Source organism: Pseudomonas sp. B3(2017) (assembly GCF_002113595.1).
In the GTDB taxonomy this organism is placed as follows: domain Bacteria; phylum Pseudomonadota; class Gammaproteobacteria; order Pseudomonadales; family Pseudomonadaceae; genus Aquipseudomonas; species Aquipseudomonas ekonensis.
This window is the reverse complement of the sequence record NZ_NEIU01000003.1, coordinates 330,749-386,692: the sequence shown is the minus strand read 5'-3', so window position 1 is coordinate 386,692 and position 55,944 is coordinate 330,749. Positions and strand designations below refer to the sequence as shown.

The 55,944-nt window shown below is 64.8% G+C and carries 52 protein-coding genes (2 of these 52 only partly in view); 31 read left to right on the top strand and 21 right to left on the bottom strand.

The features are described 5' to 3' along the window. The 4 genes from CAG33_RS06680 to CAG33_RS06665 all read left to right on the top strand — a co-directional run. On the top strand, positions 1 to 543 hold the 3' portion of the coding sequence (locus CAG33_RS06680) for a TetR/AcrR family transcriptional regulator (protein ID WP_085581304.1). It extends 162 nt beyond the left edge of the window; 543 of the gene's 705 nt are visible here — the last part of the coding sequence; its start codon lies off the left edge, out of view; its stop codon occupies positions 541 to 543. A gap of 124 nt (positions 544 to 667) precedes the next feature. Further along, the gene (locus tag CAG33_RS06675; protein WP_085581306.1) at positions 668 to 1,945 is read left to right on the top strand and encodes a flavohemoglobin expression-modulating QEGLA motif protein; all 1,278 of its coding nucleotides are present in this window, start codon (positions 668 to 670) and stop codon (positions 1,943 to 1,945) included. A 176-nt stretch (positions 1,946 to 2,121) separates the two neighbouring features. Next, a complete protein-coding gene (locus tag CAG33_RS06670; protein WP_085632035.1) occupies positions 2,122 to 3,036 on the top strand; it encodes an alpha/beta hydrolase in 915 nt (304 codons plus the stop codon). Further along, a complete protein-coding gene (locus CAG33_RS06665; RefSeq protein WP_085581310.1) occupies positions 3,033 to 3,362 on the top strand; it encodes a hypothetical protein in 330 nt (109 codons plus the stop codon). The genes CAG33_RS06670 and CAG33_RS06665 overlap by 4 nt, the downstream gene beginning before the upstream one ends. 143 nt (positions 3,363 to 3,505) lie before the next feature. Here CAG33_RS06665 and CAG33_RS06660 read toward each other — a convergent pair whose 3' ends face one another. From CAG33_RS06660 to CAG33_RS06650, 3 genes are all read right to left on the bottom strand, one after another. Then, positions 3,506 to 4,294 carry an OmpA family protein gene (locus tag CAG33_RS06660; protein ID WP_085581312.1) on the bottom strand — a complete coding sequence of 263 codons (789 nt, stop codon included), beginning with the start codon at positions 4,292 to 4,294 and terminating at the stop codon, positions 3,506 to 3,508. Between the two features lie 54 nt (positions 4,295 to 4,348). Beyond that, on the bottom strand, positions 4,349 to 4,753 hold the full coding sequence (locus tag CAG33_RS06655; protein WP_085581314.1) for a DUF4398 domain-containing protein: 405 nt from the start codon (positions 4,751 to 4,753) through the stop codon (positions 4,349 to 4,351). A 443-nt stretch (positions 4,754 to 5,196) separates the two neighbouring features. Further along, positions 5,197 to 5,538, bottom strand: a complete 342-nt coding sequence (locus tag CAG33_RS06650) for a pilin assembly protein (RefSeq protein ID WP_085581317.1) — start codon at positions 5,536 to 5,538, stop codon at positions 5,197 to 5,199. Between the two features lie 212 nt (positions 5,539 to 5,750). On the opposite strand from CAG33_RS06650, the gene ppc reads away from it, so the two are divergent. The 6 genes from ppc to CAG33_RS06620 all read left to right on the top strand — a co-directional run bounded on the left by ppc (position 5,751) and on the right by CAG33_RS06620 (position 12,343). Next, the gene (gene ppc / locus CAG33_RS06645; RefSeq protein WP_085581319.1) at positions 5,751 to 8,381 is read left to right on the top strand and encodes a phosphoenolpyruvate carboxylase; all 2,631 of its coding nucleotides are present in this window, start codon (positions 5,751 to 5,753) and stop codon (positions 8,379 to 8,381) included. A 289-nt stretch (positions 8,382 to 8,670) separates the two neighbouring features. Beyond that, positions 8,671 to 9,318, top strand: a complete 648-nt coding sequence (gene adk, locus CAG33_RS06640; RefSeq protein WP_085637419.1) for an adenylate kinase — start codon at positions 8,671 to 8,673, stop codon at positions 9,316 to 9,318. A gap of 94 nt (positions 9,319 to 9,412) precedes the next feature. Further along, positions 9,413 to 10,087, top strand: coding sequence for a tRNA (adenosine(37)-N6)-threonylcarbamoyltransferase complex dimerization subunit type 1 TsaB (tsaB, locus tag CAG33_RS06635; RefSeq protein ID WP_085637416.1), 675 nt, complete (start codon positions 9,413 to 9,415; stop codon positions 10,085 to 10,087). A gap of 232 nt (positions 10,088 to 10,319) precedes the next feature. Beyond that, positions 10,320 to 10,628, top strand: a complete 309-nt coding sequence (locus CAG33_RS06630) for a hypothetical protein (protein WP_085581326.1) — start codon at positions 10,320 to 10,322, stop codon at positions 10,626 to 10,628. Next, a complete protein-coding gene (locus CAG33_RS06625) occupies positions 10,628 to 11,488 on the top strand; it encodes a DUF72 domain-containing protein (RefSeq protein WP_085581328.1) in 861 nt (286 codons plus the stop codon). The genes CAG33_RS06630 and CAG33_RS06625 overlap by 1 nt, the downstream gene beginning before the upstream one ends. Before the next feature lie 33 nt (positions 11,489 to 11,521). Then, a complete protein-coding gene (locus tag CAG33_RS06620) occupies positions 11,522 to 12,343 on the top strand; it encodes an oxaloacetate decarboxylase (protein WP_085637414.1) in 822 nt (273 codons plus the stop codon). Positions 12,344 to 12,365: 22 nt separating this feature from the next. On the opposite strand, the gene CAG33_RS06615 is transcribed toward CAG33_RS06620, so the two are convergent. After that, positions 12,366 to 12,986 (bottom strand): energy transducer TonB, encoded by a 621-nt coding sequence (locus CAG33_RS06615; RefSeq protein ID WP_085637411.1) that lies wholly within the window; start codon positions 12,984 to 12,986, stop codon positions 12,366 to 12,368. 92 nt (positions 12,987 to 13,078) lie between these two features. Between CAG33_RS06615 and CAG33_RS06610 the strand changes: the two genes are divergently transcribed. Then, positions 13,079 to 13,861, top strand: a complete 783-nt coding sequence (locus tag CAG33_RS06610) for a class I SAM-dependent methyltransferase (RefSeq protein ID WP_085581755.1) — start codon at positions 13,079 to 13,081, stop codon at positions 13,859 to 13,861. Between the two features lie 91 nt (positions 13,862 to 13,952). On the opposite strand, the gene CAG33_RS06605 is transcribed toward CAG33_RS06610, so the two are convergent. Then, positions 13,953 to 14,588: a TetR/AcrR family transcriptional regulator gene (locus tag CAG33_RS06605; RefSeq protein ID WP_085581334.1), complete on the bottom strand. Its 636-nt coding sequence runs from the start codon at positions 14,586 to 14,588 to the stop codon at positions 13,953 to 13,955. Between the two features lie 94 nt (positions 14,589 to 14,682). On the opposite strand from CAG33_RS06605, the gene CAG33_RS06600 reads away from it, so the two are divergent. The 3 genes from CAG33_RS06600 to CAG33_RS06590 all read left to right on the top strand — a co-directional run bounded on the left by CAG33_RS06600 (position 14,683) and on the right by CAG33_RS06590 (position 20,329). Continuing rightward, positions 14,683 to 15,783: an efflux RND transporter periplasmic adaptor subunit gene (locus CAG33_RS06600; RefSeq protein WP_085632046.1), complete on the top strand. Its 1,101-nt coding sequence runs from the start codon at positions 14,683 to 14,685 to the stop codon at positions 15,781 to 15,783. Positions 15,784 to 15,789: 6 nt separating this feature from the next. Beyond that, positions 15,790 to 18,855, top strand: coding sequence for an efflux RND transporter permease subunit (locus CAG33_RS06595; protein WP_085581338.1), 3,066 nt, complete (start codon positions 15,790 to 15,792; stop codon positions 18,853 to 18,855). 97 nt (positions 18,856 to 18,952) lie between these two features. Continuing rightward, on the top strand, positions 18,953 to 20,329 hold the full coding sequence (locus CAG33_RS06590; protein ID WP_085637408.1) for a Fic family protein: 1,377 nt from the start codon (positions 18,953 to 18,955) through the stop codon (positions 20,327 to 20,329). Here the strand turns inward: CAG33_RS06590 and CAG33_RS06585 are convergent. The 4 genes from CAG33_RS06585 to plsB all read right to left on the bottom strand — a co-directional run bounded on the left by CAG33_RS06585 (position 20,326) and on the right by plsB (position 24,780). After that, complete coding sequence (locus CAG33_RS06585) at positions 20,326 to 21,015, bottom strand: DUF4197 domain-containing protein (RefSeq protein ID WP_085632050.1); 690 nt, start codon at positions 21,013 to 21,015, stop codon at positions 20,326 to 20,328. The genes CAG33_RS06590 and CAG33_RS06585 overlap by 4 nt on opposite strands. 27 nt (positions 21,016 to 21,042) lie before the next feature. After that, entirely contained in the window at positions 21,043 to 21,441 is a 399-nt protein-coding gene (locus tag CAG33_RS06580) for a YbaY family lipoprotein (RefSeq protein WP_085581342.1), read from the bottom strand. A 50-nt stretch (positions 21,442 to 21,491) separates the two neighbouring features. Continuing rightward, positions 21,492 to 22,178, bottom strand: a complete 687-nt coding sequence (locus tag CAG33_RS06575; protein ID WP_085637405.1) for a hypothetical protein — start codon at positions 22,176 to 22,178, stop codon at positions 21,492 to 21,494. A 91-nt stretch (positions 22,179 to 22,269) separates the two neighbouring features. Beyond that, on the bottom strand, positions 22,270 to 24,780 hold the full coding sequence (gene plsB, locus CAG33_RS06570) for a glycerol-3-phosphate 1-O-acyltransferase PlsB (protein WP_085581346.1): 2,511 nt from the start codon (positions 24,778 to 24,780) through the stop codon (positions 22,270 to 22,272). A gap of 239 nt (positions 24,781 to 25,019) precedes the next feature. Between plsB and CAG33_RS06565 the strand changes: the two genes are divergently transcribed. Beyond that, positions 25,020 to 25,229, top strand: a complete 210-nt coding sequence (locus CAG33_RS06565) for a cold shock domain-containing protein (protein WP_008019570.1) — start codon at positions 25,020 to 25,022, stop codon at positions 25,227 to 25,229. Positions 25,230 to 25,367: 138 nt separating this feature from the next. On the opposite strand, the gene CAG33_RS06560 is transcribed toward CAG33_RS06565, so the two are convergent. The 4 genes from CAG33_RS06560 to CAG33_RS06545 form a co-directional block, all read right to left on the bottom strand. Next, positions 25,368 to 25,745, bottom strand: a complete 378-nt coding sequence (locus CAG33_RS06560) for a hypothetical protein (RefSeq protein ID WP_085581348.1) — start codon at positions 25,743 to 25,745, stop codon at positions 25,368 to 25,370. Between the two features lie 75 nt (positions 25,746 to 25,820). Then, on the bottom strand, positions 25,821 to 26,630 hold the full coding sequence (locus tag CAG33_RS06555; RefSeq protein ID WP_085581350.1) for a putative RNA methyltransferase: 810 nt from the start codon (positions 26,628 to 26,630) through the stop codon (positions 25,821 to 25,823). Beyond that, positions 26,630 to 27,781, bottom strand: coding sequence for a succinyl-diaminopimelate desuccinylase (gene dapE, locus CAG33_RS06550; protein WP_085581352.1), 1,152 nt, complete (start codon positions 27,779 to 27,781; stop codon positions 26,630 to 26,632). The genes CAG33_RS06555 and dapE overlap by 1 nt, the downstream gene beginning before the upstream one ends. 242 nt (positions 27,782 to 28,023) lie before the next feature. Continuing rightward, the gene (locus CAG33_RS06545; protein ID WP_085581354.1) at positions 28,024 to 30,615 is read right to left on the bottom strand and encodes a glycosyltransferase; all 2,592 of its coding nucleotides are present in this window, start codon (positions 30,613 to 30,615) and stop codon (positions 28,024 to 28,026) included. 217 nt (positions 30,616 to 30,832) lie between these two features. Here CAG33_RS06545 and tcdA point away from each other — a divergent pair, with 217 nt between their 5' ends. After that, complete coding sequence (gene tcdA, locus CAG33_RS06540; protein ID WP_085581356.1) at positions 30,833 to 31,645, top strand: tRNA cyclic N6-threonylcarbamoyladenosine(37) synthase TcdA; 813 nt, start codon at positions 30,833 to 30,835, stop codon at positions 31,643 to 31,645. A 94-nt stretch (positions 31,646 to 31,739) separates the two neighbouring features. Here the strand turns inward: tcdA and CAG33_RS06535 are convergent, their stop codons facing one another. The 4 genes from CAG33_RS06535 to CAG33_RS06520 all read right to left on the bottom strand — a co-directional run bounded on the left by CAG33_RS06535 (position 31,740) and on the right by CAG33_RS06520 (position 34,846). Continuing rightward, positions 31,740 to 32,144 carry a SufE family protein gene (locus tag CAG33_RS06535; RefSeq protein WP_085581358.1) on the bottom strand — a complete coding sequence of 135 codons (405 nt, stop codon included), beginning with the start codon at positions 32,142 to 32,144 and terminating at the stop codon, positions 31,740 to 31,742. After that, positions 32,141 to 33,346: an aminotransferase class V-fold PLP-dependent enzyme gene (locus CAG33_RS06530; protein ID WP_085581360.1), complete on the bottom strand. Its 1,206-nt coding sequence runs from the start codon at positions 33,344 to 33,346 to the stop codon at positions 32,141 to 32,143. Before CAG33_RS06530 ends, CAG33_RS06535 begins: the two co-directional genes overlap by 4 nt. Positions 33,347 to 33,416: 70 nt before the next feature. Next, positions 33,417 to 34,451 carry a 2,3,4,5-tetrahydropyridine-2,6-dicarboxylate N-succinyltransferase gene (gene dapD / locus CAG33_RS06525; RefSeq protein WP_085581362.1) on the bottom strand — a complete coding sequence of 345 codons (1,035 nt, stop codon included), beginning with the start codon at positions 34,449 to 34,451 and terminating at the stop codon, positions 33,417 to 33,419. Between the two features lie 32 nt (positions 34,452 to 34,483). Beyond that, positions 34,484 to 34,846 carry an ArsC family reductase gene (locus CAG33_RS06520; protein WP_085581364.1) on the bottom strand — a complete coding sequence of 121 codons (363 nt, stop codon included), beginning with the start codon at positions 34,844 to 34,846 and terminating at the stop codon, positions 34,484 to 34,486. A gap of 272 nt (positions 34,847 to 35,118) precedes the next feature. Between CAG33_RS06520 and CAG33_RS06515 the strand changes: the two genes are divergently transcribed. Next, on the top strand, positions 35,119 to 36,750 hold the full coding sequence (locus CAG33_RS06515) for a Na+/H+ antiporter (protein ID WP_085632055.1): 1,632 nt from the start codon (positions 35,119 to 35,121) through the stop codon (positions 36,748 to 36,750). Positions 36,751 to 36,777: 27 nt separating this feature from the next. On the opposite strand, the gene CAG33_RS06510 is transcribed toward CAG33_RS06515, so the two are convergent. The 4 genes from CAG33_RS06510 to map all read right to left on the bottom strand — a co-directional run bounded on the left by CAG33_RS06510 (position 36,778) and on the right by map (position 42,466). Beyond that, positions 36,778 to 37,524 (bottom strand): peptidase M12, encoded by a 747-nt coding sequence (locus tag CAG33_RS06510; protein ID WP_085581368.1) that lies wholly within the window; start codon positions 37,522 to 37,524, stop codon positions 36,778 to 36,780. A gap of 155 nt (positions 37,525 to 37,679) precedes the next feature. Next, positions 37,680 to 38,879, bottom strand: a complete 1,200-nt coding sequence (gene dapC / locus CAG33_RS06505; protein WP_085581370.1) for a succinyldiaminopimelate transaminase — start codon at positions 38,877 to 38,879, stop codon at positions 37,680 to 37,682. A gap of 61 nt (positions 38,880 to 38,940) precedes the next feature. Further along, positions 38,941 to 41,643, bottom strand: a complete 2,703-nt coding sequence (locus CAG33_RS06500; protein ID WP_085581373.1) for a [protein-PII] uridylyltransferase — start codon at positions 41,641 to 41,643, stop codon at positions 38,941 to 38,943. Between the two features lie 40 nt (positions 41,644 to 41,683). Next, positions 41,684 to 42,466, bottom strand: coding sequence for a type I methionyl aminopeptidase (map, locus tag CAG33_RS06495; protein ID WP_085581375.1), 783 nt, complete (start codon positions 42,464 to 42,466; stop codon positions 41,684 to 41,686). 373 nt (positions 42,467 to 42,839) lie between these two features. On the opposite strand from map, the gene rpsB reads away from it, so the two are divergent. From rpsB to lpxB, 14 genes are all read left to right on the top strand, one after another. Next, entirely contained in the window at positions 42,840 to 43,577 is a 738-nt protein-coding gene (rpsB, locus tag CAG33_RS06490) for a 30S ribosomal protein S2 (RefSeq protein ID WP_085581377.1), read from the top strand. Between the two features lie 205 nt (positions 43,578 to 43,782). Next, a complete protein-coding gene (tsf, locus tag CAG33_RS06485) occupies positions 43,783 to 44,646 on the top strand; it encodes a translation elongation factor Ts (protein WP_085581379.1) in 864 nt (287 codons plus the stop codon). 212 nt (positions 44,647 to 44,858) lie between these two features. Beyond that, positions 44,859 to 45,602, top strand: coding sequence for a UMP kinase (pyrH, locus tag CAG33_RS06480; protein ID WP_011332683.1), 744 nt, complete (start codon positions 44,859 to 44,861; stop codon positions 45,600 to 45,602). Next, positions 45,599 to 46,156 (top strand): ribosome recycling factor, encoded by a 558-nt coding sequence (gene frr / locus CAG33_RS06475; RefSeq protein WP_085581381.1) that lies wholly within the window; start codon positions 45,599 to 45,601, stop codon positions 46,154 to 46,156. Before pyrH ends, frr begins: the two co-directional genes overlap by 4 nt. Before the next feature lie 17 nt (positions 46,157 to 46,173). Continuing rightward, entirely contained in the window at positions 46,174 to 46,929 is a 756-nt protein-coding gene (gene uppS, locus CAG33_RS06470) for a polyprenyl diphosphate synthase (protein WP_085581383.1), read from the top strand. Continuing rightward, the gene (locus tag CAG33_RS06465; RefSeq protein ID WP_085581385.1) at positions 46,929 to 47,735 is read left to right on the top strand and encodes a phosphatidate cytidylyltransferase; all 807 of its coding nucleotides are present in this window, start codon (positions 46,929 to 46,931) and stop codon (positions 47,733 to 47,735) included. The genes uppS and CAG33_RS06465 overlap by 1 nt, the downstream gene beginning before the upstream one ends. Next, positions 47,732 to 48,922, top strand: coding sequence for a 1-deoxy-D-xylulose-5-phosphate reductoisomerase (gene ispC, locus CAG33_RS06460; RefSeq protein ID WP_085581387.1), 1,191 nt, complete (start codon positions 47,732 to 47,734; stop codon positions 48,920 to 48,922). Before CAG33_RS06465 ends, ispC begins: the two co-directional genes overlap by 4 nt. A gap of 53 nt (positions 48,923 to 48,975) precedes the next feature. Continuing rightward, on the top strand, positions 48,976 to 50,328 hold the full coding sequence (rseP, locus tag CAG33_RS06455) for a sigma E protease regulator RseP (protein ID WP_085581389.1): 1,353 nt from the start codon (positions 48,976 to 48,978) through the stop codon (positions 50,326 to 50,328). A 74-nt stretch (positions 50,329 to 50,402) separates the two neighbouring features. Then, on the top strand, positions 50,403 to 52,793 hold the full coding sequence (gene bamA / locus CAG33_RS06450) for an outer membrane protein assembly factor BamA (RefSeq protein WP_085581391.1): 2,391 nt from the start codon (positions 50,403 to 50,405) through the stop codon (positions 52,791 to 52,793). 45 nt (positions 52,794 to 52,838) lie between these two features. After that, positions 52,839 to 53,342: an OmpH family outer membrane protein gene (locus CAG33_RS06445; protein WP_003222140.1), complete on the top strand. Its 504-nt coding sequence runs from the start codon at positions 52,839 to 52,841 to the stop codon at positions 53,340 to 53,342. 3 nt (positions 53,343 to 53,345) lie between these two features. Beyond that, entirely contained in the window at positions 53,346 to 54,401 is a 1,056-nt protein-coding gene (gene lpxD / locus CAG33_RS06440; RefSeq protein ID WP_085581393.1) for a UDP-3-O-(3-hydroxymyristoyl)glucosamine N-acyltransferase, read from the top strand. Positions 54,402 to 54,506: 105 nt separating this feature from the next. Then, complete coding sequence (gene fabZ / locus CAG33_RS06435; protein WP_085581395.1) at positions 54,507 to 54,947, top strand: 3-hydroxyacyl-ACP dehydratase FabZ; 441 nt, start codon at positions 54,507 to 54,509, stop codon at positions 54,945 to 54,947. After that, positions 54,944 to 55,720 (top strand): acyl-ACP--UDP-N-acetylglucosamine O-acyltransferase, encoded by a 777-nt coding sequence (gene lpxA / locus CAG33_RS06430; RefSeq protein WP_085581397.1) that lies wholly within the window; start codon positions 54,944 to 54,946, stop codon positions 55,718 to 55,720. Before fabZ ends, lpxA begins: the two co-directional genes overlap by 4 nt. A 2-nt stretch (positions 55,721 to 55,722) precedes the next feature. Continuing rightward, positions 55,723 to 55,944, top strand: partial view of a lipid-A-disaccharide synthase gene (gene lpxB, locus CAG33_RS06425; RefSeq protein ID WP_085581399.1) — the 5' end (the start) only. It continues 909 nt past the right edge of the window; only the first 222 of its 1,131 coding nucleotides appear in the window; its start codon is at positions 55,723 to 55,725; its stop codon lies beyond the right edge, outside the window.

The window sequence follows — 55,944 nt, the reverse complement described above, 5'->3', positions numbered from 1 at the left end:
CGTGCGGTGGCGGCCGAGGCCGGCGTGCCGCTGTCGGCCACCACCTATTACTTCAAGGACATCGATGACCTGCTCACCGATACCTTCGCCCAATACGTCGAGCGCAGCGCGGCCTACATGGCCAAGCTGTGGATCAACAACGAAGGCCTGCTGCGCGAGATGGTGGTCAGCGGCGACGGCAGCCCCGAGTCGCGCTCGCAACTGGCCGACGACATCGCCCGGCTGATGGCCGACTATGTGCACCGGCAACTGGTCAACCGCCGCGAACACCTGATGGCCGAGCAGGCGTTCCGCCAGGAGGCGCTGCTCAACCCGCGCCTGGCGGAACTGGTGCGTTCCCACCAGCAGATCCTGCTGCAGGGCACCTGCCAGCTGTTCCAGGTGCTGGGTTCCCGGGAACCGCAGCAGGATGCCAAAGTGTTGACGGCGATTATCGGACGGATGGAATATCAGGGCCTGCTCAACGGTGTCGAGCCATTGGCCGAAGAGGACATGCTCGGCATCCTGACGCGGTACATGCATCTGGTGCTGGCGTCGGTGTGACGCAATCCCCTTGTAGGAGCGATCCTGCCCGCGATGACGGTGCGACAGGCAGCAGCGATGTTGAATGCAGCGACGCGTTCGCGGGCAAGCCCGCTCCCACAGACGTTTTCTACAGGAGTTTCGGGTGGACGATTACCAGCAGACGATACGCACGCTGTCCGATCGCATTGTGCTGGCGCAGACACCGATCCGCGTCCTCGACGCGGTCAAGTGGGACGAGAACGTGCGCAAGGGTTTCCTCAAGGCCAAGGGCAAGGAACTGCCGGCAGTGGACCGGGACTACTACCTCAACCGGCCACTGACCTTCGATTCGAGCAAGGTCAAGCTCGAGTTCCAGAACATCGAGCGCGACATCACCCGCCAGCTCGGCCAATTCAGCCCGGTGGGGCAGATCATGCGCCGCATGTGCAAGGAGTACCGCATGGTGGTGCGCATGCTCGAAGCGCGCGGCACCGAGGACTTCGGCCTGATTTCCCAGGAACTGTACGGCGCCGCGTCCGATGCGTTCCATGCCGGCGATCCGACCCTGGCCGACCTCGGCCTGATGATGTCCGACTACCTGAACAACATCGACGGCCGCGGCGACCTGAAGGACGAGCCCAAGACCCTCACCGCCAAGGACGCCGTGCACCTGCTGCAGACGCGCCTGAACAAAGTGTTCGGCGAAGCCGAGGAAACCATCCGGGTGTTCGAGTCCGACGGCATTGTCGCCGACGCGGCGGCGGGGGCCGACTACATCAAGATCCGCACCGACGCGATGTTCAACGGCCGCGACGTCCGGGCCCTGGAAGTGCATGAAGGCCTGGTGCACGTCGGCACCACGCTCAACGGCCTGAACCAGCCGATCTGCACCTTCCTGGCCAAGGGCCCGCCTTCGTCGACGGTGACCCAGGAAGGCCTGGCGATCCTGATGGAAATCATCACCTTCGCCTCCTACCCCAGCCGCCTGCGCAAGCTCACCAACCGCACCCGCGCCATCCACATGGTGGAGGAGGGCGCGGACTTTCTTCAGGTCTTCGAGTTCTTCCGCGAGCAGGGCTTCGAGATGGCGGAAAGCTACGGCAACGCGAGCCGGGTCTTCCGGGGTTCGGTGCCGACCGGTCTGCCATTCACCAAAGACTTGTCCTACCTCAAGGGCTTCATCATGGTTTACAACTACATTCAGTTGGCCGTGCGCAAGGGTAAGCTCGAGCAGATCCCGCTGCTGTTCTGCGGCAAGACCACGCTGGAGGACATGCGCACCCTGCGCCAACTGGTGGACGAAGGCCTGGTGGTGCCGCCCAAGTACCTGCCGGAGCAGTTCCGTGACCTGAACGCGCTGTCGGCGTGGATGTGCTTCTCCAACTTCCTCAACCATTTGAGCCTGGACCGGATCGAGGCGGACTACTCCAACATCCTATAGGGCAAACACAATACCTGTGGGAGCTGGCTTGTCGGATCGCCGCACCGCAGCGATTGCATTCTGTCAGTCATTATTGATGTTGGCTGACCCACCGCCATCGCTGGCAAGCCAGCTCCCACAGGGTTATTTGTTCTTCTCTGAATCGTTCGCCAATTTCCTTCGCGAGGTTTCACCGGATGAGAATCCTCGGCATCGTCTGTCTGCTCCTGACCCTCGGCGGGTGCAGTTCGCTGCTGTTCTACCCCGAGCGCGGCCAGTTGTTCACCCCGCAGAAGGCCGGGCTCGACTACCGCGACGTGACCCTGACCACCGCCGACGGCCTGCGCCTGCACGCCTGGTGGCTGCCGGCCAAGGCCGGGGTCGAGGTCAAGGGCACGGTGCTGCACCTGCACGGCAACGGCGGCAACCTGCCGATGCACCTGGGCGGCAGTTGGTGGCTGCCGAAGAACGGCTATCAGGTGCTGCTGGTGGACTACCGCGGCTATGGCCTGTCCGAAGGCGAGCCGTCGCTGCCGGCGATCTACCAGGACATCGACGCCGCCTTCGCCTGGCTGGACCGCGCGCCCGAGGTCAAGGGCAAGCCGCTGGTCGTGCTGGGCCAGAGCCTGGGCGGCGCGATGGCGGTGCACTGGCTCGTGCGGCATCCGGAACGCCAAAAGCAGCTCAAGGCCCTGGTGCTCGACGGCGTGCCCGCCAGTTACCGCAGCGTCGGCCAGTATGCGCTGAGCACCTCGTGGATGACCTGGCCGTTCCAGGTGCCGCTGTCGTGGCTGGTGCCGGACGGCGACAGCGCCATCCGTTCGATGGAGAAGCTCGACGGCGTGCCGAAGCTGATCTACCACAGCATCGACGATCCCCTCGTGCCCCTTTCCAACGGCATCCGTCTGTATCAAGCTGCGCCGCCGCCCCGTGTGCTGCAGCTGACCCGCGGCGGCCACGTGCAGACCTTCGGCGACCCGGTGTGGCGGCAGGTGATGCTGCGTTACCTGGACGACCCCGAACACTTCAACGGCCTGCGCCGCCTCGGCGAGATCCCCAACTATCCGCCGCCCCCGAAAACCGAAGACGAACCCCCAGAGAGTCCGCAATGAGTGAAGAACGTAACGCCATCCCGCTGATCATCACCGGCATCTGCAGCATCCTCGGCACCGTCGGTGCCCTGTGGTACTACGGCTACCTGCACTTCGCCAAACCCGAGGATGCGCTGCTGCTCAACGACTTCACCATGCTCAAGACCATCCCCGGCGAGGATTACCGGGTGTCGCTGGAACCGGCGCCGCAAGTGGCGCAATGCATCGACGGCGTGCTGGTGCTGTTCGACACCGAACAGAAAGGCCTGACCGGCGTGCTGGTCAACGACAAGAAGAAAGCGGTGCGCTGCATGGGCCAGGAAACTCCGCAGCAACTGCAGCAATAAACGTCTCACAGTCTTTGTGGCGAGGGAGCTTGCTCCCGTTAAAGGAGGTCCAGCGGGAGCGAGCTCCCTCGCCACAGGGAACCGGGAAACGAAAAGCCCCGCCTGATCGCTCAGGCGGGGCTTTTCGCATCAGCGTGCGACGCTTAGTTCGCGCTCACCGCCGAACGCGGCAGCACCGGCTGGTTGTCGTTGGAGATGGTCACTTCCACCCGACGGTTCATCGCCCGGCCCGAGACGCTGCCGTTGTCCGCCACCGGGTATTCCTTGCCGTAGCCCTGGGTCACGATGCGCGACGGATCGACGCCCATCTTGATCAGCGCCACCTGCACCGAGGTCGCCCGGCGTTCGGACAGCGACTGGTTGTAGCCCGCGGTGCCGGTGCTGTCGGTGTAGCCCTCGACGATCACCTTGCGGTCGGGGTTCTCCTGGAGGAACTGCGCCAGCTTGTTGATGTTCATCAGGCCGCTGGACTTGAGCTCGGCCTTGTTGGTGGCGAACAGCACGTCGCCGAAGGTCACCAGAGTGCCGCGGTCGGTCTGTTTGGCGTTGAGGCTGTCCTGAAGCTGTTTGATCTGCTGGTCGCGGGCGTCCAGGCGGGCCTGGGCGCGCTGGGCCGCGGCGTTCTTCAGGTTGGCTTCGGCGGTGCGCAGGGCGATGGTCTGCTTGGCCACTTCCACGCGCTGGTTGGTGAGGTAGGCCAGTTGGTCGACCTTGGCCGCGTCTTGCTTGTCCAGGTAGGCCTTGTCGGCCTTGTCCAGGTAGTCGCTGGCCTCTTTGGTCTCCAGGGCGGCGACCTTGCTGGCCTGCGGGTTGGCCTGCAGGCCTGCGTAGTTGGTGCGCGCCTGTTCCAGGTTCGGGTTCGGCGGGGTGGAGCACGCCGCCAGGGCAACGCTTGCGGCCAGCAGAGCAGGGATCATCAGTTGATTACGCATGTTCGTTCGTCCTTCTGTCGATAAGAGATTCAGCCTTGCGGTCGGGATGCGCGCTTACTGCACGGTGCGCTGACTTTCCTGACGCAGTTCCTGAACGCCCTTCTGGGAGTCCTTCACGGCCTGCTCGGCCTTCATCGCCTGGGCCTTGCGCTCGGCGACCCGGGCGTCCCACTCGGCCTGTTCGGCCAGGGTGCGGGCCTGATCGTATTTCTTGTCGTGCATGGCGATTTCAGCCTGCTTGAGCTTGTCCTGGGCCTGCTTCATTTCCACGGCGGCGAATTCGGTGCCGCCGGCGCTGACCGCGCTGTTGACCGCCGATTGGGTGACGGCGTACTGCTCGGTCGGCGGGTTGCCGGCGCAACCGGCCAGCACGACGCCGGCGCCCAGGGCCAGGGCGACCAGTTTCAGGCTGCGCAGAGGGGTGGACGAGGTTTGGGTCTTCATGGTCTTCAACTCCATTGTTCAACTCCTTGGATAACGCTGAATCCATCCTGGACGAGGAGTCGCATGCGTCGTGTCGGAGCGCGTTCTGAAACGCTCGTCCCAGGCGTGGTTACCTGTTCCGACCGGGCGCATTTTTTAAAAGTTCAGAAAAGATGGCCCATCGCCAAAAAAAATTTGACCGAACGGGCAGGGCTCTAAAACGGGAACTTTGGCGGTGTCAGGCGGTATGGGCGGGCCGATTGCCGTCCGAAAAGCGAGAGCGGGCTTGCTTGCCATGCGCTGTGTCAGCCACGACTGAAGGAGCCAGAAAGGGCGCTTTCGCGGGCAAGCCCGCTCCCACAGTTTTCGGGGGTGGGCACACATTTCCCTGTGGGAGCCAGCCTGCTGGCGATAGCGTCAGGCCTGAGACCGCAGGCCCAGGTCAAGACCGTTGCTCCCACAGGATGAGCTGTGCGGGATCAGTGCTTCGGCTTGCCGGCGGCGGACAGATCCTGCAAATGCCGGCGCGACAAGGCGAGGAAACGCGGCGTCGGGCCGACGTCCTCGTACAGCGGATCGCCTTCCTCGTCGGTGGCGACCACCGTCGAGCCCTTCACGTACGGCAGGCTCGCCTCGAACTCTTCGAGGGCGGCGCCGATCAGTTCGCCGAGCAGTTCCTCGGGATGCCGCTTGGGGTACATCTCGGCGATGGCGGCCAGCCGCGCGGCGGCCTCCACGTCCAGGCGGATGGTGTAGCCGGTGTCGGTCAGGCGACCCTTGGCGGTTTCTTCCCAATGCTGGGCAAGTTCTCGGATTTTCATGATGACCTCATGGCGCACCCGCTCGTGGCAGGTTCTGGTGAGTGTCCGGCGGGGCCGGCGGCAAGCCGTTGTGGGGCCTGTTGTTGAGGTTAGCTGGCGGGCGCGGGGTTGCGTGGCCCTTCGTCGTCTGCTTGTAAGTCGCGCCGCAGAGCGGCACTCTCTGACCATTCGCTCGCTTTTTAGCCGCCTGGACGACTGCTGGAGAACTGCCGATGACCGATATCGATGCACGCTTGCGCGAAGATGTTCACCTGCTCGGAGAGCTGTTGGGCAACACCATCCGTGACCAGTACGGCGAGGGTTTCCTCGACAAGATCGAGCAGATCCGCAAGGGCGCCAAGGCCGACCGGCGCGGTTCGATGGACGCCGAGCTCAGCGCCAGCCTCGATCAGCTGAGCGAAGCCGAACTGCTGCCGGTGGCGCGGGCGTTCAACCAGTTCCTCAACCTGGCCAACATCGCCGAGCAGTACCAGTTGATCCATCGCCGCGAGGCGTCGCAGGCCGCGCCGTTCGAATCCCGGGTGCTGCCGGAGCTGTTGGCCCGCCTGCGCAGCGAAGGCCACAGCGCCGAGGCCCTGGCCCGCCAGCTGGCGCGGTTGGAGATCGAACTGGTGCTCACGGCCCACCCGACCGAAGTGGCGCGGCGCACGCTGATCCAGAAGTACGACGCGATCGCCGCGCAGTTGGCGGCCCAGGATCATCGCGACCTGACCGACGCCGAGCGCGGGCAAATCCACAACACCCTGCAACGCCTGATCGCCGAAGCCTGGCACACCGAAGAGATCCGCCGCACCCGACCCACGCCCGTAGACGAAGCCAAGTGGGGCTTCGCGGTGATCGAGCATTCGCTGTGGCAGGCGATCCCCAACCACATGCGCAAGGCCGACCAGGCGCTGCACGCCGCCACCGGCCTGCGCTTGCCGTTGGAGGCCGCGCCGATCCGCTTCGCTTCATGGATGGGCGGCGACCGCGACGGCAACCCCAATGTCACCGCCGCCGTCACCCGTGAGGTGCTGTTGCTGGCGCGCTGGATGGCGGCCGACCTGTACCTGCGCGACGTCGACCGCTTGGCCGCCGAGCTGTCGATGCAGCAGGCCAGCGATGAACTCAAGGCCCGCGCCGGCGACAGCGCCGAGCCGTACCGCGCCGTGCTCAAGCAACTGCGCGAACGCCTGCGCGCCACGCGCAACTGGGCCCATGCGGCGCTGACCGCCGCCACCCCGGCGCCGGCGGACGTGCTGCACGGCAACCGCGAACTGCTTGATCCGCTGGAGCTGTGCTACCGCTCGCTGCACGAATGCGGCATGGGCGTGATCGCCGACGGGCCGCTGCTCGACTGCCTGCGCCGGGCGGTGACGTTCGGCCTGTTCCTGGTGCGCCTGGACGTGCGCCAGGACTCGTCGCGGCACAGCGCGGCCATGACCGAAATCACCGATTACCTGGGCCTGGGCCGCTACGAGGAATGGGGCGAGGAGCAGCGCATCGAGTTCCTGACCCGCGAACTCAACAACCGCCGGCCATTGCTGCCGGCCCACTTCAAGCCCTCGGCGGACACCGCCGAAGTCCTCGCCACCTGCAAGGAGATCGCCGCTGCGCCGGGCGCCTCGCTGGGTTCCTACGTCATTTCCATGGCCGGCGCCGCGTCCGACGTGCTTGCGGTGCAACTGCTGCTCAAGGAAGCCGGCGTGCTGCGGCCGATGCGCGTGGTGCCGCTGTTCGAGACCCTGGCCGACCTCGACAACGCAGGTCCTGTGATCGAGCGGCTGCTGCAACTGCCGGGTTACCGCGCACGGTTGCAGGGGCCGCAGGAAGTGATGATCGGCTACTCCGACTCGGCCAAGGACGCCGGCACCACCGCTGCCGCGTGGGCCCAATACCGCGCCCAGGAGCGGCTGGTGGAGATCTGCCGCGAACAGCAGGTCGAACTGTTGCTGTTCCACGGCCGTGGCGGCACCGTCGGCCGCGGCGGCGGCCCGGCCCACGCGGCGATCCTGTCGCAGCCGCCGGGATCGGTGGCGGGGCGGTTCCGCACCACCGAGCAGGGCGAAATGATCCGTTTCAAATTCGGCCTGCCCGACATCGCCGAACAGAACCTCAACCTCTATCTGGCGGCGGTGCTCGAAGCGACCCTGTTGCCGCCGCCGCCCCCGACCCCCGAATGGCGGCACCTGATGGACGAACTGGCCGCCGACGGCGTCAAGGCCTACCGCGCTGTGGTGCGGGAAAATCCGCAGTTCGTCGAGTACTTCCGCCAATCCACACCGGAGCAGGAGCTGGGGCGCTTGCCGCTGGGCAGCCGCCCGGCCAAGCGCCGGGCCGGCGGCATCGAGAGCCTGCGGGCGATCCCGTGGATCTTCGGTTGGACCCAGACGCGGCTGATGCTGCCGGCCTGGCTCGGCTGGGAGACCGCGCTGAACAACGCCCTGGCCCGGGGCGAAGGGGATCTGCTGGCGCAGATGCGCGAGCAATGGCCGTTCTTCCGCACCCGCATCGACATGCTGGAGATGGTGCTGGCCAAGGCGGACGCCGACATCGCGCTGTCCTATGACCAGCGGCTGGTCGAGCCGTCGCTGCTGCCGCTGGGTGCGCACTTGCGCGACCTATTGTCGCAGGCGTGCGCGGTCGTGCTCGGGCTGACCGGTCAGTCTCAGTTGCTGGCGCACAGCCCCGACACCCTGGAATTCATCCGCCTGCGCAACACTTACCTCGATCCGCTGCATCTATTGCAGGCCGAACTGCTGGCCCGTTCCCGGCGCCAGGAAGTGGTGCAGGGCAGCCCCGTGGAACAGGCGCTGCTGGTGTCTGTGGCGGGGATCGCCGCCGGTCTTCGAAATACCGGCTAAGGTTTTCTGCGTGGGGCGGGGGCTCCCGCAGCGGTTCGCGGGGGCCGTCTGGCGCACACGGAAAAGGTGCGGTCAGGCGACAGTTAATGATGGGGTTGCGACTTGGGACACTGCGGCGCAACGTCGCGGCAGGGGCCGGTTTCTCCGACTTTTGGTGTCTTGTGTGGGCGCAGCCTGCTGTGTATCTTGATCAGCCTTTGGCCGTTTGGGCGGCCGCGACCCTATTTTCAAGATTGGCCCCACGAGGCGAATCCGTTGTTTTTTATATAAAAAATTGAGGAGCACATCGATGCGCGTCATTCTGCTGGGAGCTCCCGGGGCCGGTAAAGGTACTCAGGCTAAGTTCATCACCGAGAAATTCGGCATTCCGCAAATCTCCACCGGCGACATGCTGCGTGCGGCGGTCAAGGCCGGCACCGAGCTGGGCCTCAAGGCCAAGGGCATCATGGATGCCGGCGGCCTGGTGTCGGATGACCTGATCATCGCGCTGGTCAAGGATCGCATCGCTCAGTCTGACTGCGCCAACGGCTTCCTGTTCGACGGTTTCCCGCGCACCATTCCTCAGGCCGAAGCCCTGGTCGCCGCCGGCGTCGAGCTGGACGCCGTGGTCGAGATCGCGGTCGAAGACGAAGAGATCGTGCAGCGCATCGCCGGCCGCCGCGTCCACGAGGCCAGCGGCCGCGTGTACCACATCGTCTACAACCCGCCGAAGGTCGAAGGCAAGGACGACGTCACCGGCGAAGAGCTGGTGCAGCGCAAGGACGACACCGAAGAGACCGTGCGCCATCGCCTGTCGGTCTACCATTCGCAGACCAAGCCGCTGGTGGACTTCTACCAGAAGCTGTCTGCCGCCCAGGGCAAGCCGAAGTACAGCCACATCCCTGGCGTCGGTTCGGTCGAGGCCATCACCGCCAAGGTGCTGGCGGCCCTGAGCTGAAAAAACGGCTCAGCTGCATCATCCACGGCCCGCTTGCGGGCCGTAGTTGTTTATACTGGCGCCCTTTTTCCCCTCCTGATTGACGGACACACCGATGAGCACCCTGCTGGCCCTGGACACCGCGACTGAAGCCTGCTCCGTCGCCTTGCTGCATGACGGCAAGGTCACGAGCCATTACGAGGTGATCCCGCGCCTGCATGCGCAGAAACTGCTGCCGATGATCCAGCGGCTACTGGCCGACGCCGGCACCACCCTGCAAGCGGTGGACGCCATCGCCTTCGGCCGCGGCCCCGGCGCCTTCACCGGCGTGCGGATCGCCATCGGCGTGGTGCAGGGGCTGGCGTTCGCCCTGGAGCGTCCGGTGCTGCCGGTCTCCAACCTGGCGGTGCTGGCGCAGCGAGCCTTGCGCGAGCACGGCGCAAGTCAGGTCGCGGCAGCCATCGATGCGCGCATGGACGAGGTGTACTGGGGCTGCTACCGCGAGACGGCAGGGGAGATGCGCCTGGTCGGCGCCGAAGCGGTCCTGCCGCCGGAAGCCGCAGCGCTGCCGGCCGATGCCGCGGGTGAATGGTTCGGCGCGGGCACCGGTTGGGGCTACGGCGAGCGCATCGCCGTCAGCCCGAGCGGCTCTGACGCCGGCATGCTGCCCCATGCCGAAGACCTGTTGACCCTGGCCCGGTTCGCCTGGGCGCGCGGCGAAGCCATCGCGCCGGACGACGCCCAGCCGGTCTACCTGCGCGACAAGGTCGCCACCCCCAAGGCCCGCTGACTCACGCCCAAGTCAGCGGCTCAGGTAACGACTGCAGAAGCCAGCCTGCTGGCGATGGCGTCGGCAGGCACGCACCGATGGAGGGGCGAGCCCGTTCCTGTGCTGCCAATCGTCAGTTTCCAACCCCGCGCTTTAAACCTTTTGTCTTTTATGTGTTCTAGTTATCACTCGGCGGTTTGCTAAGTCGGTCAGGTGCCGCTAAATTGCCATCATCGATACCGAGCATGACTTTATGCGTATAGACGGCGTTTCCTCTCATTCCTACCCCATCAAGCGCAAGCCCCGCAAAGGCAACGCGGCGCTGGATGAGTCCGTCGACGATATCGACGGCGAGCTGGAAATCCCTTCCGAGGAGCAACTGGCCGCCCGCGCCGCCAAGGCCTCCGCGCAACGCCTGAGCAATCTGCCCGCCCGTCAGCAAGACATGATCTACCACCGTGCGATGAAGAAGAGCGTGGCCATGGCCTTGGCCAGCTACCTGAGCACCGCCGGGTTTGTCGACTGGGAAGCGGACGTGCTGGGCCTCGACCTGTACATCTGATGGCGCTGCCCTATTACTTGGGTTGTCCGTCCTGGAGCGAAAGCGCCTGGCGCGATTACCTGTACCCGGCGGACGCGAAAACGGCTGACTTCCTCGGCCTCTATGCCCAGGTGTTCAACGCGGTGGAAGGCAACACGACTTTCTACGCCAGCCCGTCGCCGGCCACGGTGCAGCGCTGGGCCGAGGTGATGCCGGAGCACTTTCGGTTCACCGCCAAGTTCCCCGGCGACATCAGCCACGGCGGCGACCTGCGCGACCAGCTCACCGCCGCCGAAACCTTCATCCAATTGCTCGGCCCCCTCGGCGACCGGGTCTCGCCGATGTGGCTGCAACTGTCGAAAAGCTTTACCCCGCAGCGTTTGCCGGAACTGGCGGCGTTCATCGACGCGTTGGACCGGCCCCTGGCGGTGGAAGTGCGCCATGACCAGTTCTTCGCCAAGGGCGAGAGCGAACGGCTGCTCAATCGCTTGTTGCTCGACCGAGGCGTCGAGCGCATCTGCCTCGACCCGCGTGCGCTGTTCAGTTGCCTGTCCACCGAATCGTCGGTGATCCACGCCCAATCGAAAAAGCCCCGCGTGCCCACGCGCCCGGCGGCGTTCACCCAGCATCCGCAGGTGCGTTTCATCGGCCATCCGCAGTTGGAGGCCAACGACCCGTTCCTGGTGCCGTGGGTGGCGAAAATCGCCGAGTGGATCGAAGAGGGGCGCACGCCGTACATCTTCCTGCACACGGCGGACAACCTGCTGGCGGCGAAGCTGGCGCAACGCTTTCACGCCCAACTGATGCAGCGCCTGCCTGGCCTGCCGGCCCTGCCTGAGCTATACAGAGAGCCCGCCGCGGAGCAATTGGGACTGCTCTGAGGCGGATTTCCTTCTCTGCCCGGGAGCCTGCCGATGGACGCGCAAATCCGTAAAGCCGAAGCCTTCAGAGCCCTGCATGAACGCAGCGGGCTCTTTGTCATGCCCAATCCGTGGGACGCCGGCTCCGCGAAGATACTCGCCGGCCTGGGCTACCCGGCGCTGGCGACCACCAGCGCCGGGTATGCGTTTTCCCAGGGCAAGCCCGACGGCGGCCTGAGCCTTGAGGAAACCCTGGCCAATGTCCGGGCAATCGCGGCGGCGACGGAGCTGCCGGTGTCGGTGGATCTGGAGAACGGTTTCGCCGACGGGCCGGCCGAATCGGCGCAGAGCCTGATCCACGCGGCAAGGGCGGGCGCGGTGGGCGGTTCCATCGAAGACGCCACCGGCCGCGAAGACGGCCCGATCTACTGCTTCGAACATGCCGTGGCGCGGATCGAGGCGGCGGTGGCGGCGGTGCGCTCACTGCCGTTTCCCTTCACCCTGACCGCCCGTGCGGAAAACTACCTGCACGGCCGGCCCGATCTCGATGACACCCTTCGCCGCTTGCAGGCGTTCGCCGAAGCGGGGGCCGACGTGCTCTACGCGCCGGGCCTGCGCAATGCCGAAGAGGTGCTGGCAGTGGTGCGCGCCGTGGCGCCGAAACCGGTGAATGTACTGATGTCCGGCGGGCTGAAGCTGACGTTGCAGGAACTGGAGGAGATGGGCGTGCGCCGGGTGAGCACCGGGTCGGCGCTGGCGTTGGCGGCGCTCGGGGAGTTCTTCCGGGCGGCCGAGGAGATCAAGCAGTCGGGCACCTTCACGTTCACCTCGCGCTCGATGGCGTATGCCCAGGTCAATCAGCTGTTCAAGGGGTGAGGGCGGGGCGGGGCGCTGAGGCTCAGGCGGCGATGCGCAGGTTCTGCTGAACGATCGGGCGCACCCAGCCGTTGTCGAAGTCCAGCGCACGCTGTTGCTCGACGATCTCTTCGGGAGAGAACGGCGGGAACGGTTTTTCCATGAGGTCGAGGTCGAACTCAGCGATCGGCAGGTACAGCGGACGCTTCTGCGGCGCGGCGCCCGGCTCGGGAACCGGTTGGCCGTGGGTGAGCACGATCGGGCGAACCCAGCCGCTCTCGAAGTCCTGCTGCTTCTGCTGGGCGCTGATCTCTTCCGGCGGGAACGGCGGGAACGGCTTGTCGAGCAGTTCTGTCTCGAATTCGGCGATCGGCAGGAACAGCGGCTCCGGCGGGCGGATCTCGGTGTCGACCACGTCGCATTCGCGCTGGCTGATGATGTGCGCGTGCAGGTCGCTGCCGACGGTAGGCTCGTCCGGGCTGTCCAGGTCGACCGGCGGGAACGTGCCGCAGGCCGGCACCACATCACTCGACTGTTCGGCCAGCGCCTGGGCAAAGAAATCCTGCCACAGGTGACTGACGCCGCTCAGTGCCTGAGTGTTCTGACGGCTGAAATCGCCATGGGGCGAGATGTAGCCAATCGATGTGGGAAGAATGCCTGACATTTTTTTCGGTCGACGCTCGGCTCTGGCAGAATGCGCGTTGATTGGGTTATCGGCGGATTTTGCCGATCCTTAACTTTTTGAGCGTGTTTTTCATGATTGAGCATCCAGCGGCCTGCCGCATCCATGTCGAGGCCCTTGAGCCTGCCTTCGAGCCGCAGGCCCGGCAGTGGGCCGAGCGCCTGAGCCTGCCGTTGCAGGCGCAGGACGGCGAGTTCGCCTTGCAGGTCGGCGGGCAGGGCCTGCAGCTGCAGCAGCTGGGGCCGGATGCGCCGGGGCCGGTGCGGGTGGACTTCGTCGAGGGCGGTGCGGCACACCGGCGGCTGTACGGCGGCGGCAACGGCCAAATGATCGCCAAGGCCGTCGGCATCGCCCAGGGCGTGCGTCCGCGGGTGCTGGACGCCACGGCGGGGCTGGGCAAGGATGCGTTCGTGCTGGCGAGCCTGGGCTGCGAGATGAGCCTGATCGAGCGTCAGCCGCTGATCGGTGCGTTGCTCGAAGACGGCCTGGCCCGGGCGGCTGAGGATTTCGACGTGGCGCCGATCGTGGCGCGGATGACGCTGCTCAAGGGCAACTCCATCGAGGTGATGCGCAACTGGGAGGGCGAGCCGCCGCAGGTGATCTACCTCGATCCGATGTTTCCCCACCGCGAGAAGACCGCGCTGGTGAAGAAGGAGATGCGCCTGTTCCGGCCGTTGGTGGGCGATGACCCGGACGCGCCGGCGCTGCTGGAGGCGGCCCTGGCCCTGGCCAGCCACCGGGTGGTGGTCAAGCGCCCGCGCAAGGCGCCGTGCATCGAAGGGCCGAAGCCGAGCCATGCGCTGGACGGCAAGTCCAGCCGCTACGACATCTATCCGAAGAAAGCACTCAAGGCCTGAGCCCCAGGCGCCGCCATCGCCGGCCGGCTCCCACAGTGATGCTCCGGGCATCAGGCATGCGCTGTGGGAGCCCGTCGGCGCGGCGCAGCCGTCAGGGCCGGTAGGCCCGCATGAACAACCCCACCACTTCCTGCACATGGCTCTCCGCCGCCTCGTCGGTCAGCGGCTCGCCGCAGCCGTACAGCAGGCGGAAATTGCCCGCGCCCTTGATCAGGCAGAAGAAATGCTCGGCGGCGTTGCGCGGCAGGTCGATGCTCAGCTCGCCGGTCTCATTGACCCGGGCCAGCAGCCGCTCCATGCCCTGCACCATGCGCTGGGGGCCGGCCTCGAAGAAGATCAGCGACAGCTTCGGATCCTGACTGCCCAGCGCCATGATGAGCCGGTGCAGGTTCACCGATTCTTCGCTGTTGATCAGTTGGTGGAAGCCGCGGGCAATGTTCAGCAACACATTTTCCACCGCGACGCCGTCCGGCAGTTCGAAGACCATCGACGGCAGCTGCGCTTCGCATTTGGCCGCCACGGCGGCGGAAAACAGCGTCTCCTTGTCGTTGAAGTGACTGTATACGGTCAGTTTTGAAACGCCCGCCTCGGCGGCCACCGCGTCCATGCTGGTGTTGGCGTAGCCGTGGCTCAGGAACAGGGTTTTCGCCGCTTCGAGGATCGCCTGGCGCTTGGCCGGATCCTTGGGGCGACCCGGGCCGTTTGGGGCTGGGGGATTGTTTGGCATTCTTCGCTTTTAATACTGGACTGGTGAGTTTGCTATTAATAACATACCCGCCAGTATAATTATTCCAGGCCCCCTTAGCGAAAGGTCCGTCACCATGTTCCGCTATGCGCTGTCCATTGCAATGCCAGTCAGTCTGGCTTTTTTATTGTCGGCATGCGGTCACGAGGAGGCGACGCCCGTCGCCGTCCGGCCGGCCATGGTGGTTCAGCCAGAGCCTTCGGCGCAGGCGATGGAGAGTTATCCCGGTGAGGTGAGGGCCCGCTACGAGCCGGATCTGGCGTTCCGCATCGGCGGCAAGGTCAGCCGACGACTGGTCGAAGAGGGCCAGCGCGTGAAGGCTGACCAACCCCTGGCCGAGCTCGATCCGCAGGACGTACGCCTGCAATTGGAGGCCACCCGCGCCCAGGTCGCCGCCGCCGAAGCCAACCTGAACCTGGTGCGGGCCGAGCGCGACCGCTACAAGACCCTGATGGATCGGCAGATGGTCAGCCGTTCCCAGTACGACAACGCGGAAAACCTCTACCGCTCCGGCGAAGCCCGCCTCAAGCAGATCAAGGCCGAATTCAACGTCTCGACCAACCAGGCCAGCTACGCGGTGCTGCGCGCGCCGCAGGACGGCGTGGTGTCCCGGCGTTCGCTGGAGGTCGGCCAGGTGGTCGCCGCCGGGCAGACCGTGTTCACCCTCGCCACCGACGGCGAGCGCGAAGTGTCGATCAGCCTGCCGGAGCAGAGCTTCGGCCGCTTCAAGGTCGGCCAGCCGGTTTCGGTGGAACTCTGGACGCAGCCGGATCAGCGTTTCGCCGGGCGCATCCGCGAGCTGTCGCCGGCCGCCGACCCGAAATCCCGCACCTTTGCCGCGCGCATCGCCTTCGCCTCCGGCAAGGTGCCCGCCGAACTCGGCCAGAGCGCCCGGGTGTACGTGCAGACCGCAGAATCCGTGCCGCTGTCGGTGCCGTTGTCTGCGCTGACCGCCGAGAACGGCACGACCTACGTCTGGGTCGTCAGCGCCAACAACACCCTGAAGAAGACCCCGGTGCGCATCGGCGCCTTCGGCGAGAAGAGCGTGCCGGTGCTCGAAGGCCTGAACGCCAGCGACTGGGTGGTCGCCGCCGGCGTGCATGTGCTTCTGGAGGGGCAGCAGGTGCGCCCCGTGGACCGTTCCAACCGGGTGGTCAATCTGGCGGGCAAGGAGTAATCCCCGATGGGTTTCAATCTTTCCGCCTGGGCGCTGCGCAATCGCCAGATCGTATTGTTCCTGATGCTTTTGCTGGCGATTGTCGGCGCGTTGTCCTACACCAAGCTCGGCCAGAGCGAAGACCCGCCGTTCACCTTCAAGGCCATGGTGATCCAGACCCGCTGGCCGGGCGCCACTGCCCAGGAAGTCTCGCGGCAGGTCACCGAGCGCATCGAAAAGAAACTGATGGAGACCGGCGAATACGAACGCATCGTGTCGTTCTCCCGCCCCGGCGAATCCCAGGTGACGTTCATTGCCCGGGACTCCATGCATTCGGCCGAGATCCCGGATCTCTGGTATCAGGTGCGCAAGAAGGTCAGCGACATCCGCCAGACCTTGCCGCCGGGCATTCAGGGCCCGTTCTTCAACGATGAGTTCGGCACCACGTTCGGCAACATCTACGCCCTGACCGGCGACGGCTTCGACTACGCGGTGCTCAAGGACTACGCCGACCGCGTGCAGATCCAGCTGCAACGGGTCAAGGACGTGGGCAAGGTGGACCTGCTCGGCCTGCAGGACGAGAAAATCTGGGTGGAGCTGTCCAACGTCAAGCTGGCCACCCTCGGCCTGCCGCTGGCGGCTGTGCAGCAGGCGCTGGAGGAGCAGAACGCGGTGTCCACCGCCGGGTTCTTCGAGACCGGCAGCGAGCGCCTGCAACTGCGGGTCTCGGGGAATTTCCAGACGGTCGACGAAATCCGCAACTTCCCGATCCGCGTCGGCGACCGCACCTTCCGCATCGCCGATGTCGCCGACGTGCGCCGTGGCTTCAACGACCCGCCCGCGCCGCGCATGCGCTTCATGGGCGAGGACGCCATCGGCCTGGCCGTGGCGATGAAAGACGGCGGCGACATCCTGGTGCTGGGCAAGGCGTTGGAGCTGGAGTTCGCCCGCATCCAGAAGAACCTCCCGGCCGGCATGCAGCTGCGCAAGGTCTCCGACCAGCCGGCGGCGGTGAAGACCGGCGTCGGCGAGTTCGTCCAGGTGCTGGTCGAGGCGCTGGCCATCGTGCTGCTGGTGAGCTTCTTCTCCCTCGGCGTGCGCACCGGCATGGTGGTGGCGCTGACCATCCCGCTGGTGCTGGCAATGACATTCGCCTGCATGTACTACCTGGGGATCGGCCTGCACAAGATTTCCCTCGGTGCGCTGGTGCTGGCCCTCGGGCTGCTGGTGGACGACGCGATCATCGCCGTGGAGATGATGGCGATCAAAATGGAGCAGGGCTTCGACCGGATCAAGGCCGCCAGTTTCGCCTGGACCAGCACCGCGTTCCCGATGCTCACCGGCACGCTGATCACGGCGGCCGGGTTCCTGCCGATCGCCACGGCGCAGTCCGGCACCGGCGAGTACACCCGTTCGATCTTTCAGGTGGTGACCATCGCGCTGCTGGCCTCGTGGGTGGCGGCGGTGGTGTTCGTGCCCTACCTGGGGGAAAAGCTGCTGCCGGACCTGGCGAAGCTCCACGCGGCCAAGCACGGCCCGGATCAGCCGGACCCTTACGGCACGCCGTTCTACCAGCGGGTGCGTCGACTGGTGGAATGGTGCGTGCGCCGGCGCAAGACCGTGATCGTGCTGACCATCGGCCTGTTCGTCGCCTCGGTGATGCTGTTCCGCTTCGTGCCCCAGCAGTTCTTCCCGGCTTCCGGGCGGCTGGAGCTGATGGTCGACCTGAAGCTGGCCGAAGGCGCCTCCCTGGCCAACACCGCCGCCGAGGTCAAACGCCTGGAGGCGCTGCTCAAGGATCGCGCCGGCATCGACAACTACGTGGCCTACGTCGGCACCGGCTCGCCGCGCTTCTACTTGCCGTTGGATCAGCAATTGCCGGCCGCCAGCTTTGCCCAGTTCGTGGTGCTGGCCAAGACCATCGAGGAGCGCGAAGCCCTGCGCACCTGGCTGATCGACACGCTCAACGAACAGTTCCCGACCCTGCGTTCGCGGGTCACGCGGTTGGAGAACGGACCGCCGGTCGGCTACCCGGTGCAGTTCCGCGTCACCGGCGAGCACATCGAGGAAGTCCGTGCGCTGGCCCGCAAGGTCGCGGCCAAGGTGCGCGAGAACCCGCACGTGGTCAACGTCCACCTGGACTGGGAAGAGCCGAGCAAGGTCGTGTACCTGAACATCGATCAGGATCGCGCCCGGGCCCTGGGCGTGAGCACCGCCAACCTGGCGAAGTTCCTGCAGAGCTCGCTGACCGGCTCCAGCGTCAGCCAGTACCGCGAGGACAACGAACTGATCGAGATCCTGCTGCGCGGCACCGTGCACGAACGCACCGAGCTGTCGCTGCTGCCGAGCCTGGCGGTGCCCACCGACAACGGTCGCAGCGTGGCGCTGTCGCAGATCGCCACGCTGGAGTACGGGTTCGAGGAAGGCATCATCTGGCACCGCAACCGCCTGCCGAACGTGACCGTGCGCGCCGACATCTACGGCAAGGAGCAACCGGCCACCCTGGTGCAGCAGATCATGCCGACCCTCGACCCGATCCGCGCCGAACTGCCGGACGGCTACCTGCTGGACGTCGGCGGCACCGTGGAAGACTCCGAGCGCGGGCAGAAGTCGGTCAACGCCGGCGTGCCGATGTTCATCGTCGTGGTGCTGACCTTGCTGATGGTGCAGCTGCGCAGCTTCTCGCGCACGGCGATGGTGTTCCTGACGGCGCCGCTGGGCCTGATCGGCGTGACCCTGTTCCTGCTGGTGTTCCGCCAGCCGTTCGGCTTCGTGGCGATGCTGGGCACCATCGCGCTGTCGGGGATGATCATGCGCAACTCGGTGATCCTGGTGGACCAGATCGAACAGGACATCGCCGCGGGGCTCAAGCCGTGGCAGGCGATCATCGAGGCCACCGTGCGCCGGTTCCGGCCCATTGTGCTGACCGCCCTGGCGGCGGTGCTGGCGATGATCCCGCTGTCGCGCAGCGTGTTCTTCGGCCCGATGGCGGTGGCGATCATGGGCGGGCTGATCGTGGCGACGGCGCTGACGCTGCTGTTCCTGCCGGCGCTGTATGCGGCGTGGTTCCGGGTCAGGAAGGAGCCTGTCTGATCTCCTACGCCAATATCAGACCGGTCTGATATTGAGCCGTCGGAGCCTGGATGCTGTACTCGACGCTCCGTTTTGACGAGCGTTCGAGTCAGCCTCCATGAAAAATCCGCCTCCCTTGAAGGGCAGGACCGATCCGGTCTTCGAGCTGTTGGTGCGCCCGCCCCACAAGCATCGGTTGATGGACTATCTCGCACTGCTCAAGCCCCTCGACGACCGGAACCGTTACCTTCCTTTCGACGCCTTGCGCCGTCGCTGGGCGGCGGGGCTCGATGCCAGGCTCTGCTGGGCATTGGTCAAGAAGGCCAGGGCCGCCCAGCACATCAACCTTCTGCCGTTGGGCGAGCCGGCGCAGTGGGGCAAGTACCTGCTGACGCCGCTGGCGCAGAAGACCCTCTGCGTGGTGGATCGGCAGACCACTTCGGCCTCCCTCGAATACAGGGCGAGCCGGATCGGCGAGCGTGCGCATTTCAGCTGTCTGCTCAACGACCTGACCGAGGACGAGGCCATCGCCAGCAGCCAACTGGAGGGCGCGGCGACCACGACGCGGGTCGCCAAGGACATGCTCAGGCACCGGCGCCAGCCGCGCACCCCCGACGAGCGCATGGTCATGGGCAATTACAGGATGATGGGGTTCGCCTGGGAAAAGCGTCATGAGCCTTTGAGTGTCGGGCTGATCGCTGCGCTCCATCGGGTCGGTGTGGAGGGTATCGATGATGCGCAGTATCAGCCGGGTCGTTTCAGGCGCGATGACGACGTGGTGGTCCAGGACGGCGAAGGCAACACGGTGCATCGGCCGCCGCCCGCCGCCGGGTTGGTGGCGCGCCTTGAGGCCCTCTCTCGGTGGGTCAATCAAAGGCATGATGATCTGCACCCTTTGATCAAGGCGATCACGCTGCATTTTGCCCTGGGTTACGAGCACCCGTTCCGCGACGGGAACGGGCGGGTCGCCCGGGCGTTGTTCTATTGGTTCATGTTCAAGAACGACTTCTCGGCGTTTCGCTACGTCGCGATCAGTCTCCTGCTGCGCAATGCGCCGGTGCAGTACGGGCGCTCGTACCTGCATACGGAAGCGGACGAGCTGGATTTGACTTACTTCATCGAGTTCCAGTGCTCGGTGATCCTGCGGGCGGTGAATGCCTTTGCCGATGCCTATCGCAAGAGCCTGGCGCACACCGAAGACTTCGAGCGCGGGTTGTTGGCGTCAGGGTTCTTCGAGCGGCTTTCGGACAGGCAGCGGGCGCTGTATCGGGCGGCCAAGAGCGAGGTGGCCAAGGAATTCACGGCGGGCAATGTGCAGGAGCATCTGGGGTGCTCCTATCGGGCGGCGGTGTCAGCCCTGAACGGGCTGGTGGGATTGCAGGTCTTCGAGAAGCGGAAAATGGGGCGCGAGTGGGTGTTCTTCCTGCGTGCGGCGCCACCCCTTGAAACGAAGAAAGGGAGCGATGCCTCTCGCTCCCTCGTCCTGTCGGCCTAGAGGGTGCCGAACACCTTCTTCGCCAGGCCGGTCGCCGCGGCGGCCGGATTCTTGCGGATGGTTTCTTCCTGCTTGCCGATCATTTCGAACAAGCCATCGAGCGCCTGCTCGGTCACGTAGCTTTCGATGTTGGCGCTCTTGGCGTCCACCACGCCGAAGGTCGCGGCCTGGCCTGCGAACGCGTTGTACTTCTGCGCCACGCCGACCTTGTCGGTGGCCTGCTTGACGATCGGCAGGAACTTGGCGCGGATCTGTTCGCGGCTGGTCTTGTTCAGGTACTGGGTGGCGGAGTCGTTGCCGCCGCTGAGGATGCCCTTGGCGTCTTCGACGGTCATTTTCTTCACGGCGTCGACGAGGATCGGCTGGGCCTGCACCACCGCGGTCTCGGCGGCCTTGTTCATGCTGGTCTCCAGTTGGTCGACCTGGTCGCCCATGCCGAACGCCTTCATTTTGCTGGCGACCTTGCCGAGCTTGCCCGGCAGTTCGATCCTCACGTCCGGGTTGTCGCTGAAGCCGCCCGGCGTGCCCAGCTGTTTGACGGCCAGTTGCGCACCCTGGGTCAGGGCGTCCTTGAGGCCGCCGGTGGCGTCGGACTGCGACAGGTCGCTCAAGGACAGCGCGGACGCGCCGGCGGAGATCATCAGGCCTGCGCACAGGCCGGCGAAGCGAAGGGTAGGGCGGAGCATGGCGGCTTCCTTGTTCCTGAAAGTGAATTAGCGGACGGCGTCGACGCGGACTTTGAACGGCTGCGGATCGTTGCCGTCGAGCTGCACGGCGTGGTGTTCGGTGGTGATGAACATCAGTTCACCATTGACCTCGATGCGCGCGCTGACCGAATAGCGGTGGCCGGGTTTGACCTGGGCCGGATCGTAGCTCAAACGGAACGGCAGCGGCACCTGGCCTTTGACCGGGCCGGTCTGTTCGTCGAGCACCACGGCCGGGGCGTCGGCCAGGGATACGTCCTGCAGGCTCACGCTGAGGGTGGCGCTCGGCGGCAGGGCGATGCGTTGCAGGTAGAACACTTCGCCGTCGAGGCTGGCCTTGCCGGCCGGCGTGGTGGATTGGCAGGCGCTCAGCAGCGTGGCGGCGGCGAGCAGGGACAGTCTTTTCATGGAAACCTCTGGGACAGGGGCGCCGGAAGAATCCCGACGCCCCGGAAAATCTAGCGGAATTTGGCGGCTGCGTCAGTGAACAAACGTAATGGCGCCGCGAGCCGGCGGATGATCGACGGCCATTCGGCTGAACGTGCCGCACGCGCCGCCGGCACCAGTTCCGCCCGCCCGGGATAGACCGCGATGCGTTGGTGATAGCGGTTTTCGATGCCGATCAACGCATACTGCCTGCCGGGGATCAGTTGCCGCGGATCGTAGCGAAGGTAGAACGAGCGTGCGCTCTGTTCATCCTGGGTGATACGGAGCAGTTCGACGTCCGGGCTGTCGGGTTCGTGCAGGCTGATGGTCACGGCTTCTTCCGGCGCGACAGTCTCGGGCTCCTGGACGTTGACATACAGGTAGCCGACCGGGCTCAGGTGCACGGTCTGGCGATGCGGGGCGCGATTGACGATGACCAGGTGATCCTGTTTCACCAGCAAGGGCTGCCGGTCGTGGAACAACTGGACACTGATCCGGTATCTGACGCCGATGCCGCTCAGGCGGTGTTCAAAGGCGAAGTCCCATTGGCCATCGGCGATGGAAGGGGTTCTCCATGCTTTGATTTTCATCGGTGCAGTGCCGTTGTCCGCATGGACTTCGACGACGGTTTCGTTCTCTCCGTCGGCAGGTGCCTTGAAGGTTTCGGGAAGACTGAAGGTCAGCCTGATGAGGGGTGCAACTTCGTTCAATGGGTTCATTTCGATGTCCTTATCGATCAAAAGAACCCATTAGTCCACGAATCAACCGACCGGAAAATGCTGGCACCTTCCGGTTAGTTGTCCGCACGTTTCAGCTTTCAGTGGTCGGCTGCACGGGGGCGGCCGCTTCGGCGGCATCTTCGCTGCGGTGCAGCGCCACCTGACGGATCGACAGGCGGATCTCCGCCGGCAGCACGCGCTTGGCCGCGCCTTCGGCCAGTTCGCCGAGCAGTTCGTGGTAGCTCAACTTGCCGGCCTCGTCGCGGCGCAGCACATCCAGGTCGAGCATCGTCTGGATGAAGTGGCGGAACAGGCTCTTGTCGAAGAACTCCGGGGCATTGAGCCCGTGCAGGATCGACAGGCGCTGGGCCATGACCGTGCACAGGTCTTCCAGCTCTTCGGCGCTGAGGCTGTTCTGGCCGCTGTTGAGCAGCAGTGAGACGGTCATGTAGAAGCGCTGCAGGGTCTGGGCGATGCTGCGCGACAGCAGGGTCAGCAGCACGAAATGCCGTGAGCTCGGGGCCGGGCGCAGGTACACGTCCTTCTCGAAGCGCAGCAGGCCTTGTTCGACGAACGCTTCCAGCCACTGGTCGATCACCGCATCGAGCTCGTCCAGCGTCCAGCGGATGAACAGCTCTGCCTGCAGGTACGGATACAGCGCCCGGGTGTAGCGCAGGATCTGCTCGCGGCTCATGCGCGAGCTGCTCTGGAAGAAGCTCGCCAGCAGCGCCGGCAGGGCGAAGATGTGCAGCACGTTGTTGCGGTAGTAGGTCATCAGGACGGCGTTCTGCTCGTCCAGGTAGAGGATCTTGCCCAGCGCGTCGTTCTGCTCGGACAACAGGTCCATGTCCTTCACATGCTTGATCAGCGCCTGGCCGTCGCCTTGCGGCAAGGTGGTGTGCGGCGAGTACGGCACCTTGCGCAGCAGCGCCAGGTACAGATCCAGCACCCGCGCCATGGCGCGGTCGTCCAGGGCCAGGCGGCCGGTGGACAGCAGCGCCAGCGCCACCAGGTTCACCGGGTTGACCGCCGCCGCTTCGTTCAGGTGCTGCGCGACCTTCTCGCCCAGGCGGTTGGTGGTTTCGTTGAGCCATGCCGGCTTGAACTGCGGGCCGAGGTCTTGCTGGCGCCAGCCCGGCTGTTCGTGGTCGAGGAACTCCGCCAGCTTGATCGGCTCGCCGAAGTTCACCGCCACCTGGCCGAAGCGCTGCTTGAGCGCGCCGATGACCTTGAAGATGTCGAAGATCGATTCTTTCTTCTTGCTCGCCCCGCGCAGTTCGCCGAGGTAGGTCCGGCCTTCCAGCACGCGCTCGTAGCCAATGTACACCGGCACGAACACGATCGGCGTGCGCGAGGAACGCAGGAAGCTGCGCATCGTGATCGCCAGCATGCCGGTCTTCGGTTGCAGCATGCGCCCGGTGCGCGAACGGCCGCCCTCGACGAAGTACTCCACCGGGAAGCCCTTGGTGAAGAGAGTATGCAGGTATTCGTTGAACACCGAGGTGTACAGCGGGTTGCCCTTGAACGTACGGCGCATGAAGAACGCGCCGCCGCGGCGCAGCAGGCCGCCGATCACCGGCATGTTCAGGTTGATCCCGGCGGCGATGTGCGGCGGGGTCAGGCCGTTGCGAAACAGCAGGTAGGACAGCAGCAGGTAATCGATGTGGCTGCGGTGGCAGGGCACGTAGATCACTTCATGGCCCGGCGCGATCTTCTGCACGCCTTCGATGTGGTTGACCTTGATCCCGTCGTAGATCTTGTTCCAGAACCAGCTCAGCACCACTTCCAGGAAACGGATGGCGGTGTAGGTGTAGTCCGAGGCGATCTCGTTGCCGTAGCGCAGGGCCTGGGCCTTGGCCTTTTCCGCCGAGATGTTTTCCCGCTCGGCCTCGTCGAGGATCGCCTGGCGCACCAGCGGCTGGTTGATCAGGCCCTTGACCAGGTTGCGCCGGTGGGAGATGTCCGGGCCGATCACCGCCGCCTTGAGGTTGCGAAAATGCACCCGCAGGATCCGCTGGGCCATGCGCACGGTGCGTTCGTGGCCCTTGTTGTGGTCGATCAGTTCGCGCAGGTGGATCGGCGCTGAGAACTGCACGCGGGTCTTGCGTCCCAGGATCATAATGCTCAGCAGGCGGCGCAGACGGCCGGTGACCGCCCAGCTGTCGGCGAACAGCAGTTTCCACGGGCTCGACTCGCTGTCCGGCGACTGGCCCCAGAACACGCTCACCGGAATGACCTGCGCGTCTTCGGCGGCGTTCTGGCTCAGGGCGCTGACCAGCCGGGTCAGGGTCGGCGGCGCGCCGCGCTTGTCGTGGCGGCCGAGCCAGTCCGGATCCGGCGTCAGGTAGAAGAACGCCGCCGGCTCGATCAGCGACCCGACGGACACCGGCAGCACCGGGCGCGGCAGGCCGGCCTTGGTGCACTCGGTGTCGAGCACGGCCAGGTCGGTCAGCGAAGGGGTCTGCAGGACGTAGAACACCGGACGGCTGCGGTCGAGGTCGAGGGTGAACGACGACTGGTTGATCGTCTCCGAGCGGACCCAGAGGTACAACAGCCGGCGCAAGGTGCCGAACACAAGACGGCGGAACGGGGAACGGGTCATACGGATTCTTCGTCATTGAATAAAACCGAGCGTTTGCTCGGGAAGGGCGACAGTGTGCCGGATTCGCTGAAAATCGGCAAAAAAGCGGCCAAGTAAACTCTTGTTGAGACTATCGGCACCTGACATATACTCGGCGGTCTGTCGCCGGGGCCCTTGTATGGACGTCGGGCGCAGGCTGACGTTCCTCAAAGGCTTTCCTGCGAAAAGCCCGTTCAATAATAAAAAAGGAGTATGAACAGATGGCAACACGTGAAACCGGCAACGTGAAGTGGTTCAACGACGCCAAGGGTTACGGCTTCATCCAGCGCGAAGACGGGGTGGACGTGTTCGTGCACTACCGCGCGATCCGCGGCGAAGGGCACCGTTCGCTGACCGAAGGCCAGCAGGTGGAGTATGCGGTGGTGCAGGGGCAGAAGGGCCTGCAGGCTGAGGATGTGGTAGGCCTGTAACGCCACGCTCCGAAACCCCAAAACGCATGTGGGAGCGAGCCTGCTCGCGATTGCGGTGTTTCAGCCGGCATTGATGTCGACTGACATTGCGCAATCGCGAGCAGGCTCGCTCCCACATTTTTGGGGCTGAAACGCAGGTCAGCTCGTGCGCCAGGTGATCTCTTCCTCGCCGTCGGCGCTGATGCGGATCCAGCGGTCCGCCGTTTCCTCGCCTTCTTCCTCGACCCAGCTGCCCGGTGCGCAGCGCACTTCGACGTTCAGCGCGGCGAAGGCGGCGCGGGCGCAGGCGATGTCGTCGTCCCATGGGGTCTGGTCGCTTTCCAGGTACAGGCTGTTCCATTTGCCCACGGCCTTGGGCAGCCAGGTCACGGGGATGCTGCCGGCCAGGCATTTGAAGGTCTGGCCCTTCTGCTTCCATTCGCTGCACGGGCCCAGGGCGGCGCCGAGCCATTCGGCGATCTGCTTGTGGTCGACGTCGGCGTCTTTCAGGTAAATCTCGATGTCCGGTTGGCGCATGGATGTCCTCACTGCGGGTCTGAAAAATCCATTCGCGGATTTAGCCGGCCCCGGGCGGTGCCCGAGTCCAAAGGGTTATTGAAGAACGAAATAATCGTAGCGCATCGACACGGTGGTCACGAAGGGCTCGGCCTGGCCGATCACCGCGGCGCGGCGCTCGGCGCTGGCGCGCCAGCCGTGGGGCGTCATGGCCAGCAGGTTGGCGCGGTCTTCGGGCTTGTCCAGCGTCAGCTTGAACTCCAGCGTTTCGCTGTGGGCCAGTGCCATGCCTTGCGGCACCAGGGCCAGGTGCTTGTCGTCGGTGTATTCGCGCACTTCGTCGTACAGGCGTTCGCGCAGTTCCATCAGGTGGCCGCGGGTCGGCCCGACCTTCATCAGGCCGCCGCCGACGCTGAGCAGGCGCTTGGCCTCGTCCCAGTCCAGCGGGCTGAACACGCTGGCCAGGAACTGGCAACTGCCCGGCGCCAGCGGCACGCGGGCCATGCTGGCGATCAACCAGGTCACGGCGGGGTTGCGCTTGCAGGCGCGCTTGACCGCTTCCTTGGAGATGTCCAGCGCATAACCGTCGGCACCCGGCAGGGCCTCGGCGATCTGCGCGGTGTAGTAGCCCTCGCCGCAGCCGATGTCGACCCAGCGCTGCGGCGCATAGCCGGCCGCCAGCTCCGCCAGGCGCCTGGCCACCGGCGCATAGTGCCCGGCGTTGAGGAAGTCGCGGCGGGCCTCGACCATCGCCTGGTTGTCGCCGGGGTCGCGGCTGTTCTTGTGCTGCACCGGCAGCAAGTTCAGGTAACCCTGGCGTGCGCGGTCGAAGCGGTGCCCGGCGGGGCAGGCCACGCCGTTGTCCACGGCGTTGAGCGGTTCGTTGCAGATCGGACAGGCGAGCATCAGGCGAGCAACTTGATCAGGGTCTGGTAGTAGATTTCGGTCAGGACGTCGAGATCGGCCGCCAGCACGCGTTCGTTGACCTGGTGGATGGTCGCGTTGACCGGGCCCAGCTCGACCACCTGGGTGCCCATGGTCGCGATGAAGCGGCCGTCGGAGGTGCCGCCGCTGGTGGACGCCTGGGTTTCGCGGCCGGTGATCTGCTTGATGCTCGACGACACCGCGTCGAGCAGCGCGCCCGGCTCGGTGAGGAACGGCAGGCCGGACAGCGCCCAGTCGATGTGCCAGTCCAGGTTGTGCTTGTCGAGGATGTCGGCGACGCGCTTCTGCAGGCCTTCAACGGTGGACTCGGTGGAGAAGCGGAAGTTGAACAGCGCCACCAGGTCGCCGGGGATCACGTTGGTCGCGCCGGTGCCGGAGTTGACGTTGGAGATCTGGAAACTGGTCGGCGGGAAGAAATCGTTGCCGTGGTCCCAGTGCTCGGCGGCCAGTTCGGCCAGGGCCGGGGCGGCGAGGTGGATCGGGTTCTTCGCCAGGTGCGGGTAGGCCACGTGGCCCTGCACGCCGCGCACGGTGAGCTTGGCGCCGAGGGAGCCGCGACGGCCGTTCTTCACCACATCGCCGACCAGGGCGGTGCTCGACGGTTCGCCGACGATGCACCAGTCGAGGCGCTCCTTGCGCGCCGCCAGACGCTCGACCACGGCCTTGGTGCCATGGTGCGCCGGGCCTTCTTCGTCACTGGTGATCAGGAACGCGACCTTGCCCTTGTGGTCCGGGTAGTCGGCGACGAAGCGCTCGGCGGCCACGGTCATCGACGCCAGGCTGCCTTTCATGTCCGCCGCGCCGCGGCCGCAGAGCATGCCGTGTTCGTCGATCACTGCGTTGAACGGATCGATCTGCCAGGCGGTCACGGGACCGGTCGGCACCACGTCGGTGTGGCCGGCGAAGCACAGCACCGGGCCGTCGTCCTTGCCGTGGGTGGCCCAGAAGTTGTCCACGTCCTCGATGCGCATCGGCTCCAGGGTGAAACCGGCGGCGCCCAGGCGCTGCATCATCTGTTTCTGGCAATCGGCGTCGACCGGCGTCACGGACGGACGGCGGATCAGGTCGATGGCCAGCTGGAGGGTCGGCGAAAGGTCGGCGTGGGCCGTCATGGGAAACTCCGGGATCATGAATGTGGGCGCGGACTGTTGATGTGGGAGCGGGCTAGCCCGCGAGTGCGGTGCGTCAGCCAACATAACGGTTGAATGTTACAACGCCTTCGCGGGCAAGCCCGCTCCCACAGGGGACTGAAGTCTGTCGGTCAGACCTTGCTGCACGCCAAGCCCTGCAAAATGGCGGTCATCTTAAAGCAAAACGGCGGCCATAGGCCGCCGTTTAGTGCATCGTCGAACAATTAGACCGCCGGTGCCGGTTCAGGCGCCGGAGCGGGCCTTGGCAGCGACGACAGGAACGCCATGATCAGCGCCGCCACGTACGGCAGCGACTGCACCAGCAGCATGGCCACCCAGAAGCGCATGTCGCTGCTCGGCAGGCCCTGCACCAGGAAAATCCCCAGCGCCGCGCCCCACAGCAGCAACATGATGAACAGCTCTTCCCGGGCCTCGGAAATGGCCACCCAGAAGCCGTGGCTGTCGGCGTTCTTCGGGGTGCGGAAGAACGGGATGCTGCTGGTGAAGAACCCGTACAGCACCGCCTTGGCGATGGTGTGCGACAGCGCAAGCCCCGCCAGCGCCGCGCAGAACGCGTCCTTGAGGTTCACCCCCACCGCGCGGCGGTACAGGAAGATGATCTTGCCGACCTTGAAGGCGAACAGCGCCAGCGGCGGGATCGCGAAGATCAGCAGCGGCGGGTCGACCCGTTGCGGCACGATGATCATCGCTGCCGACCACAGCAGCGCGCCGACGGTGAAGAAGATGTTCATGCCGTCCGCCACCCACGGCAGCCAGCCCGCGAGGAAGTGGTAGCGCTGGCCGCGGGTCAGTTCGGTGTCCTTGCCGCGCAGCAGGCTGCGGGTGTGGCGCTTGATGATCTGGATCGCGCCGTAGGCCCAGCGGAAACGCTGCTTCTTGAAGTCGATGAAGGTGTCCGGCATCAGGCCCTTGCCGTAGCTGTCGTGGTAGTACGCCGCCGACAGGCCTTTCTCGAACACCCGCAGGCCCAGCTCGGCGTCTTCGCAGATGCACCAGTCGGCCCAGCCCAGCTCTTCCAGGACCGAACGGCGGGTCATGGTCATGGTGCCGTGCTGGATGATCGCGTCGCGGTCGTTGCGGGTGACCATGCCGATGTGGAAGAAGCCCTTGTACTCGGCGTAGCACAGCTTCTTGAAGGTGCTTTCGTTCTGGTCGCGGTAGTCCTGCGGCGACTGCACCACCGCGATCTTCGGGTCGGCGAAGTGCGGCACCATGTGCTTGAGCCAATTGGGGTGCACGCAGTAGTCGGAATCGATCACCGCGATCACTTCGGCGTCCTTGGCGGTGTGCGGGATCAGGTAGTTCAGCGCGCCGCCCTTGAAGCCGGCCAGCGGCGAGACGTGGAAGAACCGGAAGCGGGGGCCGAGGGTCTCGCAGTAGTCGCGCACCGGTTCCCAGACCGCCGGATCCTTGGTGTTGTTGTCGATGATCAGGACTTCGAAGTCCGGATAGTCGAGGTTGGCCAGGGCGTCGAGGGTCTGTTTGACCATCTCCGGCGGCTCGTTGTAGCAAGGCACGTGGATCGACACCTTGGGCCGGTAGTCCGAATCGCCCACCACCGGCAGGAATTCGCGCCGGCGCTTGTGCACCCACACGGCCTCGGCCAACTCATGGGCCTCGGTGAGCAGCACGATGAACACCCCGAGCGCGCCGAGCGCCAACAAGAAGCCCACCGTCAGGCTGAACCAGGTGCTGTACTGCTGGCTGTAGTCGTAGCCGATCCACACCAGCACCGAACCGCACAGGAACGCGATGAAGGTCAGGAAGGTGCGGCCGCGCTGGCGCAGGGCCGAACCGTCGATCATCAGCAGGGTCAGCGACAGCAGCGCCAGCACCCCGGAGCCCACTGCCAGCACCCGCCACTGCGGGATCGCCACGACCGGGCCTTCGAAGTTGAATTTCTGCTGGCGCGCGGCGTTGAACACGCCCCAGTAGGCGCCGACCGACCCTTCGTCGCTGGCCTTCCACGGCTGGTCGAAGGCTTCGATCACGAAGTAGTTGAAGCCCTGGCGGTTGAGCTTGTTGACCAGGGTACGCAGGTAGATCGCCTGATCCGCCGGCGACGCATCGGCGCCGCCGCGCATGCGGCCGTTGCTCGGCCAGCCGACTTCGGACAGCAGCAGCGGCTTTTTCGGGAACATCTTCTTCAGGTCGCGGGCGCGGTCGAAGACGAACTGCCCGGCCTTGTCCATCGGGATGAATTCCCAGTAGGGCAGGATGTGCGCGGCGATCAGGTCGACGTGCTTGGCCAGTTCCGGGTGCTCTTCCCAGACGTGCCACTGCTCGGAGGTGGTGACCGGCACCTTCACTGCCGCCCGCACGCGGTCGAGCAGCACGCTCAACTCTTGGGCGGTGATTTCCTTGCGAAACAGCGCTTCGTTGCCGACCACCACGCGTACCACGCTGCGTGAGGTGTTGGCCAGTTCAATGGCCCGGGTGATTTCCCGTTCGTTGCGCTCCTTGTCCGGGCTGATCCAGATCCCGAGCGTCACCCGCAGGCCGAACTCTTCGGCCAGTTTCGGGATGTCCTGCAGACTGCCGTCGACCGAGTAGATACGGATGTTGTCCGTCAGCTTGCTCATGATTTCCAGGTCACGGCGCATTTCGTCGTCGGACGGATACTGCTCTTTCTGCGGGAATTGTCCCTGTTGGAAAGGTGAGTAGGAGAAGCCGGAGATCTGCTCCGGCCAGTTCGGCGCGGAGACCGGGCGGTTGATCAGCGCCCAGAAACCGGTGAACAGGGCGGCGATTGCCAGAACCACCACCAGGTTGAGTCCAAATTTACGCGATGACATAGCTGTTTCGGGTTCCAAAGGCTGTGGAACGAAGGTTCGGCGAGGTCGTGCCAAAGGGCGCGAATCCTACACCGGCAGTTCACCAGTCGCACATCGGACGGGGAAATGCCCGACATTGGGCAACCCGCTTTGACTTAAGTTCTTACACTTGTAGCTGGAAGCTTAAAAGTTGTCGCGCGGTCGTCCATAATGCGCGCCGGTTTTTGGGGTAACGGTCATGAGCACAGAAGATCCGCGGTTTGCAGGCATCGCCCGTTTGTACGGCATTGAAGGTTTGGCGCGTCTGCGGGCGGCCCATGTGGCGGTCGTCGGCATCGGCGGCGTCGGTTCCTGGGCGGCGGAAGCCATCGCCCGCTGCGGGGTGGGCGAGATCTCGCTGTTCGACCTGGACGACGTCTGCGTGAGCAACGCCAACCGTCAGTTGCATGCGCTGGACAGCACCGTCGGCAAGCCCAAGGTCGAGGTGATGGCCGAGCGCGTGCGCGGCATCAACCCGGCCTGCACGGTGCACCCGGTGGCCGACTTCGTCACCCGCGACACCATGGCCGACTACATCACGCCGGACATCGACTGCGTGATCGACTGCATCGACAGCGTCAACGCCAAGGCCGCGCTGATCGCCTGGTGCAAGCGCCGCAAGATCCAGATCATCACCACCGGCGGCGCGGGCGGGCAGATCGACCCGACCCAGATCCAGGTCGTGGATCTCAACCGCACCTACAACGACCCGCTGGCCTCGAAGGTGCGCTCCACGTTGCGCCGCGACTACGGCTTTTCCCGCACGCCGAACCGCCATTACAGCGTACCGTGCGTGTATTCCACCGAGCAGCTGCGCTATCCGAAGCCGGACGGCAGCATTTGCCTGCAGAAGCGCTTTGTCGGCGACGGCGTGAAGCTGGACTGCGCCGGCGGGTTCGGGGCGGTGATGATGGTGACGGCGACGTTCGGCATGGTCGCGGCGACCAAGGCGGTGGACAAGATCGTCGCGGGCGTGCGGCGGCCTTCGGACCGGGCCAAGCCTCAGGCTTGACCGGGGCAAGCCCGCTCCCGCAGTGATCCGGGGCGACAGCAGGCGCTGCATCCAACCGAGATCCCGGTGGGAGCCAGCCTGCTGGCGATGGCGCTCAGCCGGCCAGCGCGTTCATCCGCTGGAGCACCGCGTTCAGGCCATTGCTGCGCGACGGTGACAGTTGGCGCGACAGCCCCAGCTGATCGAACCAGTCCGGCAGATCCACCTGGCGCAGTTCGGCCGCCGTCAGCCCGTTCACCCGCACCAGCAGCAGCGCCACCAGCCCGCGGATCAACCGCGCATCGCTGGCGGCCGCGAATTGCCAGCGCCCGTCGTGAAGTTCTCCCACCAGCCACATTTGGCTTTCGCAGCCGTGCACCCGGTTGGCGTCGCACTTGTCGGCGTCATCCAGAGGGGCGAGACGGTCGCCGAACTGCATCAGCAGGCGCGCCCGCTGCTCCCAGCCGGCGGCGCCCTGAAAGATCCGCAGGGCTTCGGCGGCTTCGCTCGGCAGGCTCACCGCAACAGCTCCAGCGCCTGGTCCAGCGCTTCGAAGAAGCGTTCCAGATCCTCTGAATCGTTGTACAGCGCCAGCGACACGCGGATCGCCCCGGCCAGTTCGAAGCGCTTGAGCAGCGGCATGGCGCAGTGATGACCGGCGCGCACGGCAATGCCTTGCTCGGTCAGCAGATGCGCCAGATCGGCGTTGTGCACGCCGTCCACCACAAAACTCGCCAGCGCCAGTTGCGGCCGGCCCAGCAGGCGGATGCCGTTGCGCGCCGCCAGGCCTTTGAGCAGGTAGTCGTGCAGCGCCGCCTCGTGGGCGGACACGGCGTCCTGATCCAGGCCGGCCAGGTAGTCGAGGGTCGCGCCCAGGCCGATCACGCTGGCGATCGGCGGCGTGCCGGCCTCGAAGCCCAGTGGTGCCGGGCGAAAGCGCGAGTCGTGGTAATGGGCTTCGAGCACCATTTCGCCGCCGAACTGCCACGGCCGCAAGCGCTCAAGCGCCGCGTTGCGCCCGAACAGCGCGCCGAGGCCGTCGGGCCCGTACAGCTTGTGGCTGGAAAACACATAGAAGTCGCAGCCCAGCGCCTGCACGTCGTGGCGACCGTGCACCACGCCTTGGGCGCCGTCGACCACGGTCAGGGCGTCGTGCACTTTGGCCATGGCGAGCAGGGCGGGCAACGGTTGCCAGGCACCGAGCACGTTGGACAACTGACTGACCGCCAGCAGACGGGTGCGCGGGCCGATCAGGTGCACCGCTTGCGCAAGATCGATCAGGCCGTCGGCGTCCAGCGGCAGGATCACCAGCTTCAGGTCGCGGCGGCGGGCCAGTTGCTGCCACGGCAGCAGGTTGGCGTGATGCTCCAGGGCGCTGACGACGATTTCGTCGCCCGCAGAGAAAAGGTGTTCCAGGCCATAGGCCAGGAGATTCAGCGCGCTGGTGGCGCCGTGGGTGAAGATGATCTGCCCGCTGTCGCCGGCGTTGAGCCATTGCGCCACCTTCAGGCGGGTGTCTTCGAACGCCTGTGTGGCATGGGCGCCGGGCAGGTGTTGCGCGCGGTGCACGTTGGCGGCGCCGTTGGCGTAGTAATGCGCCAGCGCGTCGAGCAGGGCCTGGGGCTTTTGCGTGGTGGCGGCGTTGTCCAGGTAGGTCTGGCCTTGCCGTTGCAGGGCGGCGATGGCCGGGAAGTCGGCACGCCAGGGGGAGGGAATCATCATGTCGTTCGGCCTATGCACAAGACCTGTGGGGGCGGGCAAGCCCGCTCCCACAGGTTGGACGATGTGCCGCTTAGTTGTGGGCGTGCAGCGCTTCGTTCAGTTCGATGGCCGATTTGTGGGTCTTGCACTCCACGGCACCGGTTTCCGAATTGCGGCGGAACAGCAGGTCGGTCTGGCCGGCCAGGTCACGGGCCTTGACCACCTTGACCAACTGGTTGTTCTCGTCCAGCAGCGCGACCTTGGTGCCGGCGGTCACGTACAGGCCCGACTCGACGGTGTTGCGGTCGCCCAGCGGGATGCCGATGCCGGCGTTGGCGCCGATCAGGCAGCCTTCGCCGACCTTGATCACAATGTTGCCGCCGCCCGACAGGGTGCCCATGGTCGAGCAGCCGCCGCCCAGGTCCGAACCCTTGCCGACGAACACGCCGGCGGACACGCGGCCTTCGATCATGCCCGGGCCTTCGGTGCCGGCGTTGAAGTTGACGAAGCCTTCGTGCATCACGGTGGTGCCTTCGCCCACGTAGGCGCCCAGGCGCAGGCGGGCGGCGTCAGCGATGCGCACGCCGGCCGGCACGACGTAGTCGGTCATTTTCGGGAACTTGTCCACCGAGAACACTTCCAGCAGCTCGCCGCGCAGGCGGGCTTCGAGCTGCAGTTCGGCCAGTTCGCTCAGGTCGATGGCGCCCTGGCTGGTCCAGGCCACGTTCGGCAGCAGCGGGAAGATGCCGGCCAGGCTCACGCCGTGCGGCTTCACCAGGCGGTGGGACAGCAGGTGCAGCTTCAGGTAGGCCTCAGGGGTGGAGGTCAGCTGGGTGTCTTCGGCCAGCAGGGTGGCGACCAGCGGCTTGTGGCTTTCGGCCAGGCGGGTCAGCAGCTTGGCCTGCGCGGCGTCGACGCCCTTCACGGCTTCGGCCAGTTGCGCGGCCTGGGCGGTGGTGAAGGCGATGGCCTGGTTGCCTTCGGTGTAGCCCAGGATCGGCGCGACGGCGGCGACCAGCTCGGCCGACGGCTTGAGCAGCGGCTGGGCGTAGAACACTTCCAGCCAGGCGCCGTCACGGTTTTGGGTGCCGACGCCGAAGGCCAGGCTGAACAGGGAGTTGGACATGTGAATACCTCTATCGAATGGGGACGGGCCGCTTACTTGAGCGCTGCCGCGTAGGTATCTGGCTTGAAGCCAATCAGGGTTCGGTCACCGAGATCGAGCACCGGGCGCTTGATCATCGAGGGTTGGGCGAGCATCAGTTCGATGGCCTTCGGCTGGTCGAGATCGGCTTTCTGTTCGTCATCGAGCTTGCGGAAGGTCGTGCCCGCGCGGTTCAGCACGGTTTGCCAGCCATGTTCGTCGCACCATTGGGTCAGGTGCTCACGGTCGATGCCGGCGGTCTTGTAGTCGTGGAAGTCGTAGCTGACAGCGTGTTCATCGAGCCAGGTGCGCGCCTTTTTCATGGTGTCGCAGGCTTTGATGCCGAAAAGGTGCAACGTTTTGCTTGAAACGGTCAAGGAATCGCCCCCTTTACAGGTGCTGGAGAAAAATGGTGTCGGATTATGCCATGACCGGACGGTATCGCGGCGGCCGTGGTCGATTTACTCGCCGGAATCTTGATCGGGCCTGTGGGGCCGCTGTCTGGTTTGGCCGGGTGAGGCCATCACCAGCAGGCTGGCGCCCGCAGAAGGGCCGATCGAGGCTGTGCGACATAGGTGCAACGGTCATCCGGAGCCTATGCGGCTAATATGGCAGTTCATCGCTGTCGATCGCCTGAGACATCCGCTTTATGCAAACCGCCTACACCGTCCTGATCCTGTTGATGCTGGTCAGCGTCTCGCGCCTGGTCGGACGGGTCGTCCCCTTGCCGCTGCCGCTGGTGCAGATCGCCGCCGGGGCCTTGCTGGCCTGGCCGACGCTGGGGCTGCATGTCGCCCTCGATCCTGAACTGTTCCTGTTCCTGTTTTTGCCGCCGCTGCTGTTTTCCGATGGCTGGCGCATGCCCAAGCGGGCGTTCTGGCACTTGCGCGGCCCGATCCTGACGCTGGCGGTGGGGCTGGTGCTGTTCACCGTCGTCGGGGCGGGCTACTTCATCCATTGGCTGCTGCCGGACATCCCGTTGCCGGTGGCCTTCGCCCTGGCGGCCGTGCTGTCGCCCACCGATGCGGTGGCGGTGTCCGCCATCTCCCAGAACCGCCTGCCGACTCCGTTGATGCACGTCCTGCAGGGCGAGGCGCTGATGAACGACGCCTCGGGCCTGGTGACGTTCAAGTTCGCCCTGGTGGCGGCGGTCACCGGCGCGTTTTCGCTGGCCGGCGCGAGCCTGACATTCGTGCTGGTGGCGGCGGGAGGCCTGCTGGTCGGCGTGGCGCTGAGCTGGCTGGTCGGCCGGCTGCGGGCGTGGATGATCGCCCGCGGCTGGGACGATCCGGCGACCCATGTGGTGTTCATGCTGCTGTTGCCGTTCGCCGCTTACGTGCTTGCCGAACGCCTGGGCGCTTCGGGCATCCTCTCGGCCGTCGCGGCCGGCATGATGCAGAGCTGGCTCGACCTGTTGCCGCGCCAAACCAGCACCCGGCTGCTCAACCGCAGCGTCTGGTCGCTGTTGGAGTTCGCCTTCAACGGCCTGATTTTCCTGCTGCTGGGCCTGCAGTTGCCGGACATCGTCAAGGCGGTGGTCAGCCATGAACCGACGTTGTGGCCCGCGTTGTTCTACCGTGGCCTCGAAGTGCTGGCGATCTTCCTGGCGCTGGTGCTGCTGCGCTTCGTCTGGGTGCAGAGCATCTGGCGCCTGTCTGTGCTGTTGCGCCGTCTGCGCGGCAAGGGCGACCTGACGCAGGTGCCGACGGCGCGTTCCTGCTGGCTGCTGACGGTGGGCGGGGTGCGCGGGGCGGTGACGTTGGCGGGTGTGATGTCGGTGCCGATGCTGATGGGCGCGCAAGCGTTTCCGGAGCGGGACTTGCTGATCTTCATCGCCGCCGGGGTGATCCTGCTGTCGCTGATTGCGGCCTGCATCGCGCTGCCGCTGCTGCTTCGGGGCGTCGAGAAGAGCCCGGACGACAAGCGCCGCCAGGAAGTCCGCGAGGCCTGGCGCAAGACCGCCGAGGCGGCGATCCATGCGCTGGAGACCGAAGAGGCCAACCCGCAGGACGCCGCCGAGGCCGCCCTGGCGGTGGAGCTCAAGGCACGGATCATGTCCGAGTACCGCCATCAGCTGGAGGTGTTCAACGATTCGGCCGAAGCCCAGGCGCTGGCTTTCCAGATGGATCTGCTGGAGCGTCGCCTGCGCCTGAAGGCGCTGCGGGCGCAGCGTCTGACGCTTTACAGCCTGAGCCGTCACCACCAGATCGGTGATGACGTGCTGCGAGAAGTGCTGGCGGACCTTGATCTGAGCGAGGCGAACCTGGGGCAGGTCAAGTGAGCGGAGGCCCCGGCAAGGGCCGGGTGCTCAGCGGGTTTGCCGGGGCTGCTTCGGGTACATCAGCCGCATCATCTTCTTGTCCTTTTTGCTGATCTTGCGGTTGATCGGGTTTTCCCAGTCCCCCAGCGTCAGTTCGTTCGAGACCGGGTGATGCATGATTGACCGGCGGTCGTAGTCAGTGTGGATCGCCACCGGCGTGCTGAAGGTTTTGAACAGGTTCAGGTCGACCTGCTTGCGGGTCAGCGGGTTCATCTCGCGGTTCTGGTAAAACGCGTACACCTTGGGTTTGTCCCAGGGGATTTTGGCCTGCGGATGCAGGTGTTCGTGCATCGCGCCCAGGGCATGGCCGAACTCATGGGTGACGATCACGTCGAAGTCCGGATGGTCGGGCGTCACGCCCAGGTTCATGGTGGGCCAGTCGGGATGGACGAGCAGCGCGTCGGTGCCGAGCATCGAGCTGTTGTTGTTGTTCTTCGTCGCGATGCGGATATCGCCCTGCACGCCTTCGACGAAATCGAACGTCAGGTTGATGTACGGCAGCCAGCGGCTGGCGGCGCTGATGATTCTCTGTTTGCGCTCGGGGTCGGGCGCGTCGATGAAGGCGATCGTCAGGGTTCGGCCGTTGGCCCAGAGTTTCGAATAGTCGATCAGCGAACGCTTGCGGCGTCCGCCGCTGGCGGTGCCGGCGTTGGCGGGGTTTTCGTTGATGGCGGTGTCATGGGCGGCCTGGTCGTCCGGCCATTGCACGAGCCTGCAATCCTGCAATTGATTCATGGGGGCTTCATCCTTGAAGTGGAGGGGGCGATGCGCAAGTCGATGCGCGGGGCAAGAGTAACCTGCCTTCCTGCACTAAAAGGTGTCCGCGCCGTGCGCAGGTGTTTCCCGATATGAAAAGTCACCGTGCCAGCATGGCTGGCACGGTGTCGGGCTCACTGTCGACGGGTGATGAACGCGCGGATCCGTTCGGCGGCCTCGACGCACTCCGCCAGCGGTGCCACCAGCGCCATGCGCACACGGCCGGCCCCAGGGTTGACGCCGTCGGCGTCGCGGGACAGGTACGAACCCGGCACCACGGTCACGTGCTCCTGTTCGAACAGGTCGCGGCAGAACGCCGCGTCGTCGCCGTTCACGTTCGGCCACAGGTAGAAGCTGCCGTCGGGGCGCTGCACGTCCATCACCGGGCTGAGGATCGCCAGCACGGCGTCGAACTTCTCGCGGTACAGCGCACGGTTGGCGCGCACGTGCACTTCGTCGTTCCAGGCGGCGACGCTGGCCAGTTGGGTCTGCACCGGCATCGCGCAGCCGTGGTAGGTGCGGTACAGCAGGAAGCCCTTGAGGACGTCGGCGTCGCCGGCGACGAAGCCCGAGCGCAGCCCCGGCAGGTTCGAGCGCTTGGACAGGCTGTGGAACACCACGCAGCGCTTGAAGTCCTTGCGGCCCAGCTCGGCGCAGGCGGTCAGCAGACCCGGCGGCGGGGTCTGTTCGTCGAAGTACAGTTCGCTGTAGCACTCGTCGGCGGCGATCACGAAATCATGCTCGTCAGCCAGGGCGATCAGTTTTTTGAGGGTGTCGAGGGGGATCAGCGCGCCGGTCGGGTTGCCCGGCGAGCACAGGAACAGAATCTGGCAGCGTTTCCAGATGTCCGGCGACACCGCGTCGAAGTCCGGGTTGAAGCCGTTTTCGTCCAGGCACGGCAGGTAGTGCGGCTTGGCCCCGGCCAGGAACGCCGCGCCTTCGTAGATCTGGTAGAACGGGTTCGGGCTGACCACCAGCGCGTCGTCACCGCGGTTGACCACGGTCTGGGTGAAGGCGAACAGCGCCTCGCGGGTGCCGTTGACCGGCAGCACGTTGCGCGCCGGGTCGATCCAGCCGCCCGGCACGTTGAAGCGGCGTTCGCACCAGGCGGCGATGGCTTCGCGCAGGGCCGGGATGCCGAGGGTGGTCGGGTACACCGCCATCTGCTCCAGGTTGCTGGCCAGCGCCTCGGCGACAAAGCTCGGCGAGCGGTGTTTCGGCTCGCCGATCGACAGGGCGATCGGGCGCTTGTCCGGGTTCGGCGTGACGCTGCCGAGCAAGGCGCGGAGCTTTTCGAACGGGTAGGGCTGCAACTGGTTCAGGGCGTTGTTCATGAAGGGTCTCGTGCTGTGCGGGAGCGGGCGAGCCCGCTCCCGCAAGGGGAAAATAGTCGGGTCAGATGCTGATGCGCGACAGCTTGATGTCGGGCTCCTGGTTGACGCTCAGTTGCTCGACGATCGCATCCTGCAATCGGCTGCACAGCAGCGGGTCGGACAACGGCTGGTTGTGCGCGTCGGTGATGAAGAACACGTCTTCCACCCGCTCGCCCAGGGTGGCGATCTTGGCGTTCTGCAGCGACAGGTCGAACTCCAGGAAAATCCCGCCGACCCGCGCCAGCAGGCCCGGCCGGTCCGGTGCCGTGAGCTCCAGCACCGTCACCGGACGCTGGGCGTCGTTGTGGATCGTCACCTGCGGCGCAAACGCGAAATGCTTGAGCTGGCGCGGCACCCGGCGCTGGATGATCGTCGGGTAGTCGTCAGGGTTGCGCAGGGCCTCCGTCAGCCCGTCGCGGATCTGCTTGACCCGCAGCGGGTTGTCGCCGATCGAGTCGCCGTCGGTGTCGAGCACGATGTAGGTGTCGAGGGTGAACTGGCTGCTGGAGGTGATGATCCGGGCGTCGTGGATGTTCAGGTTGAGCTGATCCATCGCCGCCACCGTCACGGCGAAGAAGTCGTGCTGGTCCGGCGCATAGATGAAGATCTGCGTGCCGCCTTCGAACTCGCGCTGGGTGGTCTCCTTGATCAGCACCAGCGGGCCGCCGTCGGCCGGTTGCTGGAGGATCGCGTCGCTGTGCCAGGCCACGTCGCCGGCGGTGTGGCGCAGGAAGTAGTCGTCGCCCAGCTGCGCCCACAATTGCTCGACGTCGTCCGGGTCGGTGCCGCCGCGCACCAGGATGTCCAGCGCGGCGCTCTGGGTCTGGCGGATCTGCTCCTCGCGATCCACCGGGTTTTCCAGGCCGCGGCGCAGCGCACGCTTGGTTTCGGTGTAGAGCTGGCGCAGCAGGCTGGCGCGCCAGGAGTTCCACAGGGTCGGGTTGGTGGCGTTGATGTCGGCCACGGTCAGCACGTAGAGATAGTCCAGGCGGGTCTCGTCGCCGACGGTCTGGGCGAAGTCGTGGATCACCTGCGGGTCGGACAGGTCCTTGCGCTGGGCGGTGGTGGACATCACCAGGTGGTTCTGCACCAGCCACACGATCAGGCGGGTGTCCCAGACCGGCAACTGGTGGCGCTGGCAGAAGGCCTCGGCGTCCACGGCGCCGATCTCGGAGTGGTCGCCGTGGCGGCCCTTGCCGATGTCGTGGTACAGGCCGGCCAGGTAGATCAGTTCGGGCTTGGGCAGCTTGCCCATGAGCTTGCTGGCCAGCGGGAATTTTTCCGACACCTGGGTGTACTGCAGTTTGCGCAGGTGCTTGATCAGGTTCAGCGTGTGGGCGTCCACGGTGTAGATGTGGAACAGGTCGTGCTGCATCTGCCCGACGATGAAGCCGAACTCCGGCAGGTAGCGCCCGAGGATGCCGTAGCGGTTCATCCGGCGCAGGTTGCGGTGGATGCCGATCTTGCACTTGAACAGCTCGATGAACAGGCTGGTGTTACGGATGTCGTTGCGGAAATTGTCGTCGATCAGGTGCCGGTGTTCGCGCAGCAGGCGGATGGTGTCGGCCCGCACGCCCTTGATTTCCGGCTGCTGGGCCATCAGCACGAAGATCTCGAGCATGGCGAACGGCGTGCGGCGGAACACGTTTTCGCTGCGGGCCTCGATGTAGCCGTCGTGCAGCTGGAACCGTGCGTTGATCGGCTGCGGCGGGGCTTCGTCCTCCGGCGCGAGGATGACTTCCTCGAAGTGCTGGATGATCAGGTCGCTGAGCTGGGCGATGCTCATCACCACGCGGAAATACTGCTGCATGAAGTTTTCGACGGCTTGCTTGGCGTCGTCGCCTTCAAAACCCAGCAGCGTGGCGATCGAGCGCTGATGGTCGAACAGCAGGCGATCCTCGGCGCGGCCGGCCAGCATGTGCAGGGCATAGCGCACCTTCCAGAGGAACTCCTGGGACGAGGCGAGCAAGGCGTTTTCGCTCTCCACCAGAAAGCCTTCGCCGGCCAGCGCCCGCAGGTTCAGGGTGCCGTACTGGCGCCGGGCGACCCAGAGGATCGTCTGGATGTCCCGCAGCCCGCCGGGCGAGCCTTTGACGTTGGGCTCCAGGTTGTACTCGGTGTCGTTGTACTTGTGGTGGCGGGCCTTCTGCTCGGCGCGCTTGGCCAGGAAGAAGTCCTTGCTCGGCCACATGTGGGCGGTGCTGGTGACGTCGAGCATCCGCTGGCGCAGGCGCTCGGGGCCGCAGATGGTGCGGCTTTCCATCAGGTTGGTGACGACCGTGAGGTCGGCGCGGGCCTCTTCGGCGCATTCGTCCACCGAGCGCACGCTCTGGCCGACCTCCAGGCCGATGTCCCAGAGCAGGGTCAGGAAGCGTTCGATGGAGTCGCGGAAGATCTCATGGTCGGCGCTGTCCAGCAGGATCAGCAGATCGATGTCGGAATAGGGGTGCAGCTCGCCTCGGCCGTAGCCGCCGACCGCCACCAGCGCGATGTCGGCGTCGTCGCTCCAGTTGAACTGCTCCCAGGCCTTTTGCAGGATGTTGTCGACGAACCAGGCGCGGTCTTCGATCAGCCGGCGGATGTCGCGGCCGTTGCGAAAACGCGTGTCGAGCACCTCGTGGGCCTGGCGGATGGCCTTCTTGAATGCCGCGATGGGACTCGCTTTCAGGGCCAGTTCAGCCTGGAACTGGCCGCGGTCGAAGAGTTCGGGATCCACCTGCGGCATCGGTTGGCTTTCCTTCTATAGGCTGGGAGCGGTGTCTGGGTCAGGCCGATACGCGCGGGATCGTGTCGTCGCTGCGCAGGGTGAAGATCTCGTAGCCGGTTTCGGTGACCAGCAGGGTGTGTTCCCACTGCGCCGAGAGCTTGCGGTCCTTGGTGATGGCGGTCCAGCCGTCGCCCAGCACCTTGGTGTCGGCCTTGCCCTGGTTGATCATCGGCTCGATGGTGAAGGTCATGCCGGCCTGCAGCTCCATGCCGGTGCCGGCGCGGCCGTAGTGCAGGATCTGCGGCTCTTCATGGAACACCTTGCCGATGCCGTGGCCGCAGAACTCGCGCACCACCGAGAAGCCGTTCTTCTCGGCGTGCTTCTGGATGATCTCGCCGATGTCGCCGAGGCGGCAGCCGGGCTTGACGATCTCGATCGCCTTGTACATGCATTCCTGGGTGACCTGGGACAGGCGTTCGGCCCAGACCGGCACGGTGCCGACGTGGAACATGCGGCTGGTGTCGCCGTGGTAGCCGTCCTTGATCACCGTGACGTCGATGTTCAGGGTGTCGCCGTTCTTCAGCGGCTTGTCGTTGGGGATGCCGTGGCAGACCACGTGGTTGATCGAGGTGCAGATCGACTTCGGGTAGCCCTTGTAGTTGAGCGGGGCGGGGATGGCCTGCTGCACGTTGACGATGTAGTCGTGGCAGATCTGGTTCAGCTCATCGGTGGTGATGCCCGGCTTTACGTGTTCGGCGATCATTTCCAGCACGTCGGCGGCCAGTTTGCCGGCGACACGCATGCCAGCGATGTCCTCGGGGGTTTTGAGGTTGACGGTCATACAGGCTCTCTCTGCGCCCGGCGGCGCTTGCAGATACGGATAGGACGGCAGGCGTTCAGGCTGCGGCCCTGAAAAACGCGATTCTAACAGACGAAAGGCGCAAATCCGCGTCTGTGTGCATCGCGTCCGTCCGTACAATGCCGTGCCAGGGCGGATCCGCGGCGCGCTTCCCTCATGTCCCTGATGCGAATGCAGATTCCGGGTTCCGTTTGCGCCCTCCTTGTGATATAAAATGCGCCGCTTTCCGGGGATAGCCCCGAAAGCATTAACCCACACACGTGTCGACACGATGACCTGGGTGCCCTTGATCCTCGGATCGGCGGTTGGTCATTGGGATGCGTGGAGGCCCAACCCGACTTATCAAGGAACTATCATGTCCCAAGTCAACATGCGCGATATGCTGAAGGCCGGTGTGCACTTCGGTCACCAAACCCGTTACTGGAACCCGAAAATGGGCAAGTACATTTTCGGCGCGCGCAACAAGATCCACATCATCAACCTTGAAAAAACCCTGCCGATGTTCAACGAAGCACTGACCTTCGTAGAGCGCCTGGCCCAGGGCAAAAACAAGATTCTGTTCGTCGGCACCAAGCGTTCCGCCGGCAAGATCGTCGCCGAGCAAGCAGCACGCTGCGGCTCGCCGTACGTCGATCACCGCTGGTTGGGCGGCATGCTGACCAACTTCAAGACCATCCGTGCTTCCATCAAGCGTCTGCGTGACCTCGAAGTTCAAGCCGAAGACGGCACCTTCGCCAAGCTGACCAAGAAAGAAGCGCTGATGCGCACCCGTGACCTCGAGAAGCTGGACCGCTCCCTGGGCGGCATCAAGGACATGGGCGGCCTGCCGGACGCTCTGTTCGTGATCGACGTCGACCACGAGCGCATCGCGATCACCGAAGCCAACAAGCTGGGCATCCCGGTCATCGGCGTAGTCGATACCAACAGCAGCCCGGAAGGCGTTGACTACATCATCCCAGGCAACGACGACGCCATCCGCGCGATCGAGCTGTACATGGGTTCGATGGCTGACGCCGTTATCCGTGGCCGCAACAACGTTGCTGGCGGCACCGAAGTCTTCGCTGAAGAAGCTCCGGCGGCTGCAGCTGAGTAATTGACGCCCTGGCGTTGACTCAGTAAGCAAAAAGGGGGCTTGGCCCCCTTTTTGCCACCTCGAAAACCATTTGTCGGCGCCCGCTTGTGGCAGCGCCCGCCCTGCATCTGTAACGTGCAGCGGCTATACAAGGTGGTTCGGGAAGAATTGAACGCCCGTTCAGTCGGGTGGAATGGTTGAAAACCTATCCAAGAGGAATTTGAAAATGGCAGCAATTACTGCAGCGTTGGTCAAAGAACTGCGCGAGCGCACCGGCGAAGGCATGATGGATTGCAAGAAAGCCCTGGAAAAGGCTGGCGGCGACATCGAGAAAGCCATTGATGACATGCGTGCTTCGGGCGCCATCAAGGCTGCCAAGAAAGCAGGCAACATCGCTGCCGAAGGCGCCATCGCCGTGAAGACCGACGGTAAATCCGCCGTTCTGCTGGAAGTGAACTCGCAGACCGACTTCCTGGCCCTGCAGGACGACTTCAAGAACTTCGTCGCCGAAAGCCTGGAAGAAGCCTTCGCCCAGAAGCTGACCGACGCCGCTCCGCTGATCGCATCCCGTGAAGCCGCCCGTGAAGCCCTGGTCGCCAAGTGCGGCGAAAACGTCAACATCCGTCGCCTGGCGCGCGTTGAGGGTGACGTTGTCGGTGCTTACCTGCACGGCAACAAGATCGGCGCTACCGTCGTTCTGAAAGGCGGCGACATCGAGCTGGCCAAGAACATCGCCATGCACGTTGCCGCTTCGAACCCAGAGTTCCTGCTGCCGTCGGAAGTGTCGGCCGAAGCCATCGAGCGCGAAAAAGGCGTTTTCCTGCAGCTGAACGCCGACAAGATCGCGGGCAAGCCGGAAAACATCGTCGAGAACATGATCAAAGGTCGTATCTCGAAGTTCCTGGCCGAAGCCTCGCTGGTCGAGCAAGCGTTCGTCATGAACCCGGAAGTCAAGGTCGGCGAACTGGCCAAGAAAGCCGGCGCTGAAATCGTTTCCTTCACCTACTTCAAAGTGGGCGAAGGCATCGAGAAGCCAGTCGACAACTTCGCTGAAGAAGTTGCCGCACAAGTGGCTGCCGCCAAGCAGTAAGACGGTTTTTCAACTGTCGCCCGAAAGAGGCTGCCCGCTCACGCGCGCAGCCTCTTTTCAGATACGGTGACCGATTTTTTAATTGGTTTCCGCTTGGAACTGACTTACAAAGCCATGTTCCGATGGCGCTGAAGCAGCGCCAAGCTAGAGTGAAGCGCCAGCTGCAAACAGCTCGCAAAGAATTTTTAAATACGCCGCAGGAGAGATTCGCAATGGCTCAGCAGGGCAGTGGTTATCAGGCTCGCTATAAACGCATTCTACTCAAGCTCAGCGGCGAGGCCCTGATGGGCTCGGAAGAGTTCGGGATCGACCCGAAGGTGCTGGACCGCATGGCGCTGGAAGTCGGCCAGCTGGTCGGCATCGGTGTTCAGGTCGGTCTGGTGATCGGCGGCGGCAACCTGTTCCGCGGCGAAGCCCTGAGCAAGGCCGGCATGGACCGCGTCACGGGCGACCACATGGGCATGCTGGCCACTGTGATGAACGCCCTGGCCATGCGCGATGCGCTGGAACGTGCCAATATCTCGGCCATCGTGATGTCCGCCATTTCCATGGTCGGCGTGACCGATCACTATGATCGCCGCAAGGCCATGCGCCACCTGAACTCCAAGGATGTCGTGATTTTCGCCGCCGGCACCGGCAATCCGTTCTTCACCACGGATTCGGCAGCCTGCCTGCGAGCCATCGAAATCGACGCCGACGTCGTGCTCAAGGCGACCAAGGTCGATGGCGTCTACACCGCAGACCCGTTCAAAGACCCGCATGCCGAGAAGTTCGATCATCTGACCTACGATGAAGTGCTGGATCGCAAGTTGGGTGTGATGGATCTGACGGCCATTTGCCTGTGCCGCGACCACAAGATGCCGCTGCGTGTATTCAACATGAACAAGCCCGGCGCCCTGCTGAACATCGTGCATGGCGGCGCCGAAGGAACCCTGATCGAGGAAGTTCAACAATGATCAACGAAATCAAGAAAGACGCCCAGGCGCGCATGCAGAAGTCCCTGGAGTCCCTGGCGCACGCGTTCGGCCAGATCCGCACGGGCAAGGCCCACCCGAGCATCCTGGGCAGCGTGATGGTGCCTTACTACGGCGCCGACACCCCGCTGAGCGGTGTGGCCAACGTGACCGTGAAGGACAGCCAGACCCTGCAGGTGGTGCCGTTCGAGCGCAACATGCTCGGCGCCATCGACAAGGCCATCGGCAGCGCCGGCCTCAACCTCAACCCGACCAACCTTGGCGAGTTGCTGCTGATCAAGATGGCGCCGCTGACCGAAGAGACCCGCAAGGGCTTCACCAAGCAGGCGCGCGCCGCGGCCGAAGATGCCCGCGTCGCCGTGCGCAACATCCGTCGTGACGCCCTGGGCGAGCTGAAGAAGCTGTCCAAGGACAAGGAAATCAGCGAAGACGAAGAGCGTCGCGCCGGTGCCGACATCGACAAGCTGATCAAGGACTTCGAAGGTCAGATCGCCAAGGCGACCGAAGAAAAAGAAAAGGATCTGATGGCCGTATAAAGGGTCAGGACGCCTTCATGGAAAAGACCAAGCAGACTGCGCCGTCCGCGGTGCCGCGCCATGTCGCGATCATCATGGATGGCAACAACCGCTGGGCGAAGAAACGCTTCATGCCCGGCGTCGCCGGGCACAAGGCGGGCGTGGATGCCGTGCGTGCGGTGATAGAAGTGTGCGCCGAGGCCAAGGTCGAGGTGCTGACGCTGTTTGCCTTCTCCAGCGAGAACTGGCAGCGCCCGGCCGATGAGGTCAGCGCCTTGATGGATCTGTTCTTCAAGGCGTTGCGTCGTGAGGCCAAGCGCCTCAACGACAACAACATCAGCCTGCGCATCATCGGCGACCGTTCGCGCTTCCACCCTGAGCTTCAGGCGGCGATGCGCGAAGCCGAGGCGATGACCGCCGGCGCCAACCGCTTTGTCCTGCAGATCGCCGCCAACTACGGCGGCCAGTGGGACATCGCGCAGGCTGCGCAGCGTCTTGCCCGTGAGGTGCAGGCCGGTCACCTGCGGCCGGACGACATCACGCCGGACCTGTTGCAGGCGTGCCTGGCCACCGGCGACCTGCCGTTGCCGGACCTGTGCATCCGCACCGGCGGCGAACACCGCATCAGCAACTTCCTGCTCTGGCAGCTCGCTTACGCCGAGCTGTATTTCTCCGACCTGTTCTGGCCGGACTTCAAACACGATGCCATGCGCAACGCGCTGGCCGATTTCGCTTCGCGCCAGCGCCGCTTCGGTAAAACGAGCGAGCAGGTCGAAGCCGGAGCCCGGGTTTAATGCTTAAACAACGAATCATCACCGCACTGATCTTGCTGCCGATCGCGTTGGGCGGTTTCTTTCTGCTCGAAGGATCCGGTTTTGCGTTGTTCATCGGGCTGGTCGTGAGTCTCGGCGCGTGGGAATGGGCGCGTCTGGCGGGCTTCGGCGCGCAGTCGTTCCGCGTAGGCTACGCCGCCGTGGTGGCGTTGATGCTGTTCGTCATGTACATCCTGCCCGGCCTTGCGCCCTGGGTGCTCGGCGCTTCGGTGCTGTGGTGGGCGGTGGCCACGTATCTGGTGCTGACCTACCCGCAATCCAGCGGGCATTGGGCCAGCGCGGCGTGCAAGCTGGTCATCGGCTTCCTGATCCTGCTGCCCGCCTGGCAAGGGCTGGTGCAGATCAAGCAGTACCCGCTGGGCAACTGGCTGATCATGGCGGTGATGGTGCTGGTGTGGGGCGCCGACATCGGCGCCTACTTCTCCGGCCGGGCCTTCGGCAAGCGCAAGCTGGCGCCGCAGGTCAGCCCGGGCAAGAGCTGGGAGGGCGTCTACGGCGGCCTCGCCTTGAGCCTGGCGATCACCGTGCTGGTCGGCTTCGTGCGCGACTGGACCGTGGCGCAGCTGTTCAAGGGCTTGATCGGGGCGGCCGTGATCGTGTTCGTTTCGGTGGTGGGCGACCTCACCGAAAGCATGTTCAAGCGCCAGTCCGGCATCAAGGACAGCAGTAACCTGCTGCCGGGGCACGGCGGTGTCCTGGACCGCATCGACAGCCTGACCGCAGCGATCCCGCTGTTCGCCGTGATGCTGTGGATGGCCGCACCGTGAGCCGGCCGCAGCAGATCACCGTACTGGGGGCGACCGGTTCCATCGGTCTGAGCACCCTGGATGTCATCGCGCGCCATCCTGACCGTTACCGGGCGTTCGCCCTGAGTGGGTTCAGCCGCCTGAGCGAGCTGCTTGCCCTGTGCGTGCGTCATGTACCGCAATTCGCGGTCGTGCCTGAGGCTCAGGCTGCGCGCCACCTGCAGGACGACCTGCGCGCCGCCGGCCTGCCGACCCGCGTGCTGGTGGGGGAGGAGGGGCTGTGCCAGGTGGCTGCAGCTCCCGAAGTGGACGCCGTGATGGCGGCGATCGTCGGCGCGGCCGGGCTGCGCCCGACCCTGGCGGCCGTCGAGGCGGGCAAGAAAATCCTGCTGGCAAACAAGGAGGCGCTGGTGATGTCCGGCGCCTTGTTCATGCAGGCGGTGCGCAAGAGCGGTTCGGCGCTGCTGCCGATCGACAGCGAGCACAATGCGATTTTCCAATGCATGCCGCAGGACTTCTCCCGCGGATTGAGCCATGTCGGTGTCCGTCGGATTCTTCTGACGGCCTCCGGCGGCCCTTTCCGGCAGACGCCGATGGCTGACTTGGCGCATGTTTCACCTGAGCAGGCGTGTGCCCACCCGAACTGGTCCATGGGGCGCAAGATTTCGGTGGATTCGGCCAGCATGATGAACAAGGGCCTAGAGCTGATCGAAGCCTGCTGGCTGTTCGATGCCAAGCCCTCCCAGGTCGAGGTGGTCATCCATCCGCAGAGCGTGATCCATTCGCTGGTCGATTATGTGGACGGTTCCGTGTTGGCGCAGTTGGGCAACCCGGACATGCGCACGCCGATCGCCAACGCACTGGCCTGGCCCGAGCGGATCGACTCGGGCGTGGCGCCGCTGGACCTGTTCGCGGTGGCGCGCCTGGACTTCGAGGCACCGGACGAGCAGCGCTTCCCTTGCCTGCGCCTGGCGCGCCAGGCGGCGGAAGCCGGCGACAGCGCCCCGGCGATGCTGAATGCGGCCAACGAAGTGGCGGTCGCGGCGTTTCTCGACGGACGGGTTCGCTACCTGGAAATCGCGAGTATCATCGAAGAAGTCTTGAATCTTCAGCCCGTGGTGGCGCTGGATGACCTGGACGCGGTATTCACGGCGGACGCGAAGGCACGGGCACTGGCCGGCCAATGGCTGAGCCGCCACGGCCGTTAGGCTGCGCCGTACTTGGCTTCACGCGGCACTGGACAGGAATGCGGAGAAAGTAGATGAGCGCGCTCTATATGATTGCCGGCACCCTGATCGCCCTCGGTGTGCTGGTCACCTTCCACGAGTTCGGCCACTTCTGGGTCGCGCGCCGCTGCGGCGTCAAGGTGCTGCGTTTTTCCGTCGGCTTCGGCATGCCCCTGCTGCGCTGGCACGACCGGCACGGCACGGAGTTCGTGGTGGCGGCCATTCCGCTGGGCGGTTACGTCAAGATGCTCGACGAGCGTGAAGGCGAGGTGCCGGCCGATCAGCTGCATCAGTCGTTCAACCGCAAGACCGTCCGTCAGCGCATCGCCATCGTCGCCGCCGGCCCGGTCGCCAACTTTCTCCTCGCTCTGGTGTTCTTCTGGGTCTTGGCCATGCTCGGCAGCGAGCAGGTGCGCCCGGTCATCGGCGCGGTCGAGTCCGGCAGCATGGCGGCCAAGGCCGGCCTGAGCCCCGGCCAGGAAATCATCGCCATCGACGGCGAACCGACGTCCGGCTGGGCGGCGGTCAATCTGCAGCTGGTGCGTCGTCTGGGCGAGAGCGGTTCCCTGCAGGTGATGGTGCGTGATCAGGGCTCCACGGCGGACTCGCCTCGCGAGCTGGCCTTGGACCACTGGCTCAAGGGCGCGGACGAACCTGACCCGATCCGTTCGCTGGGCATCCGCCCATGGCGCCCGGCGTTGCCGCCGGTGCTCGCCGAACTCGATCCGAAAGGCCCGGCCCAGGCGGCGGGGCTGAAGACCGGCGACCGCCTGTTGGCGCTCGACGGCCAGGCGCTGGACGACTGGCAGCAAGTGGTCGACACCGTCCGTACCCGCCCTGACGCTAAAGTCCTGCTGCGCATCGAGCGCGACGGTGCCCGGATCGACGTTCCGGTCACGCTGGCGGCCCGGGGCGAAAGCAAGTCGCCGAGCGGCTATCTGGGGGCAGGGGTGAAGGCGGTCGACTGGCCGCCGGAAATGATCCGTGAGGTCAGTTTCGGGCCGTTGGCGGCGATCGGCGAGGGTGCCCGCCGCACTTGGGCGATGAGTGTCCTGACGCTGGATTCCCTGAAGAAAATGCTCTTCGGCGAGCTCTCGGTAAAAAACTTGAGCGGACCGATAACCATTGCTAAAGTGGCGGGCGCTTCTGCCCAGTCGGGCGTTGCCGATTTCCTGAATTTCCTTGCTTATCTGAGTATTAGCCTGGGTGTTCTGAATTTGCTGCCCATTCCCGTACTGGATGGGGGGCATCTGTTGTTTTATCTGATCGAGTGGGCGCGTGGTCGCCCCTTGTCGGAGCGGGTACAAGGTTGGGGGATACAGATCGGTATCAGTTTGGTGGTTGGAGTGATGCTGCTCGCTCTGGTCAACGATCTGGGTCGTCTGTAACGCTTCGTTGAATTGCGAATCTGCCGCATTTTGCGGCAGTTTCTTTATTGCCAGTTGGAATAAGAAAGGACTTCATGAAACGTCTGCTGCTAACTGCGGTTCTCACCGTATTGATGATCGCCGAAGTTCACGCCGAGTCCTTCACTATCTCTGATATTCGTGTCAACGGCCTCCAGCGGGTTTCCGCAGGTAGCGTCTTTGGCGCGTTGCCGTTGAACGTCGGCGATCAGGCGGACGACCGTCGTCTGGTTGAGTCCACTCGTGCGCTGTTCAAAACCGGTTTCTTTCAAGATATCCAGCTGGGCCGCGAAGGCAACGTACTGGTGATCACAGTCGTCGAGCGTCCGTCCGTCGCCAGCATCGAGATCGAAGGCAACAAGGCGATCTCCACCGAAGACCTGATGAAAGGCCTCAAGCAGTCCGGCCTGGCCGAAGGCGAGATCTTCCAGCGCGCCACCCTCGAAGGCGTGCGCAACGAGCTGCAGCGTCAGTACGTCGCCCAGGGCCGCTACTCGGCGACCGTCGACACCGAAGTGGTGTCGCAGCCGCGCAACCGCGTCGGCCTGAAGGTGAAGATCAACGAAGGCACCGTGGCTGCCATCCAGCACATCAACGTGGTCGGCAACACCGTTTTCCCCGAGGAAGACCTGGTCGACCTGTTCGAGCTGAAAACCACCAACTGGCTGTCCTTCTTCAAGAACGACGACAAGTACGCCCGCGAAAAGCTCTCCGGTGACCTGGAGCGTCTGCGTTCCTACTACCTGGACCGCGGCTACATCAACATGGACATCGCTTCGACCCAGGTGTCCATCACCCCGGACAAGAAGCACGTCTACATCACCGTCAACGTGACCGAAGGCGAGAAGTACACCGTTCGCGACGTCAAGCTGAGCGGCGACCTGAAAGTGCCTGAAGACCAGGTCAAGTCCCTGCTGCTGGTGCAGAAGGGCCAGGTGTTCTCGCGCAAACTGATGACCACCACTTCCGAGCTGATCACCCGCCGTCTGGGCAACGAAGGCTACACCTTCGCCAACGTCAACGGCGTGCCTCAGCCCCATGACGATGATCACACCGTCGACATCCTGTTCGCCGTCGATCCGGGCAAGCGCGCCTACGTCAACCGCATCAACTTCCGTGGCAACACCAAGTCCGAGGACGAAGTGCTGCGTCGCGAAATGCGCCAGATGGAAGGCGGCTGGGCTTCGACCTACCTGATCGACCAGTCCAAGACCCGTCTGGAGCGCCTGGGCTTCTTCAAGGAAGTCAACGTCGAGACGCCGGCCGTGCCGGGCGTCGACGACCAGGTCGACGTGAACTACAGCGTCGAGGAGCAGGCTTCCGGTTCGATCACCGCCAGCGTGGGCTTCGCCCAGAGCGCCGGTCTGATCCTGGGCGGCTCCATCACCCAGAACAACTTCCTCGGTACCGGTAACCGCGTCAGCGTGGGCCTGACCCGCAGCGAATACCAGAGCCGCTACAACTTCGGCTACGTCGATCCCTACTGGACCGCCGACGGCGTGAGCCTGGGCTACAACGCCTTCTACCGCACCACCGACTACAAAGACCTCGACGTCGATGTGGCGAGCTATGCGGTGGACAGCCTGGGCGCCGGTGTCAACGTCGGCTACCCGATCAGCGAAACCTCGCGCTTGACCTTCGGCCTGTCGGCCCAGCAGGACAAGATCAAGACCGGTCAGTACACCGTCGACGAAATCTTCGACTTCGTGAACCGTGAAGGCGACAACTACCTGAACTTCAAGGCGTCGGCCGGCTGGTCCGAGTCGACCCTGAACAAGGGCGTGCTGCCGACCCGTGGCCGTTCCCAGAGCCTGACCCTGGAAACCACCATTCCGGGCAGCGACCTGTCGTTCTACAAGCTCGACTACCGCGGCCAGCTGTTCGCGCCGATCAGCGAAAACTACACGCTGCGCCTGCACACCGAACTGGGCTACGGCGACGGCTACGGCTCCACCGACGGCTTGCCGTTCTATGAAAACTACTATGCTGGTGGTTTCAACTCGGTTCGTGGCTTCAAGGACAGCACGCTGGGCCCGCGCAGTACGCCTAGCCGCGGTCAGGCCAAGACCGGCAACGTCGGCACGATCAACGACCCGGACCAGGATCCGCTGCCGTTCGGCGGCAACGTCCTGATCCAGGGCGGTGTGGAAGTCCTGTTCCCGCTGCCGTTCGTCAAGGATCAACGCTCCCTGCGCACCTCCGTGTTCTGGGACGTGGGTAACGTGTTTGACTCCAAGTGCGAGCAGACTCTCAACACCAACGGTGTCACGAAGTCCAACACGCAGTGCAACGACGTGAGCCTGAGCAACATGGCCAGTTCCGTCGGTGTCGGCGTGACCTGGGTGACCGCACTGGGCCCATTGAGCTTCGCGTTGGCCACGCCGGTGAAGAAACCGGATAACGCTGAAACCCAAGTGTTCCAATTCTCCCTCGGTCAGACGTTCTAAGCGTCTGACCCAAGATAACGACAATGGATTTTGTAGGAGTGCATCGTGCGTAAGTTGACTCAATTGGTTCTCCTGGCCTCCGTACTGGTGGCAGGCCCGGCATTTGCCGACATGAAGATCGCCGTCCTGAACTATCAGATGGCCCTGCTGGAATCCGACGCGGCCAAGAAGTACGCCGTGGACGCCGAGAAGAAGTTCGGCCCGCAGTTGACCAAGCTCAAGACCCTGGAAAGCAGCGCCAAGGGCATCCAGGACCGCCTGATGGCTGGCGGCGACAAGATGCAGCAAGGCGAGCGCGAGCGTCTGGAGCTGGAATTCAAGCAAAAGGCCCGTGACTTCCAGTTCCAGTCCAAGGAACTGAACGAAGCCAAGGCCGTCGCCGACCGCGAGATGCTCAAGCAGCTGAAGCCGAAGCTGGACAGCGCCGTGGAAGAAGTCATCAAGAAAGGTGGTTTTGACCTGGTGTTCGAGCGTGGCGCGGTCATCGACGTCAAACCTCAGTACGACATCACGCGCCAGGTCATCGAGCGCATGAACCAGCTGAAGTAACCCATGACCGTGACCATCAAGCTCGGCCAGCTGGCCGAGTTCCTCGGCGCCACCCTGCGTGGCGACCCGGAGAAGCAAATCACTGGGCTGGCCACCTTGCAGGAGGCCGGCCCAGCTCAATTGAGCTTCCTGGCCAATCCCCAATACCGCAAGTACCTCGCCGGCTCGCAGGCCGCAGCGCTGCTGCTCAAGGCCGCGGACGCCGAAGCGTTCGCCGGCGATGCGCTGGTGGTGCCGGATCCGTACCTGGCCTATGCCCGCCTGTCCCACCTGTTCGACCCGAAACCGAAAGCCGCCGCCGGGATCCATCCGACGGCCGTGATCGCGGCGGACGCGGTGGTCGATCCGAGCGCCAGCATCGGCCCCTTCGCGGTCGTCGAGTCGGGTGCCCGGATCGGTGCCGGCGTGACCCTCGGCGCGCATTGCGTGGTCGGCGCGCGCAGCGAGATCGGTGAAGGCGGCTGGCTCGCCCCGCGCGTGACGCTGTACCACGACGTGCGCATCGGCAAACGGGTGGTCATCCAGTCCGGTGCGGTGCTCGGCGGCGAGGGCTTCGGCTTCGCCAACGAGAAAGGCGTCTGGCAAAAGATCGCCCAGATCGGCGGCGTCACCGTCGGCGACGATGTGGAGATCGGCGTGAACACCGCCATCGACCGCGGCGCCCTGGCCGATACCGTGATCGGCAACGGCGTCAAGCTCGACAACCAGATCCAGATCGCCCACAACGTCCAGGTCGGCGACCACACCGCCATGGCGGCTTGCGTCGGCATCTCCGGCAGCACCAAGATCGGCAAGCATTGCATGCTGGCCGGCGGCGTCGGCTTGGTCGGGCACATCGACATCTGCGACAACGTTTTCCTGACCGGCATGACCATGGTCACCCACTCGATCACCGAGCCGGGTGCCTATTCGTCCGGAACAGCCATGCAACCAGCGGCCGAATGGCGCAAGAGCGCGGCCCGCATCCGGCAGCTCGATGACCTCGCGCGCCGCTTGAAACAGCTGGAAAAGCGCGTGGGGGAAGTGACCCCCGACGGTAATGCTTCATCAGATGGCTGATACCGCTTCCATATCAATCGCAGGCAGCCACCCGGCTGTCTGCTTGATCTGCTAGAGGCGTGCGCCACGTCGCACTCCCAATCTTTACATAGGCTTCCCCCCGAAATGATGGACATCAACGAGATTCGCGAATACCTGCCTCACCGTTACCCGTTCCTGCTGGTGGACCGGGTGGTGGATCTGGACACTGAAGGCAAGCGCATTCGCGCCTACAAGAATGTCAGCATCAACGAGCCGTTCTTCAATGGCCACTTCCCGGCGCATCCGATCATGCCGGGCGTGCTGATCATCGAAGCGATGGCCCAGGCTGCCGGGATCCTCGGTTTCAAAATGCTGGACGTCAAACCGGCCGACGGCACCCTCTACTACTTCGTCGGTTCCGACAAGCTGCGCTTCCGTCAGCCTGTGCTGCCGGGTGATCAGCTGATCCTCGAAGCCAAGTTCATCAGCTGCAAGCGCCAGATCTGGAAGTTCGACTGCCAGGCCTCTGTCGACGGCAAGCCGGTCTGCTCGGCGGAAATCATCTGCGCGGAACGCAAGCTATGAGTTTGATCGACCCTCGCGCAATCATCGACCCGACAGCCGTCCTGGCTGAAGGGGTCGAGGTCGGCCCGTGGTCGATCGTCGGCGCAGGTGTGGAAATCGGCGAGGGTACGGTGATCGGGCCTCATGTGGTCCTCAAGGGCCCGACCCGCATCGGCAAGCACAACCGGATCTACCAGTTTTCCTCGGTCGGCGAGGATACGCCGGACCTCAAGTACAAGGGTGAAGAGACCCGCCTCGTGATCGGTGACCACAACGTCATCCGCGAAGGCGTGACGATTCACCGCGGCACGGTGCAGGACCGCTCGGAAACCACGCTGGGCGACCACAACCTGATCATGGCCTATGCCCACATCGGCCATGACAGCGTGATCGGCAACCACTGCATCCTGGTCAACAACACCGCGCTGGCCGGCCATGTGCACGTCGACGACTGGGCGATCCTGTCCGGCTTCACGCTGGTGCACCAGTATTGCCACATCGGCGCGCACAGCTTCTCCGGCATGGGCACCGCGATCGGCAAGGACGTCCCGGCGTTCGTCACCGTGTTCGGCAACCCGGCCGAAGCGCGCAGCATGAACTTCGAAGGCATGCGTCGCCGCGGCTTCAGCGAGGATGCCATCCACGCTCTGCGCCGTGCCTACAAAACGGTGTACCGCCAGGGGCTGACCGTCGAGCAGGCACTGGCCGAACTGGCCGAACCTGCGGCCCAGTTCCCTGAAGTCGCCTTGTTCCGCGACTCCATCCAGTCTTCGAACCGCGGCATCACCCGCTGACCATGGCCAATCTGCGTATTGCGCTGGTGGCGGGCGAGGCTTCCGGCGACATTCTGGGCGCCGGCCTGATGCGCGCCCTCAAGGCCCGGCATCCGACGGCGGAGTTCATCGGCGTCGGCGGGCCGCTGATGCAGGCCGAAGGGCTGACCTCCGACTTCCCCATGGAGCGCCTGTCGGTCATGGGGCTGGTGGAGGTGCTCGGCCGGCTGCGCGAGCTGCTCAAG

Excerpts from the sequence above, each read along its gene's own strand:
- CAG33_RS06670 (WP_085632035.1), top strand. The coding sequence starts at position 2,122 with ATGAGAATCCTCGGCATCGTCTGTCTGCTCCTGACCCTCGGCGGGTGC.
- CAG33_RS06665 (WP_085581310.1), top strand. The coding sequence starts at position 3,033 with ATGAGTGAAGAACGTAACGCCATCCCGCTGATCATCACCGGCATCTGC.
- CAG33_RS06660 (WP_085581312.1), bottom strand. The coding sequence starts at position 4,294 with ATGCGTAATCAACTGATGATCCCTGCTCTGCTGGCCGCAAGCGTTGCC.
- CAG33_RS06655 (WP_085581314.1), bottom strand. The coding sequence starts at position 4,753 with ATGGAGTTGAAGACCATGAAGACCCAAACCTCGTCCACCCCTCTGCGC.
- CAG33_RS06650 (WP_085581317.1), bottom strand. The coding sequence starts at position 5,538 with ATGAAAATCCGAGAACTTGCCCAGCATTGGGAAGAAACCGCCAAGGGT.
- ppc (WP_085581319.1), top strand. The coding sequence starts at position 5,751 with ATGACCGATATCGATGCACGCTTGCGCGAAGATGTTCACCTGCTCGGA.
- adk (WP_085637419.1), top strand. The coding sequence starts at position 8,671 with ATGCGCGTCATTCTGCTGGGAGCTCCCGGGGCCGGTAAAGGTACTCAG.
- tsaB (WP_085637416.1), top strand. The coding sequence starts at position 9,413 with ATGAGCACCCTGCTGGCCCTGGACACCGCGACTGAAGCCTGCTCCGTC.
- CAG33_RS06630 (WP_085581326.1), top strand. The coding sequence starts at position 10,320 with ATGCGTATAGACGGCGTTTCCTCTCATTCCTACCCCATCAAGCGCAAG.
- CAG33_RS06625 (WP_085581328.1), top strand. The coding sequence starts at position 10,628 with ATGGCGCTGCCCTATTACTTGGGTTGTCCGTCCTGGAGCGAAAGCGCC.
- CAG33_RS06620 (WP_085637414.1), top strand. The coding sequence starts at position 11,522 with ATGGACGCGCAAATCCGTAAAGCCGAAGCCTTCAGAGCCCTGCATGAA.
- CAG33_RS06615 (WP_085637411.1), bottom strand. The coding sequence starts at position 12,986 with ATGTCAGGCATTCTTCCCACATCGATTGGCTACATCTCGCCCCATGGC.
- CAG33_RS06610 (WP_085581755.1), top strand. The coding sequence starts at position 13,079 with ATGATTGAGCATCCAGCGGCCTGCCGCATCCATGTCGAGGCCCTTGAG.
- CAG33_RS06605 (WP_085581334.1), bottom strand. The coding sequence starts at position 14,588 with ATGCCAAACAATCCCCCAGCCCCAAACGGCCCGGGTCGCCCCAAGGAT.
- CAG33_RS06600 (WP_085632046.1), top strand. The coding sequence starts at position 14,683 with ATGTTCCGCTATGCGCTGTCCATTGCAATGCCAGTCAGTCTGGCTTTT.
- CAG33_RS06595 (WP_085581338.1), top strand. The coding sequence starts at position 15,790 with ATGGGTTTCAATCTTTCCGCCTGGGCGCTGCGCAATCGCCAGATCGTA.
- CAG33_RS06590 (WP_085637408.1), top strand. The coding sequence starts at position 18,953 with ATGAAAAATCCGCCTCCCTTGAAGGGCAGGACCGATCCGGTCTTCGAG.
- CAG33_RS06585 (WP_085632050.1), bottom strand. The coding sequence starts at position 21,015 with ATGCTCCGCCCTACCCTTCGCTTCGCCGGCCTGTGCGCAGGCCTGATG.
- CAG33_RS06580 (WP_085581342.1), bottom strand. The coding sequence starts at position 21,441 with ATGAAAAGACTGTCCCTGCTCGCCGCCGCCACGCTGCTGAGCGCCTGC.
- CAG33_RS06575 (WP_085637405.1), bottom strand. The coding sequence starts at position 22,178 with ATGAACCCATTGAACGAAGTTGCACCCCTCATCAGGCTGACCTTCAGT.
- plsB (WP_085581346.1), bottom strand. The coding sequence starts at position 24,780 with ATGACCCGTTCCCCGTTCCGCCGTCTTGTGTTCGGCACCTTGCGCCGG.
- CAG33_RS06565 (WP_008019570.1), top strand. The coding sequence starts at position 25,020 with ATGGCAACACGTGAAACCGGCAACGTGAAGTGGTTCAACGACGCCAAG.
- CAG33_RS06560 (WP_085581348.1), bottom strand. The coding sequence starts at position 25,745 with ATGCGCCAACCGGACATCGAGATTTACCTGAAAGACGCCGACGTCGAC.
- CAG33_RS06555 (WP_085581350.1), bottom strand. The coding sequence starts at position 26,630 with ATGCTCGCCTGTCCGATCTGCAACGAACCGCTCAACGCCGTGGACAAC.
- dapE (WP_085581352.1), bottom strand. The coding sequence starts at position 27,781 with ATGACGGCCCACGCCGACCTTTCGCCGACCCTCCAGCTGGCCATCGAC.
- CAG33_RS06545 (WP_085581354.1), bottom strand. The coding sequence starts at position 30,615 with ATGTCATCGCGTAAATTTGGACTCAACCTGGTGGTGGTTCTGGCAATC.
- tcdA (WP_085581356.1), top strand. The coding sequence starts at position 30,833 with ATGAGCACAGAAGATCCGCGGTTTGCAGGCATCGCCCGTTTGTACGGC.
- CAG33_RS06530 (WP_085581360.1), bottom strand. The coding sequence starts at position 33,346 with ATGATGATTCCCTCCCCCTGGCGTGCCGACTTCCCGGCCATCGCCGCC.
- dapD (WP_085581362.1), bottom strand. The coding sequence starts at position 34,451 with ATGTCCAACTCCCTGTTCAGCCTGGCCTTCGGCGTCGGCACCCAAAAC.
- CAG33_RS06515 (WP_085632055.1), top strand. The coding sequence starts at position 35,119 with ATGCAAACCGCCTACACCGTCCTGATCCTGTTGATGCTGGTCAGCGTC.
- CAG33_RS06510 (WP_085581368.1), bottom strand. The coding sequence starts at position 37,524 with ATGAATCAATTGCAGGATTGCAGGCTCGTGCAATGGCCGGACGACCAG.
- dapC (WP_085581370.1), bottom strand. The coding sequence starts at position 38,879 with ATGAACAACGCCCTGAACCAGTTGCAGCCCTACCCGTTCGAAAAGCTC.
- CAG33_RS06500 (WP_085581373.1), bottom strand. The coding sequence starts at position 41,643 with ATGCCGCAGGTGGATCCCGAACTCTTCGACCGCGGCCAGTTCCAGGCT.
- map (WP_085581375.1), bottom strand. The coding sequence starts at position 42,466 with ATGACCGTCAACCTCAAAACCCCCGAGGACATCGCTGGCATGCGTGTC.
- rpsB (WP_085581377.1), top strand. The coding sequence starts at position 42,840 with ATGTCCCAAGTCAACATGCGCGATATGCTGAAGGCCGGTGTGCACTTC.
- tsf (WP_085581379.1), top strand. The coding sequence starts at position 43,783 with ATGGCAGCAATTACTGCAGCGTTGGTCAAAGAACTGCGCGAGCGCACC.
- pyrH (WP_011332683.1), top strand. The coding sequence starts at position 44,859 with ATGGCTCAGCAGGGCAGTGGTTATCAGGCTCGCTATAAACGCATTCTA.
- frr (WP_085581381.1), top strand. The coding sequence starts at position 45,599 with ATGATCAACGAAATCAAGAAAGACGCCCAGGCGCGCATGCAGAAGTCC.
- uppS (WP_085581383.1), top strand. The coding sequence starts at position 46,174 with ATGGAAAAGACCAAGCAGACTGCGCCGTCCGCGGTGCCGCGCCATGTC.
- CAG33_RS06465 (WP_085581385.1), top strand. The coding sequence starts at position 46,929 with ATGCTTAAACAACGAATCATCACCGCACTGATCTTGCTGCCGATCGCG.
- rseP (WP_085581389.1), top strand. The coding sequence starts at position 48,976 with ATGAGCGCGCTCTATATGATTGCCGGCACCCTGATCGCCCTCGGTGTG.
- bamA (WP_085581391.1), top strand. The coding sequence starts at position 50,403 with ATGAAACGTCTGCTGCTAACTGCGGTTCTCACCGTATTGATGATCGCC.
- lpxD (WP_085581393.1), top strand. The coding sequence starts at position 53,346 with ATGACCGTGACCATCAAGCTCGGCCAGCTGGCCGAGTTCCTCGGCGCC.
- fabZ (WP_085581395.1), top strand. The coding sequence starts at position 54,507 with ATGATGGACATCAACGAGATTCGCGAATACCTGCCTCACCGTTACCCG.
- lpxA (WP_085581397.1), top strand. The coding sequence starts at position 54,944 with ATGAGTTTGATCGACCCTCGCGCAATCATCGACCCGACAGCCGTCCTG.